This is a genomic window from Streptomyces sp. NPDC026092 (genome assembly GCF_040638605.1).
GTDB lineage: Bacteria > Actinomycetota > Actinomycetes > Streptomycetales > Streptomycetaceae > Streptomyces.
Genome location: NZ_JBEZYN010000019.1, coordinates 113,949 through 162,508, shown reverse-complemented (window position 1 = coordinate 162,508; position 48,560 = coordinate 113,949). Strand labels below are relative to the sequence as shown.

At 73.8% G+C, this 48,560-nt stretch carries 45 protein-coding genes (1 of these 45 only partly in view); 27 read left to right on the top strand and 18 right to left on the bottom strand.

Translation table 11 applies throughout. The features are described 5' to 3' along the window. Positions 1-159: 159 nt before the first annotated feature. Positions 160-528, top strand: coding sequence for a hypothetical protein (locus AB0F56_RS28035; RefSeq protein ID WP_362014382.1), 369 nt, complete (start codon positions 160-162; stop codon positions 526-528). A 66-nt stretch (positions 529-594) separates the two neighbouring features. Here AB0F56_RS28035 and AB0F56_RS28030 read toward each other — a convergent pair whose 3' ends face one another. Together AB0F56_RS28030 and kdpF are read right to left on the bottom strand one after the other, a co-directional pair. After that, the gene (locus AB0F56_RS28030) at positions 595-3,438 is read right to left on the bottom strand and encodes an ATP-binding protein (protein WP_362014403.1); all 2,844 of its coding nucleotides are present in this window, start codon (positions 3,436-3,438) and stop codon (positions 595-597) included. Next, on the bottom strand, positions 3,435-3,524 hold the full coding sequence (kdpF, locus tag AB0F56_RS28025) for a K(+)-transporting ATPase subunit F (RefSeq protein ID WP_362014401.1): 90 nt from the start codon (positions 3,522-3,524) through the stop codon (positions 3,435-3,437). Before kdpF ends, AB0F56_RS28030 begins: the two co-directional genes overlap by 4 nt. Positions 3,525-3,723: 199 nt before the next feature. Here kdpF and AB0F56_RS28020 point away from each other — a divergent pair, with 199 nt between their 5' ends. Then, entirely contained in the window at positions 3,724-4,209 is a 486-nt protein-coding gene (locus AB0F56_RS28020) for an SRPBCC family protein (RefSeq protein ID WP_362014381.1), read from the top strand. Between the two features lie 62 nt (positions 4,210-4,271). On the opposite strand, the gene AB0F56_RS28015 is transcribed toward AB0F56_RS28020, so the two are convergent. After that, the gene (locus tag AB0F56_RS28015; RefSeq protein WP_362014399.1) at positions 4,272-4,778 is read right to left on the bottom strand and encodes a DM13 domain-containing protein; all 507 of its coding nucleotides are present in this window, start codon (positions 4,776-4,778) and stop codon (positions 4,272-4,274) included. Between the two features lie 51 nt (positions 4,779-4,829). After that, complete coding sequence (locus tag AB0F56_RS28010; RefSeq protein ID WP_362014379.1) at positions 4,830-6,263, bottom strand: glycosyltransferase 87 family protein; 1,434 nt, start codon at positions 6,261-6,263, stop codon at positions 4,830-4,832. A 104-nt stretch (positions 6,264-6,367) separates the two neighbouring features. Here AB0F56_RS28010 and AB0F56_RS28005 point away from each other — a divergent pair, with 104 nt between their 5' ends. Together AB0F56_RS28005 and AB0F56_RS28000 are read left to right on the top strand one after the other, a co-directional pair. After that, positions 6,368-7,519 carry a molybdopterin-dependent oxidoreductase gene (locus AB0F56_RS28005; protein ID WP_362014377.1) on the top strand — a complete coding sequence of 384 codons (1,152 nt, stop codon included), beginning with the start codon at positions 6,368-6,370 and terminating at the stop codon, positions 7,517-7,519. Further along, positions 7,516-7,926, top strand: a complete 411-nt coding sequence (locus AB0F56_RS28000) for a hypothetical protein (RefSeq protein ID WP_362014375.1) — start codon at positions 7,516-7,518, stop codon at positions 7,924-7,926. The genes AB0F56_RS28005 and AB0F56_RS28000 overlap by 4 nt, the downstream gene beginning before the upstream one ends. On the opposite strand, the gene AB0F56_RS27995 is transcribed toward AB0F56_RS28000, so the two are convergent. Genes AB0F56_RS27995 through AB0F56_RS27985 form a run of 3 tightly spaced genes read right to left on the bottom strand, consistent with a single transcriptional unit; the run spans position 7,908 to position 9,981 of the window. Beyond that, complete coding sequence (locus AB0F56_RS27995; protein WP_362014374.1) at positions 7,908-8,591, bottom strand: methyltransferase domain-containing protein; 684 nt, start codon at positions 8,589-8,591, stop codon at positions 7,908-7,910. The two genes, AB0F56_RS28000 and AB0F56_RS27995, sit on opposite strands and share 19 nt — an antisense overlap. Beyond that, complete coding sequence (locus AB0F56_RS27990) at positions 8,588-9,244, bottom strand: DUF2064 domain-containing protein (RefSeq protein WP_362014372.1); 657 nt, start codon at positions 9,242-9,244, stop codon at positions 8,588-8,590. The genes AB0F56_RS27995 and AB0F56_RS27990 overlap by 4 nt, the downstream gene beginning before the upstream one ends. Next, positions 9,241-9,981: a glycosyltransferase family 2 protein gene (locus tag AB0F56_RS27985; RefSeq protein WP_362014371.1), complete on the bottom strand. Its 741-nt coding sequence runs from the start codon at positions 9,979-9,981 to the stop codon at positions 9,241-9,243. The genes AB0F56_RS27990 and AB0F56_RS27985 overlap by 4 nt, the downstream gene beginning before the upstream one ends. Before the next feature lie 116 nt (positions 9,982-10,097). On the opposite strand from AB0F56_RS27985, the gene AB0F56_RS27980 reads away from it, so the two are divergent. Together AB0F56_RS27980 and AB0F56_RS27975 are read left to right on the top strand one after the other, a co-directional pair. After that, on the top strand, positions 10,098-10,874 hold the full coding sequence (locus AB0F56_RS27980) for a response regulator transcription factor (protein WP_362014370.1): 777 nt from the start codon (positions 10,098-10,100) through the stop codon (positions 10,872-10,874). Between the two features lie 3 nt (positions 10,875-10,877). Then, a complete protein-coding gene (locus AB0F56_RS27975; protein ID WP_362014368.1) occupies positions 10,878-11,990 on the top strand; it encodes a HAMP domain-containing sensor histidine kinase in 1,113 nt (370 codons plus the stop codon). On the opposite strand, the gene AB0F56_RS27970 is transcribed toward AB0F56_RS27975, so the two are convergent. The 4 genes from AB0F56_RS27970 to AB0F56_RS27955 all read right to left on the bottom strand — a co-directional run bounded on the left by AB0F56_RS27970 (position 11,965) and on the right by AB0F56_RS27955 (position 15,885). Then, the gene (locus AB0F56_RS27970) at positions 11,965-13,020 is read right to left on the bottom strand and encodes an NAD-dependent epimerase/dehydratase family protein (RefSeq protein WP_362014366.1); all 1,056 of its coding nucleotides are present in this window, start codon (positions 13,018-13,020) and stop codon (positions 11,965-11,967) included. The two genes, AB0F56_RS27975 and AB0F56_RS27970, sit on opposite strands and share 26 nt — an antisense overlap. Before the next feature lie 92 nt (positions 13,021-13,112). Beyond that, complete coding sequence (locus tag AB0F56_RS27965; RefSeq protein WP_362014364.1) at positions 13,113-13,835, bottom strand: VOC family protein; 723 nt, start codon at positions 13,833-13,835, stop codon at positions 13,113-13,115. Positions 13,836-13,990: 155 nt separating this feature from the next. Then, positions 13,991-14,608 (bottom strand): TOPRIM nucleotidyl transferase/hydrolase domain-containing protein, encoded by a 618-nt coding sequence (locus AB0F56_RS27960; protein WP_362014363.1) that lies wholly within the window; start codon positions 14,606-14,608, stop codon positions 13,991-13,993. Positions 14,609-14,661: 53 nt separating this feature from the next. After that, positions 14,662-15,885 carry a cytochrome P450 gene (locus tag AB0F56_RS27955; RefSeq protein ID WP_362014397.1) on the bottom strand — a complete coding sequence of 408 codons (1,224 nt, stop codon included), beginning with the start codon at positions 15,883-15,885 and terminating at the stop codon, positions 14,662-14,664. 256 nt (positions 15,886-16,141) lie between these two features. Between AB0F56_RS27955 and AB0F56_RS27950 the strand changes: the two genes are divergently transcribed. The 3 genes from AB0F56_RS27950 to AB0F56_RS27940 all read left to right on the top strand — a co-directional run bounded on the left by AB0F56_RS27950 (position 16,142) and on the right by AB0F56_RS27940 (position 19,199). Then, positions 16,142-18,214 (top strand): discoidin domain-containing protein, encoded by a 2,073-nt coding sequence (locus AB0F56_RS27950; RefSeq protein WP_362014361.1) that lies wholly within the window; start codon positions 16,142-16,144, stop codon positions 18,212-18,214. A 118-nt stretch (positions 18,215-18,332) separates the two neighbouring features. Next, positions 18,333-18,944 (top strand): TetR/AcrR family transcriptional regulator, encoded by a 612-nt coding sequence (locus tag AB0F56_RS27945; protein WP_362014359.1) that lies wholly within the window; start codon positions 18,333-18,335, stop codon positions 18,942-18,944. 36 nt (positions 18,945-18,980) lie between these two features. Then, complete coding sequence (locus AB0F56_RS27940; protein ID WP_362014358.1) at positions 18,981-19,199, top strand: DUF6296 family protein; 219 nt, start codon at positions 18,981-18,983, stop codon at positions 19,197-19,199. A 56-nt stretch (positions 19,200-19,255) separates the two neighbouring features. Here the strand turns inward: AB0F56_RS27940 and AB0F56_RS27935 are convergent, their stop codons facing one another. Next, positions 19,256-20,023 (bottom strand): NPP1 family protein, encoded by a 768-nt coding sequence (locus AB0F56_RS27935; protein WP_362014356.1) that lies wholly within the window; start codon positions 20,021-20,023, stop codon positions 19,256-19,258. A gap of 164 nt (positions 20,024-20,187) precedes the next feature. Next, the gene (locus AB0F56_RS27930; protein WP_362014354.1) at positions 20,188-21,645 is read right to left on the bottom strand and encodes an MFS transporter; all 1,458 of its coding nucleotides are present in this window, start codon (positions 21,643-21,645) and stop codon (positions 20,188-20,190) included. A gap of 163 nt (positions 21,646-21,808) precedes the next feature. Here AB0F56_RS27930 and AB0F56_RS27925 point away from each other — a divergent pair, with 163 nt between their 5' ends. From AB0F56_RS27925 to AB0F56_RS27915, 3 genes are all read left to right on the top strand, one after another. Next, positions 21,809-22,288 carry a MarR family transcriptional regulator gene (locus AB0F56_RS27925; protein WP_362014353.1) on the top strand — a complete coding sequence of 160 codons (480 nt, stop codon included), beginning with the start codon at positions 21,809-21,811 and terminating at the stop codon, positions 22,286-22,288. 10 nt (positions 22,289-22,298) lie between these two features. After that, positions 22,299-23,021: a transporter substrate-binding domain-containing protein gene (locus tag AB0F56_RS27920; protein WP_362014351.1), complete on the top strand. Its 723-nt coding sequence runs from the start codon at positions 22,299-22,301 to the stop codon at positions 23,019-23,021. Between the two features lie 103 nt (positions 23,022-23,124). Then, positions 23,125-23,310, top strand: a complete 186-nt coding sequence (locus AB0F56_RS27915) for a DUF1272 domain-containing protein (protein ID WP_362014350.1) — start codon at positions 23,125-23,127, stop codon at positions 23,308-23,310. Between the two features lie 4 nt (positions 23,311-23,314). On the opposite strand, the gene yidD is transcribed toward AB0F56_RS27915, so the two are convergent. From yidD to AB0F56_RS27900, 3 genes are all read right to left on the bottom strand, one after another. Beyond that, positions 23,315-23,743 (bottom strand): membrane protein insertion efficiency factor YidD, encoded by a 429-nt coding sequence (gene yidD, locus AB0F56_RS27910; protein ID WP_362014348.1) that lies wholly within the window; start codon positions 23,741-23,743, stop codon positions 23,315-23,317. An 81-nt stretch (positions 23,744-23,824) separates the two neighbouring features. Beyond that, on the bottom strand, positions 23,825-25,909 hold the full coding sequence (fusA, locus tag AB0F56_RS27905; protein ID WP_362014347.1) for an elongation factor G: 2,085 nt from the start codon (positions 25,907-25,909) through the stop codon (positions 23,825-23,827). A gap of 360 nt (positions 25,910-26,269) precedes the next feature. Beyond that, a complete protein-coding gene (locus AB0F56_RS27900; RefSeq protein ID WP_362014345.1) occupies positions 26,270-27,322 on the bottom strand; it encodes an enoyl-CoA hydratase/isomerase family protein in 1,053 nt (350 codons plus the stop codon). A gap of 222 nt (positions 27,323-27,544) precedes the next feature. Between AB0F56_RS27900 and AB0F56_RS27895 the strand changes: the two genes are divergently transcribed. The 7 genes from AB0F56_RS27895 to AB0F56_RS27865 all read left to right on the top strand — a co-directional run bounded on the left by AB0F56_RS27895 (position 27,545) and on the right by AB0F56_RS27865 (position 35,624). After that, on the top strand, positions 27,545-28,573 hold the full coding sequence (locus AB0F56_RS27895) for a ketoacyl-ACP synthase III (protein ID WP_362014343.1): 1,029 nt from the start codon (positions 27,545-27,547) through the stop codon (positions 28,571-28,573). Further along, the gene (locus AB0F56_RS27890; RefSeq protein ID WP_362014342.1) at positions 28,570-29,313 is read left to right on the top strand and encodes a glycosyltransferase; all 744 of its coding nucleotides are present in this window, start codon (positions 28,570-28,572) and stop codon (positions 29,311-29,313) included. The genes AB0F56_RS27895 and AB0F56_RS27890 overlap by 4 nt, the downstream gene beginning before the upstream one ends. Further along, a complete protein-coding gene (locus AB0F56_RS27885; protein WP_362014340.1) occupies positions 29,313-30,803 on the top strand; it encodes a class I adenylate-forming enzyme family protein in 1,491 nt (496 codons plus the stop codon). Before AB0F56_RS27890 ends, AB0F56_RS27885 begins: the two co-directional genes overlap by 1 nt. Positions 30,804-30,847: 44 nt before the next feature. Continuing rightward, positions 30,848-31,978, top strand: coding sequence for a cytochrome P450 (locus tag AB0F56_RS27880; RefSeq protein ID WP_362014338.1), 1,131 nt, complete (start codon positions 30,848-30,850; stop codon positions 31,976-31,978). Then, on the top strand, positions 31,975-32,955 hold the full coding sequence (locus tag AB0F56_RS27875) for an NAD(P)-dependent oxidoreductase (protein ID WP_362014336.1): 981 nt from the start codon (positions 31,975-31,977) through the stop codon (positions 32,953-32,955). The genes AB0F56_RS27880 and AB0F56_RS27875 overlap by 4 nt, the downstream gene beginning before the upstream one ends. Before the next feature lie 14 nt (positions 32,956-32,969). Then, entirely contained in the window at positions 32,970-34,112 is a 1,143-nt protein-coding gene (locus AB0F56_RS27870) for a PP2C family protein-serine/threonine phosphatase (RefSeq protein ID WP_362014334.1), read from the top strand. A gap of 99 nt (positions 34,113-34,211) precedes the next feature. After that, positions 34,212-35,624, top strand: coding sequence for an FAD-dependent oxidoreductase (locus tag AB0F56_RS27865; protein ID WP_362014333.1), 1,413 nt, complete (start codon positions 34,212-34,214; stop codon positions 35,622-35,624). A 6-nt stretch (positions 35,625-35,630) separates the two neighbouring features. On the opposite strand, the gene AB0F56_RS27860 is transcribed toward AB0F56_RS27865, so the two are convergent. Then, positions 35,631-38,000 (bottom strand): collagenase, encoded by a 2,370-nt coding sequence (locus AB0F56_RS27860; RefSeq protein WP_362014331.1) that lies wholly within the window; start codon positions 37,998-38,000, stop codon positions 35,631-35,633. A gap of 251 nt (positions 38,001-38,251) precedes the next feature. Here AB0F56_RS27860 and AB0F56_RS27855 point away from each other — a divergent pair, with 251 nt between their 5' ends. The 6 genes from AB0F56_RS27855 (at position 38,252) to AB0F56_RS27830 (ending at position 44,319) form a co-directional block, all read left to right on the top strand. Next, positions 38,252-39,427, top strand: a complete 1,176-nt coding sequence (locus tag AB0F56_RS27855) for an FAD-binding oxidoreductase (RefSeq protein WP_362014329.1) — start codon at positions 38,252-38,254, stop codon at positions 39,425-39,427. A gap of 161 nt (positions 39,428-39,588) precedes the next feature. Then, positions 39,589-39,939 carry a (2Fe-2S)-binding protein gene (locus tag AB0F56_RS27850; protein ID WP_362014327.1) on the top strand — a complete coding sequence of 117 codons (351 nt, stop codon included), beginning with the start codon at positions 39,589-39,591 and terminating at the stop codon, positions 39,937-39,939. Beyond that, complete coding sequence (locus AB0F56_RS27845; RefSeq protein ID WP_362014325.1) at positions 39,917-41,476, top strand: NAD(P)/FAD-dependent oxidoreductase; 1,560 nt, start codon at positions 39,917-39,919, stop codon at positions 41,474-41,476. Before AB0F56_RS27850 ends, AB0F56_RS27845 begins: the two co-directional genes overlap by 23 nt. Positions 41,477-41,642: 166 nt before the next feature. After that, entirely contained in the window at positions 41,643-42,509 is an 867-nt protein-coding gene (locus AB0F56_RS27840; protein WP_362014395.1) for a dihydrodipicolinate synthase family protein, read from the top strand. Between the two features lie 11 nt (positions 42,510-42,520). Then, positions 42,521-43,522, top strand: coding sequence for a proline racemase family protein (locus tag AB0F56_RS27835; protein ID WP_362014324.1), 1,002 nt, complete (start codon positions 42,521-42,523; stop codon positions 43,520-43,522). A gap of 71 nt (positions 43,523-43,593) precedes the next feature. Beyond that, entirely contained in the window at positions 43,594-44,319 is a 726-nt protein-coding gene (locus tag AB0F56_RS27830) for a GntR family transcriptional regulator (RefSeq protein WP_362014323.1), read from the top strand. Positions 44,320-44,368: 49 nt separating this feature from the next. Here AB0F56_RS27830 and AB0F56_RS27825 read toward each other — a convergent pair whose 3' ends face one another. Then, positions 44,369-46,591, bottom strand: a complete 2,223-nt coding sequence (locus tag AB0F56_RS27825; protein ID WP_362014321.1) for a PAS domain-containing protein — start codon at positions 46,589-46,591, stop codon at positions 44,369-44,371. 136 nt (positions 46,592-46,727) lie between these two features. On the opposite strand from AB0F56_RS27825, the gene AB0F56_RS27820 reads away from it, so the two are divergent. Then, a complete protein-coding gene (locus tag AB0F56_RS27820) occupies positions 46,728-46,982 on the top strand; it encodes a LapA family protein (protein ID WP_362014319.1) in 255 nt (84 codons plus the stop codon). A gap of 11 nt (positions 46,983-46,993) precedes the next feature. Then, positions 46,994-48,560, top strand: partial view of a SpoIIE family protein phosphatase gene (locus AB0F56_RS27815; RefSeq protein WP_362014317.1) — the 5' portion only. It continues 104 nt past the right edge of the window; 1,567 of the gene's 1,671 nt are visible here — the first part of the coding sequence; it begins with the start codon at positions 46,994-46,996; its stop codon lies beyond the right edge, outside the window.

Sequence of the window (48,560 nt, the reverse complement as noted above, 5' to 3'; positions counted from 1 at the left end):
ATTGGTGGGGCGGCGGCTGCCGGAGCCGCGGGCGTTGGACGTGCTGGACCGCCGGCTGGTGGCGCTGCTGCACCGTGACGCCCGGATGTCGACGCCCCGCAGCTCGCGCGCGAGCTGCGGGTCGGCGAGACGACGGCGCGGCGCCGGCTCGCGCGCCTGATGACCTCGCACATCCTGCATCTGCGGCTGCACGCGGATCCGGCGGTCCTCGGCTATCCCGTCGAGGCGCGCTTCCGGCTGGCCGTGGGGCACGACCGGCTCGACGGTGCGATCCGCGCGCTGGCCCGCGAGGCGGCCGTCCGGCACCTGGTGGTGACGACGGGTACGACGACGCTGCTCGGCTACCCCAGCCACCGCTCCGCCCGCGATCTGCACGCGTTCACGTCGCGGGTGTTCGGGCGGCTCGACGGGGTGACGTCGACGGAGGTGGCGCTGCTGATGCGGACGTACAAGCGGGCGGGGTTCGCGGAACGGGCCCCGGCGCCGACTCAACCCTCATCCCCGGCCTCAGCGCCGGTCGGCCGCTGACCGGATCAGCTTCTGTGGTTCGACGGGTGGGGCTGGACGCCGGTCATCGGGACGTCGAGGCCCCGATCAGGGCGTGTCCGCGCAGGGCAGGGACACCACCATGGTCAGGCCTCCCCCGGGGGTGTCCTCCGAGGTGAGGGTGGAGTCCATGGCCTCGGTGAGGCCGCGGGAGAGGGCGAGGCCGAGGCCGACGCCGGTGGTGTTGTCGGTGTCGCCGAGCCGCTGGAACGGTTCGAAGATCCGTTCCCGGTCGGCCGGTGGCAGGCCCGGGCCCCGGTCGACGACGCGTACCTCGATCCGCCCGCCGAGGGCGCTCGCGGTGACGAGCACCGGCTTGCCGGGCGGGGCGTGGCGTACGGCGTTGGCGAGCAGGTTGGCAAGGACGCGTTCGAGCAGGGGCGGGTCGGCCAGGACGGGCGGGAGGTCCTCCGGGGTGTGGATGACGGGTGCCGGGCCGTCCGGGGGCAGGGAGTCCAGGGCGGCGGGCAGCACCTCCTCCAGGGTGGTGGCGCGCAGATGGAGCGTGAGCGCGCCGGCCTGGAGCCGGCTCATGTCGAGCAGGTTGTCGACCAGGCGGCTGAGGCGGGCCATGGACTCGTCGGCGGTGGCGAGGAGTTCGTCCTGTTCCTCGGGGGTGAACTCCACGTCCGGGCTGCGCAGGGAGCCCACGGCGGCCCAGCCGGCGGCGAGCGGGGTCCGCAGGTCGTGGCTGACGGCGGCGAGCAGGGCCGTACGCATCCGGTCGGCGGCCTTCACCGGCTCTATCTCGGCGGCCGCCTCGGCGAGTCGGGAGCGTTCGACGGCGACGGCCACATGGGCCGCGAAGGCGGAGAGGACCCGGCGTTCGGAGGACGGCAGGGTACGGCCCCGCAGGAGCAGGAAGAGGTCGGGCCCCACGGGCACGTGGACGGCGTCGGGGTCGTCCACCGGCTGCTCGACGAGTTCGGCCGAGTCCATCGCGAAGGTCTCGCGGGTGCGGGCGAGGAGCGCCGGTATCGCCTGGTCGCCGCGGACGATGTCGCCGGCGAGCGAGGACAGGGTCTCGGCCTCGGCCGTGGCCCGGGCCGCACGTCTGGACAGCCTCAGCGACCGGTCCGCGGCGGCGGCCACCGTACCGGCGACGACGGCGAAGACGCCGAGGGCGAGCACGTTGTCGCCGCCGAGACTGAACGCGCCGATGGGTGGCACGAACCAGTAGTTGAGCAGCAGGGACGCGGTCAGCGCGGCGATCAGCGCGGAGGCGACCCCGCCGATGCAGGCAACGCCGACGACGGTCAGCAGGAAGAGGAGGGCCTCGCTGGTCAGGTCGAGGTGGCCGCGCACACTGTCCAGAAGGAAGGTCAGCAGGACGGGCAGGAGCAGTCCGGCAACCGGTCCGGCGACGCGGCGCGAGGTCGGCAGCGTACGGCGCCGGTAGGGCAGCAGGCGGCCGTGTCCGGCGCGCTCGTGCGTGACCATGTGGACGTCGATGTCGGAGGAGAGCGCGACGGTCGTCTCGCCGATGCCCCGGCCGGTCAGGAAGCGTTCGAGGCGGCGGCGACGGCTGGTGCCGAGGACGAGCTGGGTGGCGTTCTCGGCCCTGGCGAACTCGACCAGGGCGGTGGGTACGTCGTCGCCGACGACCGAGTGGTAGCTGCCGCCGACGCTCTCGACGAGGCGCCGCTGCCGGGCGAGCGCGGCGTGCGAGGCGCCCGCCGCGAGGCCGTCGCTGCGGACGACGTGGACGGCGAGCAGGGCGCCGCCGCGGGCGGAGCGGGCGGCGATCCGGGCGGCGCGCCGGATCAGGGTCTCCCCCTCCGGGCCGCCGGTGAGCGCGACGACGACCCGCTCGCGGGTCTCCCACACGCCGCCTATGCCCTTTTCGTGGCGGTACCTGCGGAGGGCTTCGTCGACCCGGTCGGCGGTCCAGAAGAGGGCGAGTTCGCGGAGCGCGGTGAGGTTGCCGGGGCGGAAGTAGTTGGCGAGGGCCGCGTCGATCTTCTCGGGCGGGTGGATGTTGCCGTGGGCCATGCGCCGGCGCAGCGACTCGGGTGGTACGTCCACGAGTTCGATCTGCCCGGCGCGGCGGACGACGTCGTCGGGCACCGTGTCGTGCTGCGGCACGCCGGTGATCTTCACGACGACGTCGGTGAGGGACTCCAGGTGCTGGATGTTCAGGGTGGCGACGACGTCGATGCCCGCGGCCAGCAGCTCCTGGACGTCCTGCCAGCGCTGGGCATTGCGGGAGCCGGGCGGGTTGGCGTGGGCGAGCTCGTCGACGAGGACGACCTCGGGGCGGCGCCGGAGGACGGCGTCGAGGTCGAGCCCGGCGTCCAGGGCGTGGCCGGGACGGGGTCCGACGGCGGGAGCGGGACCGAAACCGGCGGCGGAGGCGGGACCGTGTCCGGCCTCGGAGCCAGGACGGAGACCGGCATCAGCCACGGAGGCGGGGCCGAAACCGGCATCCGCGACGGAGCCGGGGCCGAAGCCGGTGTCGGGCCGCGTGCGGTCCGGGGTCCTCAGGGTCTCCAGGCCGTCGAGCATCGCCTCGGTGTGCGGGCGGCCGTGGCACTCCACGGCGCCGACGACGACATCGGTGCCGCGGGCGGCCCTGCGCCGGCCCTCGTCGAGCATCCGGTACGTCTTGCCGACGCCGGGAGCGGCGCCCAGGAAGACCTTGAGGGTTCCGGGGCGGGGGTCCGTCGGGGCCGGGGCCGGACTCCGGCTCGGGGCCCGACCCGGAGCGGAGGCGGGGTTGGGCCCCTGGCGCGGTTCCGGGTCGGGACGCTGGGCCGGATCCGGGCCAGGGGGCGTGGCGACGGCGGCGGGGCCGTGGCGAGGGGCGACGGCGGCCGGACCGGAGGCCGCGGCCGCGTGCGGGGCGTATGCCGCGCGCGGAGCGGAAGCCGCGTGCGGGGTGTCGTGCTTCAGAACTTCTCCGGCTTGATCAGGGCGGCCACCAGGTAGCCGACCAGGCTGACGGCCACCAGCAGGCCGACGATGTTCTCCACACCCATGCGTGACCGACTCCCTTGGTCCGGAAGATCTTTGACGTTTCGCACATCCAGACATACGGAACCGCGCCGGCGTCGGAGCGCACAGGCGGCTTGACGCCTCTCTGCCGCGTGCACCTTGGATCCTGACGTGATCCTGACGCGACGGGGTCGGCTACCCTACCGGCCGGTAGGGAGCTCGTGACGACGACAGGGAGGGCCCATGGGGCGCCAGTGGAGTCTTGAGGAGTCCGTCGTGGTGGACGCCGCGCCGGAGGTGGTCTACCGGCTGGTGGCGAACCTGCCCGACATGGGCCGTTGGAGCCCCGAGTGCCGACGGGTCTGGGTGCCGCGGTCTCCCGTGCGGACCGGGAGCCGCTTCGTCGGCTTCAACCGGCGCGGGCCGTTCGTCTGGTTCACCACGGGCCGCGTGTCGGCGGCGCGCGAGGGCGAGGAGTTCACCTTCGACGTCGGTGTGTTCGGGCTGCCGATCGCCCGCTGGGGGTACCGCTTCGCTCCCGAGGGCACGGGCACGCGCGTGACGGAGAGCTGGCAGGACCTGCGCACCGGCCGGGGCGCGGGTCTCGCCGAACTCCTCGGCACCGTCTTCGCGGGGACGAGCCCGGAGCGCCGTATCGCCGTGAACCGCCAGGGCATGCGCACGACCCTCGCCCGGATCGCGACGGCGGTGACGGTCTCGTCGACGTGACCGTCACGGGGGGGGCAACGCAAGAGGGGCCCGCACAGGGCCCCTCAGCGACAACGAGGACGTCAGGCCTTCAGGCCGGCCGCTCCGAAGGAGACGTCGAAGCGGTCGCACCAGATGGTGACGCTCGTGAAGTCGGACGGGTCGGTCCCGGTCGGCAGGGGGTAGTTCTGGTCGCCCTTGTTGCCCTTCAGCTTCCCCAGGCTGAGGTACTTTCCGTCGTCGAAGACGCGCCACCCGTCGATGCCCTCCTTGACGGGGGCGTCGGTCAGCCAGACGCGCAGGTCGGGGCCGTTGCTGGTGTCGAGGTCCTCCAGGCGCAGCGTCAGGCTGCCGTCGGCGAGCTTGATGAGCTTCACCGTGCCGGTGGTGGCGTGCTCGTGGCTGATGAGCGTGCCCTGCGCGACGGTCTGCGGCCCGGCGGTCGGGTCCGCGCCCTGGCCCCCCGCGCCGGCGGAGGCCGAGGCTGCGGGCGCCGTCGGGAGCGCCTCGTCGATCGTCTCGTTCTGCCACAGCTTCCAGGGCTGGAACCAGTAGAGCCCCACGGCCCCCAGCGCCACCGCGACCACCATCGCGCTCCACAGCAGCGACTTCCTGCCCCCACGTGCCACGATCTTGCCTTCCTACGTGCCTTTGATCTTCCTTCCCTCGCATTCCACCCCGGGCGGGGCCGTGGGCGCCACATCCGGGCCGATGACGAAAGTCTTACGCCGCGTGACGGCGCCCACCAGGACGGCTACGGCGGCGACCGCGTACGCGATCGTGCCCACCGCGTTCGCGTCGGAGAACGCCAGGCCGGTCACGTACTTCGCCGCCCCCGCCACGGCGACGAGCAGCCACTCCCAGCGCCCGTCGAGGGCGACGAGGGCGACCAGGAGCAGGGCGTACCAGGAGTACCCCGGTGTCAGCAGCAGGAAGGCCGTCCCGGTCACCAACAACGCGCCGCTCCAAGGACGTTCGGGATCTCCGCGCCTGACGACCCAGGCGCAGACGGCGAGCAGGACCACCGCCAGGGCGGGCAGGGCCAAGGAGGGCGGCAGGACGAGCCGCAGCAGGGCGTAGCGGTTGCGGGAGTCGGCGTCGTCGTAGCCCTCCTCCTCGACGTACCCGCCCAGGTAGCCGAGGACCGAGCCGTCGGAGAGGAGCACGTACGGGACGTAGGACAGGACGGTCACGGCCGCCGCCGGTAGCAGCACCGCCGCCGCGTCCCTCGCGTGCCGTACACCGGCCAGCGCTCCGGGCAGCACGATCGCCGGCATCAGCTTCACGGCGACGGCGGCTCCCAGGAACGTTCCTCCCGCCCCGCGTCGGCCGCGTGCCACGAGACCGAGACCGGCCACGGCCAACAGGACGCCGAGAACGTCGACATGGGCGTTGTTCACGGCTTCGACGGGGACGGCCGGGCACCAGGCCCAGTAGGCGGCGGTACGGGGATCGCCGCGGCGGCGAAGGGTCAGCAGCAGGGCGCCGGTGACCGCGACGGAGAGGAGCGCGCCGCCGGTCTGGAGCGGCTTCAGTCGGCTGTCGTCGGGGGCGAGGAGGTGGACGGCGAGGAAGTACGACTCGGCGAGCGGCGGGTAGATGGTGTGCACGGTGGGGCGGTTGAGGCGTGTGCAGTCCGCGTCGGCCGTGGCCGCCGGCGGCGGGAGCGGGGACACGGCCGGGTCCTGGCAGGCGGCTCCCTCCGGGAACAGCCAGTCGTCCCGTAGGGGCACTAGCGCGGGGGCGTCGGGGGCGTGGTCGTACGGCGAGAGGCCCGCCGCCTGGACCCGGCCGTCCCACACGTAGCGGTACGCGTCCGTGCTCGTGCGCGCCGGGGCGACCAGGCCGGTGGCGGCGACCAGCGCCGAGCCGGCCAGGACGAGGACGACGGCCCGGCGGGGCGGCACCTTCCGCAGGGCGAGGAGGCAGGCGGCGAAGAGCGCCCAGGAGGCGGCGTACCACCAGGAGAGCCCGCCGGGGTCGGTGTAGTGGCCGTCGTACCGGACGGTGGCCACCAGGACCGTGGTGAGCGCGGAGACGAGCCCGCCGGCCGGGGCGGTACGGAAGTCGATCACACCCGGCAGCGTGGCAGCCGGTGGTGCGGCGAGGGGGCCGCCGCCCCGGCCGTCCGCGTTTCGTAAGGAGTCGATCCCCCTCTCGCCGCCCGGGAGACGGTGAGATGGAACGCATGACACCGCGCATCGCGCCTCCCCCTCTGCCCACGTTCCGCGCCCGCCTCCATGACGCGAGGACGGCCACCGCAATCGGCCGCTGGCTCGGGCTCGCCCTCATGGTCTGCTTCCTCACGGGCGTCACCAGCCACTATCTGCAGCGGCCGCCGGACTGGCTCGCCGACGTCCTGCCGAGCCGGCCGACGTGGGGCTACCGCTTCAGCCAGGGGCTGCACGTGGCGAGCGGGATCGCCGCGATCCCGCTCCTGATGGCGAAGTTGTGGGCCGTGTATCCGAGGCTCTTCGTCTGGCCGCCCGTGCGGTCCGTGCGGCACGCGCTGGAGCGTCTCTCGGTGGCCGTCCTCGTCGCGGCGGCGGTGTTCCAGCTGTTCACCGGCTTGCTGAACATCGTCGAGTGGTACCCGTGGCCGTTCTCCTTCGTTCCCGTGCACTTCGCCGTGGCCTGGCTCCTCGCCGGCGCCCTGCTGCTGCACGTCGCCGTCAAGTGGCCCGACATCCGAGCCCATTGGGGGCGCCGTTCGGAGGGGACGCTCGAGCTCCCCGCCGAGGACAAGGTCGACCGGCGGTCGCTCCTGACGGGCGTCGCGGCCGGTGTCGCGGCGGTGACGCTGACGACGGTGGGCCAGTCGTTCACCCCGCTGAAGCGCCTCGACCTGCTGGCGCCTCGTCACCCGGACCACGGGACGCAGGGGCTGCCCGTCAACCGCACGGCCCTCGCGGCCGGGGTGAGTACGGCGACGGCGCGCGACTGGCGGCTCACGGTGACCGGGCCCCGGTCCTACACACTGCCCCTGGCCGAGCTGCGCGCCCTGCCGCAGACCGAGGTGCGGCTGCCGATCGCCTGCGTGGAGGGGTGGAGCGTGGAGGCGGGGTGGACCGGCGTACGGATCCGGGACCTGCTGGAGCGGGCGGGGGCGCCGCCGAGCTCCCGGGTACGGGTGGTGTCCCTGGAACGCCGGGGCGCGTATCGGGTGATGGAGATGGGCGCGGCGTACGCGGAGGATCCGCTGACCCTGCTGGCTCTGCGGCTCAACGGGCAGGTGCTCTCCCTCGACCACGGCTTCCCTGCGCGCATCATCGCGCCGAACCGGCCGGGTGTGCTGCAGACCAAGTGGGTCGCCGGGTTGGAGGTGCTGTGAGGGGAGTCCGGTACGCGCTGGGTGCGCTGGGGGTCGCGATGATGGGGCTCGGCGCCGTCCTGGTGGTGCGCACGGGGACTGTCGGCGAGGTGCTGCTCTGGCTGGCGGGGGCGATCGTGCTCCACGACGGGCTGATCGCGCCGCTCGTGCTCGGTGTCGGGCTGCTGCTCGCCGCCCTGCCCGCGCGCGGCACGGTGCGCGGCGGTCTGATCGTCGCGGGAGCGCTGACGCTGGTCGCGCTGCCCCTGCTGCTACGGCCGGGCAGCGCGCCCAACCCGACGGCCCTTCCCCTGGACTACGTGCGCAACTGGCTGGTCCTGATGGGGGTGGTGGCCGTGGGCACGGGCGCGCTGCTCGGCGTACGGTGGCTGGCTCGCCGGCGGCCGGCTCAGCGGCGCCGGAGCTGAAGGAAGCCGCGTCCCTCGGCCCGCCAGCGGCGCTCGACCCGCCACCCGGCGGCGTCGGCGTACGCGGGCAGGGCCCGGGCGCCGACGCGCGCCCAGGGGAAGTCGGCGCCGCGCGCGCCGCGTCCGTCGACGACCCGGACCTCGACCCGCTCGTCGACCTCGGGTTCCGCGGCCTCCACGAGGGCCTGTCCCCCGGGCGCCGCCAGGGCGGCGGCGCGGGCGAGGAGGGCGCCCGGGTCGCCGCCGATGCCGATGTTGCCGTCCATCAGCAGGACGGTGCCCCAGCGGCCCTCGCCCGGCAGCGGGTCGAAGACGGACCGGCACAGGGCGGTGCCGCCGCCGGAGACCGTACGGTCCACGGCCGCCTGGCACACGTCGATGCCGAGCACGGGCCGGCCGGCGGCGGCCAGCGCGTGCACCAGGCGCCCCGGTCCGCAGCCGACGTCGAGGACGGCGCCCTCGCAGCGGGCGAGCACGGTGGCGTCGGCCGTGTCGGCCTCCGCGCACCAGCGTTCGACGTCCAGCGGCAGGAGCCAGCCGTCCGCCCGCCGCAGGTAGAGCGGACCCCGGCCGGAGCGGAGGGCGTCGCCCCAGGGATCGGCGCGCCAGGCGCGGCGGGGGGCCGGGGGGTGTACGGGTGTCGTCTCCGACTCCAGCGCGCTCATACGATCCCGGCCCACGCGTCGTCCCGAGCGGTGCTGGCGATCGTCCCGGTCAACCCCGCGTGGCAGGCCGCGAACCGGCTGCGCGGGGCCTGTGCGGCGACCGTTCGGGCGTCGGCGGCCGTGTCGACGTCCCTTAGGCGCGGAAGGTCTCGTACTCGCAGGCCCGCGGCGGTGAGACGGGCGCGCTGGACCGCTCCGGTCTCCGGTACGGACATGGGCACCCCACGCAGCAGGGCGGGGTCGGGGACGGCGAGGCCCAGCGCCCAGAAGCCACCGTCCTCGGCGGGCCCGAACCACGCGTCGCTGGCGCCGAAGTCGAGCCCGGCGCCAAGGAGTTCGGGGCTGACCTGGGGGGTGTCCATGCCGATCAGCAGGGTGGGACCCGTACAGCGGGCGAAGGCGGCGGCGAGGCGTTCGTCCAGGCCGCCCGGGCTCTGGGCGACGACCTCGAAGCCGTACGGGAGCCAGTCGCCGGGTGCTCCGTCGAGGGCGAGGACGCGGCGGTCGGCGGGCGTGTCGCGCACGGTCGCCAGGGTGTCGGCGAGGGCGGCCTCGGCGAGCAGGGCCGCCTGGTGGGGCGTGAAGGGCGGGGTGAGCCGGGTCTTGACCCGGCCGGGTACGGGTTCCTTGGCGATGACGAGGAGGGTGCTCACCGGTGCGCCTCCGAGGGGGCTTCAAGAACGGCCGCCTTCACGGACCGTGGCGCCTCACGAAGCACCCCACGCATGTCGCGGACGGCCTGCCAGGTGCCCCGCCAGGTGCCGGTGACCTTGGACTTTCCTGTACGGGACAGGTACGGGACGTCCCGCTCGCACACCCGCCACCCGGCGTCGGCGGCGCGCACGACCATCTGGAGGGGGTAGCCGCTGCGCCGGTCGGTGAGGTCGAGGGCGAGCAGCGCCTCGCGTCGTGCGGCCCGCATCGGGCCGAGGTCGTGGAGGCGGAGTCCGGTGCGGCGGCGCAGCATGCGGGCGAGGGCGAGGTTGCCGGCCCGGGCGTGGAGCGGCCAGGCGTCGCGCGTCCGGGGCCGTCGGCGGCCCAGGACCAGGTCTGCCTCCCCTGCGGCCACCTGGGCGGCGAACGGCACGAGGAGCGCGGGGTCGAGGGAGCCGTCGCAGTCGCAGAAGCAGACGATGTCCGCGTCGGCGGCCAGCAGGCCCGCGTGGCAGGCCGCTCCGAAGCCGCGGCGGGGTTCCGTGACGACGGTCGCGCCGAGGGCGCGGGCGAGGGCGGGGGAACCGTCGGTCGAGCCGTTGTCGACGACGATCGCCCGCCAGCCTGGTGGCACTCTCTCCAGGACCCAGGGCAGCGCCCCGGCCTCGTCGAGGCAGGGCAGGACAATGTTCACCGCGTACGTGGTCGCGGAAGGCGAGTCGGTCACGAGCCTCACCGTACGAATCCCGCACGGACAAAAGGGATGTGCGAACCTTACGAAACACGGACATCGACCCCGTTGCCGCGACCCGGGCGTGCCCCACCTCCCTCTCCGGTGCGAGGCTGACCCCCATGCAGCAGCGTGAACAGCCCTCGCGGACAGCACCGCGTGTCCTGGTCGTGGACGACGATCCGACCGTCGCCGAAGTGGTCGCCGGCTATCTGGAGCGGGGCGGCTTCGCCGTCGACCGCGCCGCCGACGGGCCGTCCGCGCTGACGGCCGCCGGGGCACGGCGGCCGGACCTGGTGGTCCTCGATCTGATGCTGCCGGGCATGGACGGCCTGGAAGTCTGCCGGGAGTTGCGCCGGCGCGGCCCGGTGCCCGTGATCATGCTGACGGCCCGTACCGAGGAGGAGGACCGGATCCTCGGCCTGGAGATCGGGGCGGACGACTACGTCACCAAGCCCTTCAGTCCGCGTGAGCTGGTGCTGCGGGTGGAGGCGGTACTGCGCCGCCACACCGAGGTCCGGCGGCCGGGCGCGCTGCTGCGCGCGGGTGACCTGGAGGTCGACCCGGCGGCGCGCCGAGCGGTGAAGGGCGGGCGCCAACTGGCCCTGACTCTGCGGGAGTTCGACCTGCTGACCTACTTCATGCGGCATCCGGGTGAGGTGTGCGACCGCGAGCGACTGATGCGGGAGGTGTGGGGCTGGGACTTCGGTGATCTGTCGACGGTCACGGTCCACATCCGGCGGCTGCGCGGGAAGGTCGAGGAGGACGCGGCCAACCCGCTGCTGATCCGGACGGTGTGGGGCGTCGGGTACCGCTTCGACGCGACGGGACGACCCGACTCCCCGCCGGACCGGGCCCCTGGTCTCGGCCCCGACTTCACCACCACACCCGAGGGCTGAACCGTGCGCGACATACTCCTCATCGCCGTCTACGCCTTCGTGGGCGCGGCGGCCGCCGGGCTGATCGGGGCCGGCCTGCTGCGCCTGTGCCGGCGCCGTTCGGTGGCGGTGTCGCTCGCCGTCGTGGCGTCCGTCGCCGTGACGGCGATGCTCTCCGGGACGCTCGCGGTCGCCTGGGCGATGTTCCTGTCGCCGCACGACCTGTGGGTGGTGACCACGGTCGTCGCGATGGCGGCCGTCGTCTCGCTCGGCACGTCGCTCCTCCTCGCCCGTCGTGTGGTCGTCAGCGCCAGGGAACTCGCCGTGGCCGCACGGGACTTCGGGGAGGGTGGGGTGTTCACCGCTCCGGGTGTGCCCGCTCCGGCCGAGTTCGCCACGCTCAGCCGGGAGTTGTCGGCGACCAGCGAGCGGCTCACCGCGTCCCGGGAGCGCGAGCGCAACCTGGAGGCGTCCCGCCGGGAGCTGGTCGCCTGGATCTCGCACGATCTGCGCACCCCGCTGGCCGGACTGCGGGCCATGTCCGAGGCGCTGGAGGACGGTGTGGTCGCCGATCCGGTGCGCTACCACCGGCAGATCAGGACCGAGGTGGACCGGCTCAACAGCATGGTGGGCGATCTGTTCGAGCTCTCCCGCATCCACGCGGGCGCGTTGACGCTGAGCCCGGCGCGGATGTCGGTGCACGACCTGGTGGGCGACGCGCTGGCGGGCGCGGTGCCGCTCGCGAAGGAGCAGGGGGTACGGCTCGTGGGCGACGGGGTCGCCGAGGTGCCGGTGGAGGTCGACGGCCGGGAGATGACCCGGGTGCTCGCGAACCTGCTGGTGAACGCCATCCGTCACACGCCGGCCGACGGCACGGTCGCCGTCGCGGCCGAGCGCCGCGCCGAGTCCGTGGTCCTGTCGGTCACGGACGGCTGCGGCGGCATCCCCGAGGACGCACTGCCCCGGGTCTTCGACACGGGGTGGCGGGGTACGGAGGCCCGTACGCCTCCCGGCGGCGCGGGGCTCGGTCTCGCGATCGTCCAGGGCATCGTGGAGGCGCACATGGGCCGTGCCGATGTGCGGAACGTGGACGGCGGTTGCCGGTTCGAAGTCACGCTCCCCGCAGCCCGCTCGTAGCGAACTCGGCCATGCCGTCGGCGAAGCCGACCTCGGGGCGCCACCCGAGATCGGCGCGCAGGCGCGCGGAGTCGGCGGTGATGTGGCGCACGTCGCCCAGCCGGTACTCCCCCGTGACCACCGGCGGCGGCCCGCCGTGCGCGGCGGCGAGCGCCGCCGCCATCTCGCCGACGGTACGGGGATCGCCGCTGCCGGTGTTGTACGAGCCGAGGCCCGCGGGCGCCCGGTCGTCGAGGGCCTCCAGGGCGAGGACGTTCGCGGTGGCCACGTCCCGTACGTGGACGAAGTCCCGGCGCTGGCCGCCGTCCTCGAAGACGCGGGGCGCCTCGCCGCGGGCCAGGGCGGAGCGGAACAGGGAGGCGACGCCGGCGTACGGGGTGTCGCGGGGCATGCGGGGACCGTAGACGTTGTGGTAGCGCAGGGAGGCCGCGCGGCCGCCGGTGACGCGGGCCCAGGCGGCGGCGAGGTGTTCCTGGGCGAGCTTGGTGGTGGCGTACACGTTGCGCGGGTCGGCGGGGGCTTCCTCGGCGACCAGGCCGGGCGCGAGGTCGGCGCCGCAGCTGGGGCAGCGGGGTTCGAAGCGGCCCGCCGCGAGGTCGTGTTCGGCGCGGGGACCTGGGCGGACGGGGCCGTGGGCGGGGCAGTCGTAGCGGCCCTCGCCGTAGACGACCATGGAGCCCGCGAGGACGAGCCGGTCGACGCCGGCCTCGGCCATGGCGGCGAGCAGGACGGCGGTGCCGAGGTCGTTGCAGGAGACGTAGTCGGGGGCGTCGGCGAAGTCCTTGCCGAGGCCGACCATGGCGGCCTGATGGCACACCGCCCGCACGCCCCTGAGGGCGCGCGCGACGGTCTCCCGGTCCCGCACGTCGCCGTGCACCCACTCGCCGACGGCGGGCGGGGACGGGGCGAGTCCTTGGTGGGCGGTCGGGAGGAGGGCGTCGAGGACGACGGGCTGATGGCCACGGGCCGCGAGGGCCTCGACGACATGGGAGCCGATGAAGCCCGCGCCGCCGGTCACGAGTACACGCATGCGGATCACGGTACGGAGGCTGCGGGCGTCTTCCGGGGGCATACGCGCCGACGTCCCGGTTCCGTAAGGAGATGCGGTCGCCCGTCGGCTCGTCAGCGGGGTGACAGGACGCGGAACTCCTGGCCGTCGGGGTCAGCGAGGACGACCCACCCGTGGTCGCCGGGGGCGGTCTCCACGCGGGTGGCGCCGAGGGCGAGCAGGCGGTCGACCTCCGCCCCCTGGTCTCCGCCGGCGGGGAGGGCGAGGTCGAAGCGCAGCCGGTCCCTGGCCGCCCGCTCCATCAGGGGCGGGCCTCCCCAGGTGACCTTCGGGCCGCCGTGGGGCGAGCGGACGGCGGTCTCCTGGTCCTGGTCCCAGACCAGCGGCCAGCCGAGGGCTCGGCTCCAGAAGTACCCGACCTCCTGCGAGCCGTCGCACGCGAGCGCCCCGATGAAGCCGCATTCGGCGAGGAACGCGTTGCCCGGCTCGATCACGCAGAACTCGTTGCCCTCGGGGTCGGCGAGCACGAAGTGGCCGTCGTCGGGCGTCTGGCCGATGTCGATGTGGCGGCCGCCGAGATCGAGCGCCTTGGCGACGACGGCCTGCTGGTCGTCGAGGGAGGTGCTCGTGAGGTCGAAGTGCATCGGGTTCTGGACCGACTTGGGCACGTCGGTCGGGAGGAACCGGAGCCGGAAGCCGGTGTCGTCGCCCGGCAGCAGGACGATGCCGTCATCGGGGTCGTCGACCGTCTCCCAGCCGAGGAAGCCCGCCCAGAAGCGGGAGAGGCCGAGCGGGTCGTGCGCGTCGATGCAGAGGGCGTGGAGGTGGGACGTCATCCCTCGGTGTCCGTTCCGCCGGTGCGTCGCCCCGGCAAGCAGATGGTCGTACGGTTCCTGGTGCGGGCCGAGCCTCGCCGGTCGGCGCCCGGACGGTCAACCGATATACGGGCGCCGGGATAGGCCCCCCCTATGCGGTCGCTGTGAAAAGCCCCTCACAGGCTCGCGAACAGGTCGTCCAGCGGGGCCGGTACCTGCTGGGGGGCGAGGGCTTCGACGAGGAGGCGGCCGTAGCGGATCTTGCGGCCCTTCTTCGTGCCGAGGAAGCGCCGCAACTGCCGGTGCCGGGGGCTGCCGGCGTGGGCGGGCTGGTGCAGGAAGGTCTGCCAGGGGCGGAGGTCGCCCTCGGCGGCGACGATCTCCTCGACCGTCGCCGTGCCGAGCGCGCGGATGAGCTCGTCCTCCAGGTCGGCCGCGCACACGAAGACGTCCCGGCGTGGTGTCCCGGCGCGCTCCAGGGCGCGGTCGAAGAAGGGCCGTTCGCGCTCGTCGCACAGTCCGGTCAGGCGCAGGCCGAGGCCGGCGGGCCCGAGGAGGTCGGCGTAGCGGCCCACGCTCATCGCCCCGCCCATCGCCACCACGCAGACGCCCTCGGCGGCCAGGTCCCGGCCCCGGCGCTCGGCCAGGGCCTCGACGGCCGCGAGGTCGCTCAGCCCTTCGAGCAGCACCGCCGTACGCACGCCAAGCCGGCCCGCCAGTTCCTCCGCCGCCCCGCCGGGACCGCCGCTCGCCCACGCGCCGACCGCGTCCTGGAACGCCCGCATCTCCACCATGGGGCCGAGTCTGCCCGTCGGCGGCCGGCACGGCACCGCATTATTCGTACCGGCTATGCCGTGGGGTGCAGGTGGACCGGGAGGGTCTGGTGGCCGTTGCTGATCAGGGACGGCAGGGGCCGGAGGTCCACCGGGTCGACCGCCAGGGCGAGGTGGGGGAAGCGGGTGAAGAGGTGTTCGAGGGCGGTGGCCACCTCCAGACGGGCCAGCGGTGCGCCCAGACAGAAGTGGATGCCGTGGCCGAAGGCCAGGTGGTCCTTGGTGGCGCGGGTGACGTCGAACGTGTCGGCCGTCGGGCCGTGCCAGTCGGGGTGGCGGTTGGCCGCCGCGTACGAGGCGAGGATCGCGTCGCCGCGGGCGATGGTCCGGCCGTCGGGCAGCGGGATGTCGGTGATCGCGTAGCGGAGCGGCAGGTGCTTGACGGCCGGTTCGAGGCGGAGGGTCTCCTCCACGACGTCGCCCCAGCCGGAGCGGCCGGCGCGCAGGTGGGCGAGCTGGTCGGGGTGGGTGAGGAGGGAGGTGACCGCCTGGTCGATGACGTTCACGGTCGTCTCGTACCCGGCGCTGATGACCAGCAGGAGGGTGTCGCGCAGTTCGGGCTCGGTCAGGGTGGAGCCGTCCTCGTCGCGGGTGGCGATGAGGAGCGAGGTCATGTCGTCGCCCGGCTCTGCGCGTTTGGCGGCGATGAGCTCGTCGAGGAGGCCGTAGAGCCGCCCGGTGTTGGCCATGGCCTCCTCGGTGGTGAGGGTGGTGTCGAAGACACCGTCCACGAGCGCGCGGAAGCCCTCGCGGCGGGCCGTCGGGACGCCCATCATGTGCCCGATGAGGGCGATCGGCAGCGGGTACGCGAGCCGCTCGCGCAGGTCGACGACCGCTCCGCGCGGCTCGGCCGCGAGGTCGTCGAGGAGCCCGGTGACCAGGGCCTCGACGACGGGGCGCAGGGTGGCGACGCGGCGGGCGGTGAACGCGTTGGCGACCAGGCGGCGGAGCCGGGCGTGGTCGGAGCCGTAGGCGGTGAACATGTTGGAGACCGCGACCCACAGCGCGAGCGGCCACTCGGGGACGGCCTTGTCGAAGTCGGGCCAGTGGAGACGCCCGTCCTTGGACACGTCCGGGCCGGTCAGGAGCTTCCTGAGCAGCAGCGGGTCGCTGACCGACCACGCCCGCACGCCGAGGACGTCCACGAGGGCGGCGGGGCCCTGGGCGCGCAGCAGCCGGTGTTCGGCGTGGTGGTCGGCGCCGGTGGGGTCGAGCACGATCGGGGGGTTCGGCCTGATCACAGCGGGTCCTTTCGCGGGCGTACGGGGCGGGAGCCCTCGTCAAGACTGGCGGGCCACACGTGCTGACGGAAGATCAGAATGAGGCCGGGGTGGCCTGATCGCGTAGCCGCCCCGGCCATCAGGTCATCTGTCCCGGACTCTTGACTCCGCTCGCGGCAGTCGGGATCCTCGACCCACCTTTCGCTCGGAACATGACAATCCTGCGCTCCGCCGCCCGCACACCGTCCCTCGACCGAAGACGTGAGTGATGCCCATGAGACCCCCCACGCGCAGCCGTACGTCCGGCAGGCGCGGGCCGCTGGCCGTGCTGGCGCTGATGCTCGCCACCCTGACCATGCTGCTCGCCCCCGCCTCCGGTTCCGCCGCCGACCCCTCCTGGTGGAACCCCTCCGCACGCCCCGCACCCGACTCCCAGATCAACGTCACCGGCGAGCCGTTCAAGGGCACGAACGACAAGGGCGAGGTGCGCGGGTTCGTCGACGCGCACAACCACCTGATGTCCAACGAGGCCTTCGGCGGGCGCCTCATCTGCGGTCAGACCTTCTCCGTGAAGGGCGTGGCCGACGCGCTCAAGGACTGCCCCGAGCACTACCCCGACGGCTCGCTCGCGATCTTCGACTTCATCACCAAGGGCGGCGACGGCAAGCACGACCCGGACGGCTGGCCGACGTTCAAGGACTGGCCGGCCCACGACTCGCTCACCCACCAGCAGAACTACTACGCCTGGGTGGAGCGGGCCTGGCGCGGCGGCCAGCGGGTCCTCGTCAACGACCTCGTCACCAACGGGGTCATCTGCTCGGTCTACTTCTTCAAGGACCGCAGCTGCGACGAGATGACATCGATCCGGCTGCAGGCCCGCAAGACGTACGAGATGCAGGACTACATCGACAACATGTTCGGCGGCCCGGGCAAGGGCTGGTTCCGGATCGTCACCGACTCGGAGCAGGCCCGTCAGGTCATCGAGCAGGGCAAGCTGGCGGTCGTCCTCGGCGTCGAGACCTCCGAGCCCTTCGGCTGCAAGCAGATCCTGGACGTCTCGCAGTGCAGCAAGGCGGACATCGACCGCGGCCTGGACGAGCTGCACGGGCTCGGCGTGCGCAGCATGTTCCTGTGCCACAAGTTCGACAACGCGCTCTGCGGGGTCCGCTTCGACTCCGGGGCGCTCGGCACGGCGATCAACGTGGGGCAGTTCCTCTCCACCGGGACCTTCTGGAAGACCGAGCAGTGCGCGGGCCCGCAGCAGGACAACCCGATCGGCCTCGCCGCGGCGCCGAACGCGCAGAAGGAGCTGCCGGCCGGCGTGAGCGTGCCCACGTACAACCAGGACGCCCGGTGCAACACCCGCGGGCTCACCGATCTCGGCGAGTACGCGCTGCGCGGGATGATGAAACGCAAGATGATGCTGGAGCTGGACCACATGAGCGTGAAGGCCGCCGGCCGGGCCTTCGACATCATGGAGTCGGCGTCCTACCCCGGCGCGATCTCCTCGCACAGCTGGATGGACAGCAGCTGGACCGAACGGCTGTACAAGCTCGGCGGGTTCGCCGCCCAGTACATGAACGGGTCCGAGGCGTTCAGCGCGGAGGCCAAGGCCAAGGACGCCCTGCGCGACAAGTACGACGTGGGCTACGGCTACGGCACCGACATGAACGGCGTGGGCGGCTGGCCGGGCCCGCGCGGCGCCGACGCGCCGAACAAGGTCACGTACCCGTTCCGCTCCACGGACGGCGGCTCGGTCATCGACCGGCAGACCACCGGGCAGCGGACCTGGGACCTCAACACCGACGGCGCCTCGCACAACGGCCTGGTACCGGACTGGATCGAGGACATCCGGCAGGTCGGCGGCCAGGACGTGGTGAACGACCTGTTCCGGGGCGCCGAGTCCTACCTCGACACCTGGGGCGCCTCCGAGCGGCACCGGGCGGGTGTGAACCTGGCCGCGCGCGCACCCGCCTCCGCGTCCACCACCGAGTGGTGGAACCCGTTCACCACCTTCGTGGCCGACCGGGCCGTCGACGGTGACCCGGGGACACGCTGGGCGAGCGAGTGGAAGGACGACCAGTGGCTCCGCATCGACCTCGGGGAGCCTCAGCTGGTCAAGCGCGTCACGCTCGACTGGGAGCGGGCGTACGGGAAGGCGTACCGCGTCGAGCTCTCCGACGACGGCACGAACTGGCGTACCGCCTGGTCCACCGCAACCGGTGACGGCGGCCTGGACACCGTCCAGTTCGCGGGCACGACCGCCCGGTACCTGCGGGTGTACGGGGTGGCGCGCGGCACCCAGTGGGGGTACTCCCTCAAGGAGGTCGGGGTCTTCAGCGGCTGACGGAGAGCCGGGGATCCATGGCGGGACGGGGTGGGGTGACCGGACGGTCGCCCCACCCCGTCCCGTACAACGAGTACAAGCACAAGCACGGGCACGGGCACGGGAAAGGAACCAGCGCATGTCGCGTATGCCGCTCGCCGAACGGCGCCGCCAGTTGACGGAGGCCGCGATCCGGGCGATGACGCGGGACGGCGTACCGAGGACGACGACCCGCTCCATCGCCGCCGAGGCGGGCGTGTCGCTGAGCGTCTTCCACTACTGCTTCGACTCCAAGCAGGCCCTGCTCGAGTCCGTGATCACGGCGATCACCGACCACTACGTGGGGACGGTGAAGAAGGCGCTGCGGCCGCGCGAGACGTTCCGGGAGACGATCCGGGCCGGGTTCGAGGCGTACTGGGAGCACGTACGGGTCCGTCCGGGCGAGCACATGCTGACGTACGAACTCACCCAGTACGCGCTGCGCACCCCCGGGTTCGAGCCGCTGGCCCGCCGTCAGCACGAGCGGTACGCCGAGATCTACCGCGAGCTCATCGAGGAGCTCGCCGCGAGCATGATGCTCGAGCTGCGGGTGCCCGTGCCGGTCCTCGCCCGCTATCTGGCGGCGGTCACGGACGGCCTGACCCTGAACCTCCTCGTCGTGGGCCACGACGAGGAGTCCACGGCCGCGCTCCTCGACCTGGTCACCGATCAGGTCGCCGTGCTCGTCGTGGACGCGCGCGCGGCCGAATGACCGGGTTCGGCGTCAGCTGTCGGTTATAAACAGGGGATGCACCGTGCCGAACGTTATGAACTGACCTTTCCGGTGTCGGGTGACTCCATCGTGGTCACCCGGACGGACCGCAAGGGGGCCGGTGGGCATCCCGTGTACTCCGACGAGACGGGCATCGTGCAGGCCGAGATCGACGAGCACGGGAACGTACGCATGCTCGCGAGCGGCGGGCACCAGAGCCACGACGCACCCGCACGCGCCGAGCCGGTGGACTGACCCGGCGGTCCGGGCGACCCGGCTCACGGCGCGGCGGGCGGCGTGACCCGGTGGGGTCAGGCGTACGGGTCGAACGGGATGCCGGCCGGCTTCGCCTTGGCGAGGTGCGGGGCGAAGCTGCCGTCCTTCAGGCCGAAGTGGGCGCTGCCGAAGTCCGCCTGGACGAGCTTGTCGCGCACCCCGGCGGGGTAGCCGTTCCAGCCGACCAGGGCGGGGAACTGCCACTGGCCCTTGTGGTTCTCCGGCGGCTCGTCGTTCGTATTGGCGGGGCGGAAGCAGTGCGTGCTCACGCCGTCCTTGTGGTAGACGACCTTGGGGTGCGTCCCGTCCCAGCGGATCTGGTCACGGCCGTACGTGTTGAAGTTGCCGTGCGCGGAGGTGGAGACGTACTTGGCCTGGTTGTCCTGGATCCAGACCACGACGTGCTCCCAGTCGTGGCGGTGGCCGCCGAGGCTGATCCCGGGTATCGCCTGGTCCTTCTCGAAGTACAGGCCGTAGAGCACGGCGCACCAGCCGTTGTTGCACTTGGCGCGGGAGTACCCGTTGGTGTTGTCGAGGTCCCAGGCGTCCCGGCACGAGCCGTTGAGGGCGCCGGTGGGGTTGAGGCCGGGGTTGATGGTGCCGTCGGGGCCGATGGCCGCGGTGGAGTAACAGCCGTCCGTGTCGTAGTCGTAGGCGGGCTGGAACGTCTGCTCGAGCCCGTCGGCGTTGGCGGGGAGCGGCGGGGGCGGCGCCGCGAACGCGCTGCCCGAGACGGCGACGACCAGCGCGATGCTGCTGCCTAGGGTGACGGAGACCCGGCGGAACCACGAACTCGTCTTCAACTGCGTCCTCCTGAGGGACCGCGACGCGGGGTGCGAGGCGGGTGTGATGCGGGATGCCGTGCGCGTGCGCGATTGACATGCCCGGATCAGTTGTCCCGAACCCCGCTGTCGCGTGGAGAACCGGTTGATGACGGCGCGATGAAGAGAGGCGGTCGCCGGTCCCGTCAGACCTTCGCACCGGAGGGCACGTTCGGTGCCGCGGCACCCTCACCGGTCCGGCCGCTCTCGGCCTCCGGTCCGACCGGGATGAGGAAGGCGACGACGGCCGCCGCGAGGCCCACGCCACTGCCGATGAGCAGGGCGACCCTGAAGGCGCCTTCGGAGGGCAGGAGATGACCGGCGAAGTCCGTGGTCATCTGGGCGAGGACCACGCCCATCACGGCGGCGGAGACGGAGCTGCCGATCGAACGCATCAGGGTGTTGAAGCTGTTGGCCGACGCGGTCTCGGAGCGGGGCACGGCGCCCATGATGAGGGCGGGCATCGCGCCGTACGCGAGACCCACGCCGGTGTTGCAGATGAGGGTGACGACGAGCAGGCCGACGGTCGTCCCCATGAGCGGCAGGGCGCACGCGTAGCCGACGGCGATGACCAGACTGCCGACGCCGAGGGTGATCTTGGGGCCGCGCGCGGCGGTGAGCTTGGCGCCGAGCGGGGCGAGGATCATCATCATGAGCCCGGCCGGGGCCATCCAGAGCCCCATCGCGAGCATCGACTGCCCGAGGCCGTACCCGGTGGCCTCGGGCAGTTGGAGCAGCTGGGGGACGACCAGCGACTGGGCGTACATCGCGAATCCGACGAGGACCGAGGCCAGGTTGGTCATCAGGACCAGCGGGCGGGCGGTGACGCGGAGGTCCACCAGCGGCTCGGCGGTCCGCAGTTCCCACCAGCCCCAGGCGAGCAGCGCCACGACGGATGCGGCGAGGAGACCGAGCGTCGTCCCGCTGGTCCAGCCCCAGTCGGAGCCCTTGGAGACGCCGAGCAGCAGACAGATCAGCGCGGCGCCGAGACCGATCGCGCCGGGCACGTCGAAACGGCCGGCGTCGGACGCGGTACGGCCCGCGGGCACGAGCAGCCGGACGAGCAGGCCCACCACCGTCGCCAGGGCGGCGACGACCCAGAACAGCACGCGCCAGCTGGCGTTCTCGGCGACGGCGGCGGAGAAGGGGAGGCCGAGCGCGCCGCCCACGCCCATGGAGGCGCTGATCAGGGCGATGGACGCGCCCAGGCGCTCCGGCGGCAGGACGTCGCGCAGCAGGCTGATGCCGAGCGGCACCACGCCCATGCCCAGACCCTGGAGGCCCCGGCCGACGATCATCGGGACGACGGACGAGGAGAGCGCGCAGACGACAGAGCCCACGACGAGGGGCGAGACGGAGACGAGCAGCATGCGCCGCTTGCCGTACATGTCGCCAAGGCGTCCGGCGACCGGCGTGGCCACCGCCGCCGACAGCAGGGTGGCGGTGACCACCCAGGAGGCGTTGGACGCGGTGGTGTCGAAGAGCCTGGGCAGGTCGCCCAGGAGGGGCACCACCAAGGTCTGGGTGAGCGCGGCCACGATGCCCGCGAAGGCGAGGACGCCGACGACGCCACGGGGGCGGTCGTCGGTCTTGGAGCTGGTCACGGGGTTCTCCCTAGGGGCAACGCGCGTACGACACGGCAGGACGCGGGGCGGGGCTGGTGGGGCGGAGCGAGGCGACATGCATGATGCACATCATGCGCAGGATACACATAGTCTGTACTATGCACAGGACCGGTGAAGCCGCACGGGCGGGGAGGATGGGGCCATGGAAGAGAAGCCCACGCACCTGATCGAGTTCGAGACCATGCTCGTCGGGCGGCACTCGCATCTGTTTGACCCCCGTGCGCGCGGCGCGGGAGGGCGGCTCGACCGGAGCGCCTATGTGCTGCTCAGCCGCATCGAGATCGACGGGCCGCTCTCCATCGGACAGCTGAGCGACGCGTTCGGCCTGGACGCGTCCACGCTCAACCGGCAGACCGCGGCGATGCTGAAGGCCGGGGTGGTCGAACGGATCCCTGACCCCGACGGCGGGATCGCCCGGAAGTTCAGCATCACGGCGGAGGGGCGGCGCAGGCTGGACGCCGACCGGGGCGCCAACGTCCAAGGCCTGGAGCGGGTCCTGGAGAAGTGGACGCCCGACGAGGTGGCCGACTTCGCCGCGTACCTGCGGCGCTTCAACAGCGACATCGAGCGCCTGGAGGGCCGCCCCTGGCCCCGCCCCGAGGCCGCTGAGGATACGCCCTAGACTCCGGCGCATGACGACCGCCATCGCCGACCTCGCCCGGGATCTCGCGCCGACCGGCATCCTGCGGGCATCGATCAACCTGGGCAACCCGGTTCTCGCGCAGGGCACCCCCGACTCCCCCGGCGGGGTCACGGTCGACCTCGCCCGGGAGATCGGCGCGCGGCTCGGCGTGCCGGTCGCGTTCGTCTGCTTCGACGCGGCGCGCAAGTCCTACGAGGCGATGGCCACGGGCCGCGCGGACCTCTGCTTCCTCGCCGTGGAGCCGGCGCGCGAGGACGAGGTCGCGTTCACCGCGCCGTACGTCGTGATCGAGGGCGTCTACGCGGTGCCCACCGCCTCGGAGTTCGCCACTCCCGCCGAGGTGGACCGGGTCGGCGTACGCATCGGCGTCAAGCGCGGGTCCGCGTACGACCTCTACCTCACGCGCACGCTGCGGCACGCCACCCTCGTACGCGGCGACGAGGGCGCCGACGTGTTCCTCGCCGAGGGCCTGGAGGTCGCGGCGGGCATCAGGCAGCCGATGACCGCGTTCGTCGGGGCGCACCCGGAGCTCCGGCTGATCGAGGACCGGTTCATGGAGATCCGGCAGGCCGTCGGCACGACGAAGGACAAGCGGCCGGAGACCGTGCGGTTCCTGACCGAACTCGTCGAGGAGCTGAAGGCCGGCGGCTTCGTGGCCGAGTCGCTGTGGCGCTCGCACCAGTCCCCGGGCCTGGTGGCGCCGCCCCGGTAGGACACGACCCGATCGTGTTGATCTTTGGCCCTCCCCGCGCTTTCGGGCACCCGGCTCCGGCCGGGACAGTGGAGTGAACCCCGAATCACGGTGAGGAAGAACGATGGCTCTGGAGATGCGTGAGACCTGCGAGCGCTGCGAGACGGCGACGCTGCCGCAGGACGCGCCCGCTTTCATCTGTTCGTACGAGTGCACCTTCTGCGTGCCGTGCGGCGACGCCATGGCCGGCGTCTGCCCCAACTGCGGCGGCGAGCTGGTCCCCCGCCCGCGCCGGGCGGTCGCGGTCTGACCTGTCAGTGCGGGACCGGGTCGGTGCAGCCCCGGCGGCGGGCGGCTCCCGGGCGGCAGCGCAGGAGCCGGGCCACCGTCAGGAGGCCGCCGCGCAGGGCGCCGTGGCGGCTCAGCGCCTTGACGGCGTACGTCGAACAGGTGGGGGTGTACGGGCAGCACGGCGGCCGGGTCGGGCTGATCGTGTCGCGGTAGAAACCCACGGCCCCGTACAGCGCCCCGGCCACCCGCCCCGACGGGCGGCCGGCGGACGGGCGGGCGCCGGACGAGGGGCGCGCCTTGCCGAGGAGCAGGGACGCGAGGGCCACCAAGGCCATCTGAGGGCAGTACATACCGCAGGCCGAGCACTGGTCGGCCGCTCCCGCGCAGCAGCCTTCCTCGCCGTCCTCGCGCCGCTTCCGCCGCCGCGCACGCGCGGACTCCCTCGATGACATCACTTCGCCCCCTCGACGACTCGCTCGATCATACGTTTGGGACGGGCCCGCCCTCGTGGCGGGCGGGCCCGTCCCGTGCCGTCAGCGGGCCGTCGTGCCGACCGCGGCGGCGGTCGGCGCCGGGGCGTAGCCCGTCGGCCGGGCGGTGAACGTGCCCCGGCCCTGGGTGCGGCCGCGCAGCCGGGACGCGTAGCCGAACAGCTCCGCCAGCGGAACGGTCGCGGTCAGGACCGCCGTTCCGGCGCGCGCGGTCGAGCCGGTGACCCGGCCGCGGCGGGCCGCCAGGTCACCGAGCACGCCGCCCACGGCGCTGTCCGGCACCGTGACCGTGACCTCGACGACCGGCTCCAGGAGGGTCATCGCGCAGGCCCGCAGCGCCTCGCGGAGCGCGAAGCGGCCCGCCGTGCGGAACGCCATCTCCGAGGAGTCCTTGGAGTGGGTCGCCCCGTCGGTGAGCGTCACCCGCAGGCCCGTGACCGGGTGGCCGCCGAGCGGGCCCTCCACGAGCGCGTCGCGGCAGCCGGCCTCGACCGCGCGGACGTACTCCTGCGGTACGCGGCCGCCCGTGACGGTGGAGGAGAAGACGAACTCCCCTTCCTGCGCCTCCCCGACCGGCTCGACGTCGAGGACGACGTGCGCGAACTGGCCCGCGCCACCGTCCTGTTTGACGTGCCGGTACACCAGGCCCGACACCCCGCGCGCCACCGTCTCCCGGTAGGCCACCTGCGGCCTGCCGACGGCGATCTCCAGGCCCTGGGCCCGGCGGATCTTCTCCACGGCCACCTCCAGATGCAGTTCGCCCAGGCCCGAGAGCACGGTCTGACCGGTCTCGGGGTCGGTCCTGACCGTCAACGAGGGGTCCTCCTCGACAAGTCGGGCAAGCGCGGACGCCAGCCGGTCGGTGTCCAGGCTCCGGCGCGCCTCGACCGCCACGGAGACGACCGGGTCGGCCGGCGTGGGTGGTTCGAGGAGCAGCGGGGCGGAGGGCGCGCAGAGCGTGGCACCGGCGCGGGCCTCCTTCACGCCGACGACCGCGACGATGTCGCCGGCCCGGGCGGAGTCCACCTCGGTGTTCCGGTCGGCCTGCACGCGCAGGATCCGGCCGACGCGCTCGGTGCGCCGGGCGGCGACGTCGAGCACGGTGTCCCCCTTTCCGATGGTCCCCGCGTACACGCGGAGGTAGGTGAGCCGCCCGGTGGCGGTCGAGTTGACCTTGAAGACGAGCGCGGCGAAGGGTTCCGCCGGGTCGGCGGCCCGTTCCCGTTCCGCGCCGTCCAGGGTGCCGCGCACGGGCGGCACGTCCAGGGGCGAGGGCAGATAGGAGACGACGGCGTCGAGCAGCGGTTCCGTACCCCGGTTGCGGTAGGCGGAGCCGCAGAGCACGACGACGCCCTCGCCGGTCCGGGTCAGGTCGCGCAGCGCCGCGGTGAGGGTGTCCGCGCCGAGGGTCTCTTCGGCGCAGAACTCCTCCAGGGCGTCCGGGTGGAGTTCGGCGACCGCCTCTTCCAGGGCGCGGCGCCTGAGCCGTGCCTCCGTCACGAGCTCCTCGGGGACGGGCCCCTCGGTGTACGTGTCGGCGCCCGTCTCCCAGACCAGGGCGCGCAGGCGCACCAGGTCCACGACGCCCGTGAAGGCGTCCTCGCGGCCGATGGGCAGCTGGACGACGAGCGGCACGGTGTGCAGGCGGTCCCGGATCGAGGCGACTGCCGTGTCCAGATCGGCGCCCGCGCGGTCCAGCTTGTTGACGAACGCGATCCGGGGGACGCCGTGCCGGTCGGCCTGGCGCCACACGGTCTCGCTCTGCGGCTCGACCCCGGCGACGGCGTCGAACACGGCGATCGCGCCGTCGAGGACGCGCAGCGAGCGCTCCACCTCGTCGGAGAAGTCGACGTGTCCGGGCGTGTCGATGAGGTTGATCCGGTGGTCGTCCCAGACGCAGGAGACGGCCGCCGCGAAGATCGTGATGCCCCGGTCGCGTTCCTGGGTGTCGAAGTCGGTGACGGTGGTGCCCTCGTGGACCTCGCCGCGTTTGTGGACGGCGCCGGTGAGGTAGAGCATCCGCTCGGTCACGGTGGTCTTGCCGGCATCGACGTGGGCGAGGATGCCCAGGTTGCGGACGCGGTTCAGGGGGCTGGTGGGGAGCTGACGGGAAAGCGGGGTACGCACGGCCCGGACCTTTCGGTGGGTACGAGAAAGGGTCGGCGCGATTCCCGGACGAAGCGGCCCGGAGGCGGGCGGAGAGGGACACCCTCGGGCCTCGCGGCGACGGCGCGCACGGCTCTCGCGGCACGCGCCGGGCTGGGCAGGGGGTGTCAGGTGTTCGTCACGGGGTCCGGTGGCGGCCGCGCAGCCGGCACCGGAGAGACCGGGACGTCAGGATCACGTCGTACCGGGACCGGGGAACGACGACGGTGGTCTGGCAACACACGGTCGGGCTCCCCTCGTTCGGTCGTCGGCGCGCACGCCGTGATCTCGGCGGTGCGTGCTGCGAGTGTAGGGAGTGGAGCCCGGCCGGGTCACCGGGTTTTAGGGAAGGGCCCGTTCGGCGAAGTACGCCGCCACGTCCGCCTCCGTGACCTCGGCGAGCGTGGCCGGGGTCCAGCGCGGGGCGCGGTCCTTGTCGATGACCTGGGCGCGGATGCCCTCGACGAGGTCGGCGGAGGTGAGGGCGGCGTGGGAGAGCCGGAACTCCACGGCCAGGACGGCCTCCAGGGAATCCATGACTCGGGCCCGGCGGAGGGCCGCGAGCGTGACCTTGAGGGCGGTGGGCGACCTGCTCAGGAGGGTGGTGGCGGACTCCTTGGCCTCGGTGATCCCTGAGTCGAGGAGCCGGTCGATGACCTCCTCCACCGTGGGCGCGGTGTAGGCCGTGTCGATCCAGTCGCGTGCGGCCGCCAGGCGGCCGGGCGGGGCGGTCCTGGCGAACCGCGGCAGCACCTCGTGCGCGGGGGCGCGCGTGAGCTCCTCGGCCAGGCCGGGAAGGTCCTCTGACGGTACGAAGTGATCGGCGAGGCCGGTCAGGAGGGCATCGGCGGCGTCCGCCTGAGCGCCGGTCAGGGCGAGATGGGTGCCCAGTTCGCCGGGCGTCCGGCTCAGCAGATACGTACCGCCGACGTCGGGCACGAACCCGATGCCCGTCTCGGGCATGGCCACGCGGGAGCGTTCGGTGACGACGCGGACGGAGCCGTGGGCCGAGACGCCGACGCCGCCGCCCATCACGATCCCGTCCATGAGGGCTACGTACGGCTTGGGGTAGCGGGCGATGCGGGCGTTGAGCCGGTACTCGTCCCGCCAGAAGCCGAGGGTCTCCGTGCCGCCCGCGCGGGCGTCCTCGTAGATGGCCCGGATGTCGCCCCCGGCGCACAGTCCGCGTGCGCCCGCGCCCTGGATGACGACGGTCTCGACCGCCGGGTCGTCCTCCCAGGCGGTCAGCGCCTCGTCGATGCCGAGCACCATGGCGTGGGTGAGCGCGTTGAGGGCGCGAGGCCGGTTCAGGGTGAGGAAGCCGGCTCGCCCTTCGGTGCGGACGAGGACGTGCGGACCGTCCGCGTCCTGCGGGGTGTCCTGGTTGAGTCGCATGGTCGCGTCACCTTCCTCCGAACGATCTTCCGGCCACCGTATCGCCACGGTCCGCGGCCGTCCGGCACCGGGGATTCGCTCAGGACCGGGGGCTTCCCCCGGGACCGGCGGCTTCCCGTCAGGACCGGGGGCGTCCCCCAGGACCCCGGGGGCTTTCCCCCAGGCCGGGATGAGTACGGGCACTCAGGCGGCAGCCCCCGTGGCGTTCGTAGCCTCCGTCGTATGAACAGTCATCAGGCCGTCGCTGACGGCCCCCTCCGTGTCGGGATCACCGGGGTCGGCGCCTGCCTGCCCGAGCAGGTCGTGGATTCGGAGGAGCTGCGCCGGCGGGTCGTCGCCGGCAGCGGGATGGCGCTGCCCGCCGGGGTGTTCGAGCGGGCGACCGGGATTCTGACGCGCAGGGCCGTGCGGCCGGGCGAGTACGCCTCCACCCTCGCGGTGGGAGCCGCCCGGCAGGCGCTCGGGCGGGCCGGGGTCGAACCGGCGGACGTCGACCTGCTGGTGTTCGCCTCCGCCACCCGCGACATGGTGGAGCCGGCCACCGCCCACATCGTGCAGGCCGAACTGGGCTCCCGGGCCCACGCGTTGGACGTCACCAACGCCTGCAACAGCTTCGTCAACGGCATCGACCTCGCCCGTACGATGATCCTGGCCGGGCGCGCCCGGCGGGCCCTCGTCGTCACCGGGGAGACCCCGAGCAGGGCCGTCCGGCACGACCCCGCCGACCTGGCCCAGTTCCGGGACGGGTTCGCCGGCTACACCTTCGGTGACGCGGGCGCCGCGGTGGTCCTGGAGACGGTGGACCGGGGCGGGATCCTCGACGTCGACAGCGAGACGCACTCCGAACACTGGCCGGTCGGCGGGATATTCGGCGGCGGTTCACGCCATCCGCGCGGCGACGAGCACACGTACTTCCAAGGTGACGGCAGCGAGTTGCGCGAGGTGTTCGAGAAGGTGGGCACCTCCGTGATCGACCGGATGCGCCACCGAACGGGCCTCGACTGGCGCCACTTCCGGCACGTCCTGGTCCATCAGGTCACCGTGCCGTATCTGCGGCGGTTCGTGGAGATCACCGGCGTCCCCGAGGACCGTCTGGTCGTCACCGTCCCCGAGCTCGGCAACATCGCGAGCGCGACGCTCGGTGTCCAACTGGAGCGGGTCCAGGGGGACTTGCGGCCCGGTGACCGGGTCCTGTTGGTGGGGCTCGGCGGTGGCGTGAGCATCATGACGATGGTGTGGGAGAAGGCATGAGCGACACACTGTGGGTGGTGGTGCCCGCGCATCAGGAGGCCGCGCGCATCGGCGACACGCTGGAGGCGCTGGCCGCCCAGGCGGACCGGGACTTCGAGCTGGTCGTCGTCGACAACGCCTCCGAGGACGACACCGCCGCCATCGCCCGGGACTTCGCCCGGCGGGCGCCGTTCCCCGTCCATGTGCTCGACGAGCGCGACAAGGGCGTGGGGTGCGCCGTGGACACCGGCTTCCGGTACGCGATCGGGCGCGGGGCCGGGCTCCTGGCCCGGACGGACGCCGACTGTCTGCCGCACCCGGGCTGGACGGCCGCCGCGCGGACCGCGCTGGACGAAGGGGCGGGCCTGGTGTGCGGCCGGATCGACGCCCGCCGCGACGAGCACGGGCCGGTCGGGCGGGCCCTGTTCCGTTCGCTCGTCCGCGTCGCCGCGTTCTTCGGGCGAGTGCGCCCGGCGCACCGGCGGCGGCACGGCTATCTCGCGCCGTACCGGATGCACGCCGGCAACAACATGGCCATCACCGCGCACCTGTACGAGGCCGTCGGCGGGATGCCCCGCCGCCCCTCCCCCACCGACCGGCTCTTCCTCAACCGGGTGCGCCGCTCCACCACCGCGATCGTGCACGCCCGCGACATGGTCGTGGAGAACTCCACCCGGCGGCTGCGCGCGTACGGGATCGTCGGCACCGCCCGCTGGTACCTGGACCGGGGACCGGGCCGGCACGGAGAGGACCCGCGCTGATGCTGGACGCTCTCGCCCACACCCTGCGGTCGCGCCCCGACCGCCCGGCCGTGCTCGGCACGACCCGCTCCGGCGCCGTACGGACGAAGGCCACGTGCGGGGAGCTGGCCGACCTCGCCGACGGGTACGCCCGCGCGCTGCACGCGCGCGGGCTGCGGCGCGGCGACACGGTCGGGGTCGCGGGGCGGCCCGGGCCGCGCGCGCTCGCCGTGCTGCTCGCCGTCCACCGGCTCGGCCTGCGGGCGGCCGTGCTGGACCCCGGTGCCGGCCCGGACGTGCTGCGGGCGCGCCTGGCGCTTGCCCGCCCCGACCTCGTGCTCGCCGACGCGACCGCCCAGGCGGTGGCCGGGTGGGCGCGGCCGCTCGCCCGGCGGGCCCGGCTCGCGCTGCCGGACCTCGCGGAGCTCGGCGGTCCCGTGGCCACGGTCGGCCGGCGGCTGCCGGGGTGCGCCCCCGCGTTGTCGTCCCGGCAGGCGGGTACGGGTGCGTCGGTGCTCCCGCGCGCGGTGGACGAGGACGGGGACGCGGTGATCGTCTTCACCTCGGGCACGACCTCGCGGCCCCGCGCAGTCGTCCACACCCGTTCCTCGCTGGCCGCGGGCATGGCCACGGTGACCGGACTCGTCCGCCCGGAGCCGGGGTCGCCCGTGCTCGGCGGCACGTTCTTCGTCCTCGTACCGTCACTCGCGAACGGCGCGCCGGTCGCCCTGCCGGCCCGCTCACCGCGGGTCCTCGCGCGGCAGATGCGCCGACTGGCGCCCCAGGCAACCTATTTGACGCCACCTCAGCTGCGGGCGGCGCTCGCGGTGGACGCGCGGTTCAGCGGGCGGGTGTGGACCGGTTCGGCCCCGGCGAGCGCGGAACTGCTCACGCGGGTGAAGCGGGCAGGGGCGCGGGAGGCGTGGGGGGTGTACGCGCTGACCGAGCTGTTCCCGGCCGCGGCGGTCGAGCAGGCGGAGAAGGCGGCGTTCACCGGCGACGGCGACCTCGTGGGCGCGCCGCTGCCGGGCGTCGCGGCACGGCCAGGACCGGGCGGCGAGCTACTGCTCTCCGGCCCGGCGGCCCGGCACCGCTACCTCGGGGAGGAGCCCGAGCCGTGGGTACGCACGGGTGACCAGGGGCGGCTCGACGCGGCCGGCCGGATCGTGCTCGCGGGCCGCAGCAAGGACATGGTCCTCAGGCGGGCGGAGAACATCTACCCCGGTCTGTACGAGCCCGCGCTGCACGTGCCGGGTGTCGAACTGGCCCTCCTGGTGGGCGTCCCGGCCGGGGACGGCGACGAACGCCTGGTCGCCGTCGTCCAGCCCCACCACGAGGCCGACCCCGCCCGGGTCCGGGCCGCCCTGGCCGGCCCCCTGAGCCGCATGGGCACGGCCCGCCCGGACGCCCTCCTCCTCGCCGACATCCCGCTGTCCGGCCGCTCCCTGAAGCCGGACCGGGCGGCCACGGCGAGACTCGCGGCGGCGCGGACGACGGGGGCGGGACGATGAGGGCGGCTACCGCGCTTCGGGGCGCCCGGCGGCGGGACCGGCGGGTGTACACGCGGTCGCATCCGCTGCTGTTCGCGCTGCTCGCGGCCGTCCGGCGGCGGCCGGTAGCCCGACTCGGGCGGGCGGTCCTGGTGAACGGGGCCGAGCCGTACCGGGAGGCGCTCACCCGTATCCCGCTGGACCGCGCGGCGGCCGGGACCACGGGTGGTGCGGCGCGTGAACTCTCCGGCGGGGGAACGCTGTTCGACCAGGAGGGTGCCGACCACCGCGGCACCCGGCGCGCCGTCGCCGAGGAGCTGGGCGCGGCAGGGGTCGAGCGGCTGCGGCCGGTCTGGCGGGCCGTGCTCGACCGCGAGCTCGCGCCGCTCGCGGCCGGCCACACCGTCGACCTCGTCCCGCTGGCCCGCGAACTCGCCGGTGCGACCGTCCGCGCCCTGCTGGACAGCACGGCCGAGGCCTCGGCCCTCGCGGAGGCCGCCGCGGACGCCGCGTCGGCAGCCGTACGCGACCACCTCCCGGGCCCCCGCCCGCCGGGCACCGCCCGCGCGGCGGCCAGGGCGACCGCGCGCCTGGAGGCGCTGCTCGGGGGTGCGGGGCCCTCGTGCCCGCACGACGCCGGTGCCCCTCACCCGGACGTCGCGCTGCGCGCCATGATCGTCGTCGCCGCCGTCAACACCACCGTCGCCGCCCTCCCGCGTGCCGTCGCCTGGTGTGCCGACGGCGGGTTGTGGGACGAGGCGGCCGACGACCGGCTGCGGGGTGCGCTCGTCGGGGAGCTGTTGCGGGTCACCGCGCCGTCCCCGTTGCTGCCGCGCGTGGCGGCGGCCGATGCCGTGCTCGGCGGGTGTCCGGTGAAGGCCGGGGACCGCCTTGTGCTCGTGGCGCGGCACGCCGTGGGCGCGGACGTCGACCCGCCGGACGCGCACCGGCCCGCACCGCCCGCCGTCGCCCGGCTCGTCTTCGGGGCCGGCCCGCACGCCTGCCCGGGCGCGCGGCTCGCCCTGGCGCAGTTGGACGACGTCCTGGCCTCACTCGCCCCGTACCGTCCGGCCGTCGTCACCGCGCGCGTGGACCGGCGGGCCGCGCTGCCCGGCTGGCGCCGCCTCACCGTCCGCGCGACCACCGCCGTCCGCGCCTCCACCGCCCCGCTCCCCCGTCCGGAGAACCCCTCATGATCACGATCGCCGTCACCGGAGCGAGCGGCTTCTGCGGCTCGCACGTCGCCGCCCTCGCCGCCGCGCGCGGCGCCGACGTGCTGTGTGTGGGGCGGCGGCCCGGACCGGTCGGCCGGCACGTCCCCTGGGACGCCGAGAGCGGGCCACCCGACCTCTCCGGAGCCGACCTCGTCGTGCACTGCGCGGCGGCCGTCGGCGACCCCGTGCCCGGGTCGCCGGCCGAGGCGACCATGCGCGCCGTGAACGTCGACGGCACCGCCCGCCTCCTGGAGGCCGCCGGGGGCCGCCCGGTCGTCTGGGTCAGCAGCTCCAGCGTGTACGCGCCCGGCCCCGGGCGGGACCGGATCATCGAGGACCATCCCGTCGACGGGCAGCTCAACGCGTACGGACGTACGAAGGCGGCCGGCGAGGTCCTCGCGCTCGCGTCCGGAGCCGTGGTCCTGCGCCCGCGCGCGGTGTACGGCCCGGGCGACCCGCACCTGGTGCCCCGGCTCCTCGCGCGGGTCAGGGCGGGGCGGCTGCTGCTGCCGGGCCCCGACGTGGCCCTGAGTCTGACGGCCGTCGAGAACCTCGCCGGCGCGTGCCTCACGGCAGCCAGCTGGGACCCGGGCGCCTACAACATCGCCGACCCCGTCCCGTACCGCCGTGACGAAGCGGTACAGACCGTCCTGCGGGCCCACGGCGTGCGCGCCCGGATCCATCACCTCCCCGTACGTCTGGCGTGGGGAGCGGCCGCGGCGGCGGAGGCCCTCGGGCGCCTGCGGCCCGGCGCCGAGCCGCCGCTGACGCGGTACGCCGTCGATCAGCTGGCCCACCGGGTCGTCCTGGACGTGTCCAAGGCGCGGGCCCGGGGCTGGCGCCCCGACCGCACGCTCGCCGACTACGTCGCCACTCCGGGCGCGCCGCACACGAAGCGTCGCCCGGCGGGGACGCGCCGCGCCGGGGAGCGCGGCAACAGGACACGCCCCATGAGCTGATGTATGCCTTTCACATGGATGCCCGTCGGCGCGACCCCGCATCCCGCCTCTCTCGGCGCGGCGGGCGACGGCTGCTGCTCGGCGCGTCGTTCGCGCTGATCGCGGCGGTCACCGTGGTGGACATCCTGGCTCCGCCCGAGGTCCACCTGGGGCCGTTCCTGATCGCCGCGCCCGCTGTGACGGCCTCCTTCGCGGGGCCGCGCATGACGGCTTTCGTGGGCGCGGTCGCGGTCCTCGCGCAGTCGGTGGTGGCGATCGCGCGGACGAGCCTGACCGATCTCAACCACACGTACCAGATCATCGCGCTGGTCCTCATCTCGGTCATCGTCACCTTCTTCGCCTACCTGCGCGAGCAGCACGAGAGCAAGGTGACCCAGCTCCGTTCGATCGCCCAGGCCGCCCAGAGCGTCGTCCTGCGCCCGCTCCCCCACCGGGCGGGCCCGCTGCACATCGCGTCGGTCTACCTGGCGGCCGAGGAGGAGGCGCAGATGGGCGGCGACCTGTACGCCGCGGCCCGTACGGCGTCGGGGACCCGGCTGCTGATCGGGGACGCCCGGGGCAAAGGGCTCGACGCGATCAGCGAGGCGTCGCTCGTCCTCGGCGCCTTCCGGGTCACGGCCCGCCGGGAGTCCGAGCTGCCCGCACTCGTCGGGCACCTGGAGGCTGGGGTCGGCTCGGAGGAGCCGGAGGACGTCTCGGCGCCCGGGCCCGGCACGGGCGAGGCGGCCGACGACGCCGCCGAGGCCTTCGTGACCGCGCTGGTCCTCGACATCCCGGACCGTGAGCCGGTGGTACGGCTCGTGAACTGCGGGCATCCGCCGCCGCTGCTGTTGCGCGAGGGGCGGATCGTGCCCCTGGACACCGCCGAGGCGAGCCCTCCGCTGGGCCTCGCGGACGTGCTCTCCCCCGACGTGACCGTGGAGACCTTCCCCTTCGACGTCGGGGACGTCCTGCTGCTGTACACGGACGGGGTCGTCGAGGCCCGCGACCGCGCCCGGGCCTTCTACCCACTGACGGAGCGGCTCGCCGCGTGGATCGGCGAGGACCCGCCGACCCTGCTCGGCCACCTCAGGGACGACCTGCGGGCGTACGCGGGCGGTCACCTCGGCGACGACGCGGCACTCGTCGCCGTCGAGCGCCTCGCGCCCAACCCGTAGACCGCTGGACGGCGCCCGGCGACATCGCGCATGTCCACGGCCTGATCTACGTTCGGAAGGAGGGACTCACCCGGCAGCCCCGGACCGAAGGAGCGCGCCATGGCGGCGGACGCGGGTTTCGGCACGTCGTACTGGTTGCGTGACACCCCCTCCCCCGAGCGGCCCGCGCTCGCCGAGGACCTCAGGGCGGACGTCGTCGTCGTCGGCGGCGGCATCGCGGGGCTGTGCACCGCGTACGAGCTGGTGCGCGCGGGGCGCGAGGTGGTGCTCCTGGAGGCCGACCGGATCGGGCTCGGGGTCACCGGGCACACCACCGGGAAGCTGACCGCGCTGCACGGCCTCACCTACGCGCGGCTCCGCGACACCCACGGCGCCCTCGCCGCCTCCCGGTACGCCCTCGCCCAGCGGGACGCGATGGACCACGTGGTCCGGCTGTGCGCGGACACGGGCATCGACGCCGAACTGGAGCGGGCCCCCGCCTACACGTACGTCACGGACCCGGGTCGGGCCGACGAGGTCCGCTCCGAGGCCGCGGCCGCCCTGGAGGCGGGGCTTGACGTCGCGTACCTGACGGAGACCGACCTGCCCTTCCCGGTCGCGGCGGCCGTACGCCTCGACGACCAGCTGCTCTTCCACCCCCGCAGGTTCCTCCTCGGCCTGGCGGAGGCCTTCGTCGCGCGCGGCGGCACGATCCACGAGCACACCCGGGTCACGGAGCTGCGGGAGCACGCGGACTGCCGGCTGACCACCGAGGCGGGTCACACGGTCCACGCGCGGGACGTGGTCGTCGCCACGCACTTCCCGCTGACCGTGCACAGCTCGCTGCTCGCCCGGCTCTCGGTCCGGCGCGAGCTGGTGGTGGCGGCCCCCGTGCCGGCCGACCGGGCACCGCGGGGCATGTACGTCAGCCCGGAGGACCGTACGCGCTCGGTGCGCACGGCCCCGTACGACGAGGGGCACAGGCTGCTCCTCGTCACCGGCGAAGCCTGCGAGCCGGGCACCGATCACGCCGGGGAGCGGCTCGAGCGGCTCACCGGGTGGGCCCGGCGGATCTTCCCGGAGTTCGGGGAGGCCACGCCGGCGTACCGGTGGGCGGCGCAGGACGTGATGTCGGCGGATCACCTCCCGTACGTGGGCCATGAGCATCCGGACACGCAGCACGTCTTCGTGGCCACCGGCTTCGGCGGCTGGGGCATGAGCAACGGGGCGATGGCGGGGCGGCTCCTCGCCGCGCACGTCACGGGGGCGCCGCGCCCGGACTGGACCGAGCTGTTCGACCCGCGCCGCACCCTGCCCCTGCGGGAGTACCCCGATGTGGCCAGGGCGCAGGCGTCGGTGGCCCGCCACTACCTGGCGGCCCGTCCGCCGCGCTGCACGCACATGGGGTGCGAGCTGGGATTCAACGAGCTGGAGGACACCTGGGAGTGTCCCTGCCACGGTTCGCGGTTCGCGGCGGCGGACGGGCGGGTGCTGCAGGGGCCGGCGACCCGGCCCCTGCAACGTCCCGACTGAGCGGGATCAGCGGCGCAGCGGGCCCTCGCAGGTGAAGTCGGAGGTGCCGGCCCTGCGGTCGGACCAGATGTCGACCGGTCCGAAGGAGCAGTTCATGTCGTTGAAGTTGTTGCCTCCGGTGAGGCTGCGGTCGAGGACGAAGTAGTCGACCGTCTCCGACATGTCCTTGAAGACCTGGTCCGGGTCGGAGGCCGCGCCGAGGTTGGCGGTGATCCGGCCGGTGCACACGAAGCGCGGCAGCGTCGGGTCGCCGCTCGCCGTGCAGGTCGGGGTGTTGCTCGTGGCGGCCGCGAACGCGGTCCGTATCTCGGCCGGGGTGGCGTGCCGCAGTCCGGCGGTGGGCTCGTGGCGGGTGTCGGGCACGAACAGGTCGTCGACGTCGGCGATCTGGCGGTCGAGGAAGGCGTCGTAGTCCCGCTGGGTGCCCGCGTCCTTGCCGATGCTGCTCCGCCAGGCGTCGTAGCCCTGGACGTCGCCCGCGCGGAGGTAGCCGTACATGGCGCGGAGTTGCGCGGGCCGTTCGGTCCACAGGTACTCGAAGAAGGTGCCGGCGTAGTTGTAGAACCGGAAGCCGTCGCCGTCGTAGGTGGCGTGCAGGATCTGGTCGACGGTCATGCGCGGGCCGCCGCCCGCGGTGTCCCGGATGATGCCCTGCACGAGGGACTTGCGGACCGCGACGCCGTCGTCGCGGGTGGCGCCGTCGAAGAACTCGGCCGTTCCCTCGTCCATGGCGGTGGTGCGGTCGTTCTCGTACCAGGGGCCCTCGCCGAAGAAGCCGGGGACGGCGTAGCGGCCGTTGAGGTAGTGGACGTACTCGTGGCGGAAGAGCTCTTCGAGGGTGAGGCTGGAGTCCTGCGGCACGCGGCGCTGGTACGTGTAGAAGGTCGCGCCGCGCTCGATGTAGATGCCGCCGTTCTCGGTGCCCATGCCGGTGAGGATCGGGTGGTACGTCTCGTAGTCCTGCCGGGAGGCGTAGAGCACCACGGTGAGGACGGTGTTGGGGTCGCCCGCGAGCGGCTGCTCGGTGCCGAGCACGCGGTGGAACTGGGACTTGACCTGCTTGCTCGCGTAGTAGAGCTGGTCGACGGTGGCCCGGTCGAGCCCGGTGCGGACCTTGATGGCGCCGTTGTCGTAGCTGTACGTGTACGGGAAGATCTTCGCCTCGATGTCGGCCTTGCAGACCTTGTACGGGGCGCAGGCCTCGTAGAAGTTGAGCCAGCCGACGAGGGAGGCCCACGGGGCGCTGCCGTGGCCGAAGTTGGTCTCGACAGGGCCGAGGAGTCCGCCGATGTCGGCGACGATCCGGGTCTTGAGGCTGTCGATCTGGCCGAAGCGTCCGTACTCGCCCAGGGCGTCGCGGACGACCCACGCGTTGGCGGTGTTCTTGAGGTGCGTGTAGGTGGAGAAGTCCTTGAACGCGGCGCGGTAGCCGGCGTTCTGCGCGGCGGCGGTACGGAAGGCGGTGTCCTGGTTGCCGGGGTAGACGCCGAGGTAGTTGACGGAGAGCGCGGCGAGGGCGGCGCCGCCCCAGGTCGGGTCGGTCGCGGTCTGCGGGTGTGCGGCGCCCATGCGGGCGAGGACCTGGGCGATCAGGCCGAGTTGGTGCTGCCGCAGGCCGGGGGCGCTGCCGGTGTAGAGGGCCTCGCGGAGCGTCTGGGCGTTCTCCGGGGTGACGTCGAAGGTGCGTGCGGCGTAGGCGTAGGCGGCGGTGGCCGCGCGCATGGTCTCGACGGTGGGGGCGTCGGTGATGTCGATCTCGGACCGGCTGAAGTCGTGGTACGCGACGGCGTGGAGGTAGGTGAACATCTCCAGGAGGTGGCTGGAGTTGGTGCCGTCGTGGCCTGCGGCGAGGCTCTTGATGCGCTGGGCGACGGCCTGGACGTGGGCGTCCGACATCACGGGGACGAGGCGTGCGTCCCAGGTCCAGATGAGGTCGCGCAGACAGCCGTCGGCCTGGACGGCGGGGTCGGCGAGGAAGTCGGCGAACTGGGTGGGGGTCAGCCCCTTGATGCCGTCGAGGGTGCAGGGGACGCCTGCGGCGGTGGTGGCGGCCCGGGAGGCGGCCGCCGTCCGTGCGGTGGTGCGCGGCGCGGTCTGGGGGCCGGGGACGCGGCCCTCGGTGACGCCACGGGGTGCGGCGGCGGGCCCGGTCTTCATCTCGGGGGCCGTCGCGAGGCGCTCCACCTCGTCGTGCGGGTTCGGGGCGTACGTCACCGGTGCGGTCGGACCGGTGACGCCGGGCCCGAAGGTGCCGGGCTGCGCGGCGGGAGGCGTGGTGGGGGCCACGGCCTGGGCGGAGGTGGCGAGCGGTGCGGTGAGGCCGGCGGTGAGCACCACGGCGAGCAGGGTCGTGCGCACGGTTCTGTGCTGGGACACGAGGTCTCCTGTGAGGGGTGAACTTCCTTGGGGAGCAGGGCTGTTGGGATGGTTTGACATGGCCCTGCCCTTGGCATGCCGGGTAACATAGCAATGTGAAATTGCACTGAACAGCCTTGCGTCACGCCAGTTTTCCGCACTCACACCGTCCGACACCTCGGCACCGAAGCCGTTTCAGGCACCGAATCCCCGTTCAACCAGGGTCTGTTGGGTGTCTTGGCAAGCCGAGTGGCATGTGAAATATTACTGACGTGCCCACGAGACACCCTTCCACGGCGGCCGACGTCATCGTCGTCGGCGCCGGAATGATCGGCGCGGCCTGCGCGTACTACGCCGCACGCGCGGGCCTCTCCGTCACCGTCGTCGACCGCGGCCCCGTCGCGGGCGGCACGACGGGAGCGGGCGAGGGCAACCTGCTGGTCTCCGACAAGGAGCCCGGTCCCGAGCTCGACCTCGCCCTGCTCTCCCTCCGGCTGTGGCGCGAACTCGCCCCCGCCCTGCGGACGGAGACCGAGTTCGAGGCCAAGGGCGGCCTGGTGGTCGCCTCCGACCCGGCCGGTCTCGACGCGCTGCGCCGGTTCGCCAAGGACCAGGGCACGGCCGGTGTCGAGACGTACGAGATCCCCGGCGACCGGCTCCACGACCTGGAGCCGCACCTCGCCGACGGCCTCGTCGGGGCGTTCCACTACCCGCAGGACGCCCAGGTGCAACCGGCGCTCGCGGCGGCGCGGCTGCTGCGCGCGTCGGGCGCCACGCTGCGCCTCGGTGAGGAGGTCACCACCCTGCTCACCGGGGCCGACGGCACCGTGCGCGGGGTCTGCACGGCGACCGGGGCGGAGGTGCGCGCGCCGTACGTCGTGAACGCCGCCGGGAGTTGGGGCGGCGAGCTGGCCCGGCTCGCGGGCGCCGACCTGCCGGTGCTGCCCAGGCGCGGCTTCGTCCTGGTGACCGAGCCGCTGCCGCGCCTCGTGCGCCACAAGGTGTACGCGGCGGACTACGTCGCCGACGTCGCGAGCGACTCGGCCGCGCTCCAGACCTCCCCCGTCGTCGAGGGAACGCCCGCCGGACCGGTCCTGATCGGCGCCAGCCGGGAGCGGGTCGGCTTCGACCGCACGCTGTCGCCACGGGCCGTGGGCCGGCTCGCGGCGGGCGCCGCACGGCTGTTCCCGGTCCTGGCCGGCGTACGGGTGATGCGGGCGTACGCGGGCTTCCGCCCGTACCTGCCCGACCACCTGCCGGCGATCGGCCCCGACCCGTGCGCCCCGGGGCTGCTGCACGCCTGCGGCCACGAGGGCGCGGGCATCGGACTCGCCCCGGCGACGGGCCTGTTGATCTCCCGGTTCCTGACGGGGGCGGCGCCCGACCTGGACGCGCGGCCCTTCCGCCCGGAGCGGTTCGCCGAGGAGACTCCGGGGGTACGCACGTGACCCGGATCGACCCGACGGACACGATCGACCAGTCCGACCCCCTCGACACAGCAGACGGGACTGACCCGATCACGGCGATCCACGCGATCGGCCCGGTTGACCCGCCCGACGCGATCGGCCCTACCGACCCGACCTCCGTCCCCCTTCGGCTGGGAGTGAGCATGCTCCGTCGTTTCCGGCGCCGCGCCGACCGTGCGCGCGGTCCGCGCGAGCTCGTCGACGCGCGGCCGTCCGGTCCGCCCGTACCGTTCACGTTCGACGGGCGGCCGATGACCGCGCTGCCGGGGCAGACCCTCGCCGCCGCGTTGTGGGCGGCGGGGATCCTCAGCTGGCGCACCACCCGGGTCGGGGGCAGGCCGCGTGGGGTGTTCTGCGGGATCGGCCAGTGCTTCGACTGCCTGGTCACCGTCAACGGCCGCCCGGGCCGCCGCGCCTGTCTCGTCCCGGCCGCGCCCGGGGACGTCGTCACCACGCAGGAGGGACACGGCCGTGCCGACCTCGACACCCCGTAGCGACGCTCAGGCCCCGTACGACCTGGTGGTCGTCGGCGCCGGGCCCGCCGGGCTCGCGGGCGCCGTCACCGCCGCCGAGCGGGGGCTCTCCGTGGCGCTGCTCGACGGCGACGCCCGGCTCGGCGGCCAGTTCTACCGGCATCCCGCACCCGGTCTCGGGGCCGCGCGGCCGGAGGCGCTGCACCACGACTGGGCCGCGTTCGACGGGCTGCGCCGGCGCTGGGAGGCCAGCGGGGGCGTCCATCTCCCCGAGCACCACGTGTGGACCGTGACGCCCGAGCGGGCTGTGGGCGTCCGGGGCGCGGGGGCGGACGGCGCCTGCTGGGCGGTGCACGCCGTGACCGGGCCCGACGGGGACGGGGAGCGTCCCGCGCTCGTCCGGGGCCGGGCCGTCCTCCTGGCCACGGGGGCGGCCGAGCGTCAGCTCCCCTTCCCCGGCTGGACCCTGCCCGGAGTCGTCGGGGCGGGCGGCGCGCAGGCGATGCTCAAGTCGGGGCTCGTACTGCCCGGAGGAGGACACGAGCCGCGAGTCGTCGTCGCGGGCAGCGGGCCGCTGCTGTTGGCCGTCGCCTCCTCGCTGGTCGCGGCCGGGGCGCGGGTTCCGGCGTTGGTGGAGGCCGCCGGGTTCCTCGGCTACGCGCGCCGGCCCGGCGTCCTCGCGAAGGTCCCCGGCAAGTGGGTGGAGGCCCTGACGCACGGGGTGCCGCTGGCGGTGCACGGGGTGCGGCCGTACGCGCGGCACGCCGTGGTCCGGGCGCACGGCACGGAGCGGGTCGAGGCGGTGACCGTGGCCCGGCTCGACCGCGCGTGGCGGCCCGTCCTGGGCACGGAGCGGCGGATCGCCTGCGACGCCCTGGCCGTGGGGCACGGCCTCGTCCCCCGGATCGACCTGGGCACGTCGCTGGGCTGCTCGACGCGCACGACGGAGGACGGCGCGCCGGCCCTCGTCGTGGACGCGAGTCAGCGCACGTCGGTGCCCGGACTGTGGTCGGCGGGCGAGACGGCCGGCGTGGGCGGCGCCCGACTAGCCATGGTGGAAGGCGAGTTGGCGGGCTCGGCGGTCGCGGTACGGCTGCGGGGGTGCGCGGCGGAGGGCTCGCCCGCGCGGACCAGGTCCCTGCTGCGCACCCGGTCGCGACTGCGCGCCTTCGCCTCCCTGATGGCCGCCGCGCACGCGCCGGAGGACGGCTGGGTCGACTGGCTGGACGACGGTACGGAGGTGTGCCGGTGCGAGGAGGTCGACGCGGGGTGCGTCCGGGAGGCCGTCGACGACCTGGGCGCCCGCGACGCCCGGACGGTGAAGCTGCTGACGCGGGCGGGCATGGGCTGGTGCCAGGGCCGGGTCTGCGGCCCCGCGGTCGCCTGCCTGGCACGCGGCGGCGCGGCACGGACGAGCGGCGAACCGGGCCCGCTGCCCGGCTCCCCCGAACGGCGGCCGCTGGCCGTGCCGGTCACCCTGGGCGCGCTGGCAGCACTGGAGGAGACCCTCGCCCCCGCGCCGGACGGAGACCGATCCCGTACGACCGATCCGGCATGAGGGTCCGGCCCGAGCCCCCACGACCACCCGCCGGCGGCCACCCGGCACTCACCCCCTGACCATCCATCAGTGCAATGTCACATCTCACCACGCAACCGAAGGGGTCCCCGTGACCGTCACTCCTGCCCCCGCCGACTGGACCACCGCCCGCCCCTGGCGCGGCATCATGGTCGCCACCGCGCTCCCCTTCCATCACGACGGCCGCTCCGTCGACCACGACGCCTACGCCGCCCATGTCCGGTGGCTGCTGGACAACGGCTGCGACGGCGTGGTGCCGAACGGTTCGCTGGGCGAGTACCAGACGCTGAGCGACGAGGAACGCGCCCAGGTCGTGCGTACCGCCGTCGAGGCGGCGGGCGACGGCGCCCGTGTCATGCCCGGGGTCGCGGCCTACGGGAGCGCGGAGTCGCGCCGCTGGACCGAGCAGGCGGCCGAGGCGGGCTGCGGATCGATCCTGCTGCTCCCACCGAACACGTACCGCGCCGACGTCTCCGCCGTCCGCGCGCACTACGCGGAGGTGGCCTCGGTCGGTGTGCCGGTCGTCGCGTACAACAACCCGCACGACACGAGAGTGGACCTCACCCCCGCCACGCTCGCGGGGCTGCACGCGGACGGGCACATCGTGGCGGTCAAGGAGTTCAGCGGCGATGTCCGCCGGGCGTACGAGATCGCCGAACTCGCCCCCGACCTTGACCTGTTGATCGGTGCCGACGACGTCCTGCTCGAACTGGCCCTCGCGGGCGCGGTGGGCTGGGTGGCCGGCTACCCGAACGCCTTCCCGACGTCCTGCGCCGAGCTGTACCGGGCGGCCGTCGCCGGTGATCTGGACCGTGCGCTGCCGCTGTACAAGGCGCTGCATCCGCTCCTGCGCTGGGACTCCAAGACGGAGTTCGTCCAGGCGATCAAGCTGTCCATGGACATCGTCGGCCGCCCCGGCGGCTCCTGCCGCGCGCCGCGCTCGCCCCTGACGGGTGCGGTGGAGGCCGAGGTCAGGGCCGCCACCGAGAAGGCCGTCGCCGACGGCCGGAACTGAGAGGACCCGTCGTGCGCACCCGTCACGTCTTCCACGCCGTCGATTCGCACACCGAGGGCATGCCCACCCGCGTCGTCACGGGCGGCGTCGGGGTGATCCCGGGCTCCACCATGGCCGAACGCCGGCTGCACTTCATCGAGCACATGGACCACGTCCGGACCCTGCTGATGTACGAGCCCCGGGGGCACGCCGCGATGTCCGGGGCGATCCTGCAGCCGCCGACGCGCCCGGACGCCGACTTCGGGGTCCTGTTCATCGAGGTCTCCGGGCTGCTGCCGATGTGCGGCCACGGGACGATCGGGGTGGCGACCGTGCTCGTGGAGACCGGCATGGTGCCGGTCTCCGAGCCGGTGACCACCGTCCGGCTCGACACCCCCGCCGGCCTCGTGCGGGCGGAGGTCCGCGTCGAGGACGGGGTCGCGAAGGCCGTGAGCCTCACCAACGTCCCGGCCTACTGCGCCGCCCTCGACCGGGAGGTGAAGGTGCCGGGGTTCGGTGTCGTCCCGTACGACCTGGCCTTCGGCGGCAACTTCTACGCCTTCGTCGAACTGGACGCGCTGGGGCTTCCGTTCGACCGGGAGCGCAAGGACGACCTGCTCAAGGCTGGCCTGGCGATCATGGAGGCCATCAACTCCACCGACCGCCCCGCGCACCCCCTGCACCCGGAGATAGCCGGTGTGAAGCACGTCCATCTCACCGCCCCCGGCTCGGACGCCCGGCACTCCCGGCACGCGATGGCGATCCATCCCGGCTGGTTCGACCGCTCCCCCTGCGGCACGGGAACCTCGGCGCGCATGGCGCAATTGCACGCGCGGGCGCAGCTGCCGCTGCACCAGGACTTCGTCAACGAGTCGTTCATCGGCACCCGGTTCACCGGCCGGCTGATCGAGGAGACCGAGGTCGGCGACGTACCGGCCGTGGTTCCGGTGATCACCGGGCGGGCCTGGATCACCGGCACCGCGCAGTACTTCCTGGACCCCGACGACCCGTTCCCGGGAGGGTTCCTGATGTGAAATTGTACGCTGGTGCGGCGCCACGCCCCGGCAGCCGGGCGGCGCGACAAGCGGAAGTCGGAGAGCGGCACATGGGCCATCTGAAGCAGAGCCAACTGATCACCACCCGGGAACGCCTGCGGGACCAGGTGGCCCACGCTCTGCGCGCCGCGCTGATCTCCGGCGAGCTCCAGCCCGGCGAGGTGTACTCGGCGCCGGGCCTGGCCGAGGACTTCGGCATCTCCGCGACGCCGGTACGCGAGGCCATGCTCGACCTCGCCCGCGAGGGCCTGGTCGAGCCGGTCCGCAACAAGGGCTTCCGGGTGACGGAGGTCAACGAGCGGGATCTCGACCAGTACACGGACATCCGGCTGCTGATCGAGGTGCCGACGGTCGGCCGGGTGACGCTGACGGCGGACCGCGAGGACCTGCGGGCGCTCCGCCCGATCGCCGAGGAGATCGTGGCGGCGGCCCGCGCCCACGACCTGATCGGCTACCTGGAGTCGGACCGCCGCTTCCACCTCACCCTGCTCGGCCTGTCCGGCAACGAACGCCTCGTCGAGACGGTCGGCGACCTGCGCAAGCGCTCACGGCTCTACGGCCTGACCGCCCTGGACGAGCGCGGTGAACTCCTCCCGTCCGCCGAGGAGCACCTGGAACTCCTCGACTTCATGCTGGCCGGCGACGCGATGGGTGCCGAGGCCTGCATGGTGCGCCATCTGAGCCACGTACGGTCCCTGTGGGCCCGCGACGGGGCAGGCGCACGACCGTCGGCCACGTCGGCACCGGCCGTCGGCAGGCCGCGCGCCGGAAGCTGACGTCCGTGCGGCCCCGCGATCGACGGCCGGCGGCCCGTGGCCCGTCGGCTCACGTGGTGTACGAGATCTCCGACCACACCGTCTTGCCTTCGTCCAGCCACCGCACGCCCCAACGGTCCGACAGCTCGCCCGAGATGAAGAGGCCGCGTCCGCCCTCGTCGGCGGCTCGGGCGCGACGGAGTTGCGGGGCGGCGGCTCCGGTGTCGGAGATCTCGCAGGTCACGGTGGAGTCCGCGGGGTTGCGGATGAGGCGGAGGCGGATCGGTGGGGTGCCGTGGCGGATCGCGTTGGTCACCAGCTCGCTGACGACGAGTTCCACGGAGAAGGCCGTCTCCTCCGTCAGTCCCCAGTCGTCCAGTTGGCGCAGCGCCCGGCGACGGGCCTCGGCCACGGAGGAGAGTTCGGGGCCGATGTCCCAGTCGGCGACGTCGGCCGGGTCGAGGGGCAGGGTGCGGGCGACGAGGACGGCGGCCTGGTCGGCCGGGAGGGCGTCCAGTGCGGCGACGGTCAGGAGGCTGCGCACTCCGGTGAGGTGCGTGCGCAGGTCGGCCAGGGGCGGGGCGTCGGGCGTCGCGTGGCCCGAGAGGAGCACGAGGGTGCTGCCGGCCGGCAGAGGGATCTCCTCGGCGGCGAACGGCGGTCCCTCCTCTCCGAGCGCCGTGGTCTCCTCCAGAGGGTGGGTCCGCCAGGTTCCGTCCGGGTGACCGACGAGGACGGTCTGGCGGCCGGCGCGGGCGATCGCGCACGTCTCGGTGACCGGGTCGTGGACGGCGTACACGCACTGGGCGGTGAGGGGTTCCTCCGTACCGGCGGCGGAGCGTTCCTCGTCGAGGCGGCGGGTGACGTCGTCCAGTCGGGCGAGCAGATCGTGCGGGTCGAGGTCGAGCGCGGCCAACGCCTGGACGGCCGAACGGAGTTGGACCATCGCGGCGGTGGCGTCCGGGCCGAAGCCGGTGATGTGACCGACCGTCAGGGCGACGCGACTGCCGGAGAGCGGGATGACGTCGAACCAGGCGCCGGTGCCGAGTCCGGTGGGGAGGTAGCGGTGCGCGGTCTCCAGCGTGCTGCTTCCGGTACGGCCGGCTCGCAGCAGGTTGCCCTGGAGCGCGAGGGCCACGGCGTGGGAGTGCTCGTAGCGGCGGGCGTTGTCCACGCAGACTGCGGTGTGGGAGACGAGGTCCGCCGCGAGCCGCAGGTCGTCGTCCTCGAAGGGGTCGGGCCGGTTCGGCCGCGAGAACCGGGCGACGCCGTGAAGGACGCCGCGCAGGACGATCGGGGCCACGAGGGTGGGCCCGCCGGCGGCCTGTTCGTCGGTGTACGGCACGGCCCGGCCCGGGTCCTCCGGGCAGACCTCGGCGCCCACCTCCGGTGCCTCGCCGGCGTCCGGGGGCCACACGGCCACGCAGCGCAGGGGTTCGTCGGGCGGCGGGGGCAGGTCGGCGTCCGGGCCGTGGAGCGGTGGGGCGGTGAGGGCGACCGTGGCGGTGTCGGCGAGGAGCGGCACCACGGCCCGGGCCAGCTCCCGGGCGCACCGCACGGGGTCCAGGAGGAGGCCCATCCGCTCGTGCGCGAGGTGCAGGACCGCGAGCCGGTCGCGGGCGCGTTCGCGGGCGGTGACGTCGACGGCGGAGGCGACGAGGCCGAGGGGGCGGCCCGCGTCGTCCTCCAGCCGGAAGATGGAGACGGAGAAGATGTGTTCGCGGGAGGGATCCGCGCGCGGATAGCCGGCGGCCCGCCGGTCGAAGACCGGGATGCCGGTGGCCAGGACCTGGCGCAGGGTTCGTTCGATCGGCTGCGGAGTGAAGCGTTCGTAGACCTCGAGGAAGGGCCGGCCGAGGATCTCCCGCTCGGGGACCCCGCGCATGCCGACGCCCGCCGAGTTGACCCGGAGCACCCGCAGGTCGGCGTCGACCACGTGCAGGCCGACCGGGGACTGGGTGAAGACGGCTTCCAGGACGCCGGAGCGGATGCCTCCGGGGAGCGGTCCCGCGGGCCACAGGCCCCAGCGCCCGGCCGTGACCTTGCCCCCGTCGTACACCGGCCCGACCGTCACGCCCTCGGACAGCGCCTCCGCGTCGATCAGGGTGAGCAGGTCGGTCACGGGGCGGCCCACGATCTGGGAGCGGTCCACGCCGAGCAGCCGCTCGGCCGCCCGGCTCCACTCCACGACGAGACCGCGCCCGTCGAGGACGGCGACGGCTCCCCGCCCCTCGCGGGCGTCCGGGCCTGCCGGGCCGTTCGAGGCGTCCGGGGGATCCTCACGCTCTGCCATCGTGCCTCGCACTCGGCTTCGGCGGACATCTGCCGTCGTCCAGGGAGCCTAGTTCCTGGCGGGCGGCGGGGCATCCGGGAGGATCGCCCCGACCGGCGATCAGCACACTCGCCGTAAACGTCTGATAATGGACACTATGGCCCGTAAGGAATCTGCCCCGCACGCTCCCCCGACCGTCACCGTCAAGGGTCGGGACATGCGGCTGCGCACGATCGGTTTCCTGGTCCTCGCCGCGCTGGCGATCTGGTTCATCGCCGCGAACACGGGGTCCGTGACGATCAGGCTGTGGATCCCCACGGTCACCCTGCCGCTCTGGAGCGTCCTCACGGTCACCCTGCTCGTCGGGATGGCCCTCGGCATGTACCTCGCCCGTCGGCGCGCCCGGCGCTGACCGGCACCCGGATGGGCGACAGGGAGCCCCGGCTGGAGCCGGGCGAAGCGCTCGCGGCGACCCGCGTGGGCTGTTTCGCCTGGGATCCGGCCACCGGGCGGCTGACCCTGGACCCCGTGGCGCGGACGGTCTTCGGGCTGCTCCCGGCCGAATTCACCGGTCTTTCGAGCGATCTCCGCCCCAAGATCCGGGCGGAGGACTGGGAGCTGCTGTCGGGGCTTTCGGCGGATCTCCTGTCCGGCCGCCGGAACGCGTACAGCGCCTATTTCCGGGTGCACCTCCACGACGGGCGCAGCCGCTGGACGCACGCCCGGGGCACCCTGGTGCGCGAGCGCCCCGGCGGGGCGGCGCGGGTGGTGGGGGTGATCAGGGACGCCACGCTCGACCTGGCGCACACCGCGCTGCGGCTGCCGGCCGAGGAGGAGCAGGATCCGCTGCGCGCCCTGGGCGAGGGGGCGCTCGCGCTGGCCCGTGCGATGAGTGTCGACGAGGTCGCGGAGGTACTCGGGAGCGAGACGAGCCTGCGCCCGCTCGGGGCGAAGGCGATCTCCCTGGGCGTGCTGGAACAGGGGCGGCTGCAGATGGTCCGTACCGTGGTCTCCCCGGGCTCCAGCGACTTCCCCGCGAAGTCCCGGCTCGCGGACTCGCTGCCCCTGAACGACGTCGTCCGCACGAACAGCCCGCTCTTCTTCACCTCCGTCCACTCCTTCCTGGACCGCTACCCGGGTCTCGCGCGCTACCGGGTCGGTTTCAGTGCCACGGCCGCCGCGTTCCTGCCCCTGATGGACGAGGGGCAGCCGATCGGCGCGCTGGGCGTCTTCTACGACGACCGGTCCGTCTTCTCCTTCGCGGACCACACCCTGATGACCGGCTGGGCGAAGGCGGTCGCCCGGGCGGTGCACCGGGTGGTGCCGCTCGACCGGTCGCGGGAGATCGCCGCAGCCCTGCAGAACGCGATGCTGCCGCGCCGGATCCCCCGGACGCCCGGGGGCCTGGTCGCGGTGCGCTACCGGACGGCCCGGAAGGGGGTACGGGTCGGGGGTGACTGGTACGACGCGGTGACGCTGCCCGACGGCGGGCTCGGGCTCGCGATCGGTGACGTACAGGGGCACGACACCGAGGCGGCGGCGCTCATGGGGCAGTTGCGGGTGGCGATGGCGGCGTACGCGGCGGAGGGCCACGGCTGCGACACCGTCCTGGGCAAGGCGTCGGCGTTCCTGGCCCAGCTCGACTCCGACCGGTTCGCGACCTGCCAGTACCTGCGGGTGGCCCTCGACACGGGAGAGGTCCAGGCGGCGAACGCGGGCCATCCGCCGCCGCTGCTGCGCCACGCCGACGGTACGGTCGACGTCGTCCGGCTCGCGGGCGGGCCGCCGCTCGGCCTGCCCGCCGAGTGGGGCAGGACCGCGTACCCGTACACGACGGCCCGCCTCGCGCCGGGCGAGACGCTGCTGCTCTACTCCGACGGGCTCGTCGAGAAGCCCGGCGAGGACTTCGATGTCGGTCTGTCGCGGCTTGCCGCCGCCTTCTCGGGCGGGCCGCCCGATCTGGAGGAGCTGGCCGACCATCTCCTCGACA

Coding starts and splice junctions, on each gene's coding strand:
- AB0F56_RS27995 (WP_362014374.1), bottom strand. CDS start 8,591: ATGAGCGCGCTGGAGTCGGAGACGACACCCGTACACCCCCCGGCCCCC.
- AB0F56_RS27950 (WP_362014361.1), top strand. CDS start 16,142: ATGAGACCCCCCACGCGCAGCCGTACGTCCGGCAGGCGCGGGCCGCTG.
- AB0F56_RS27890 (WP_362014342.1), top strand. CDS start 28,570: ATGAGCGACACACTGTGGGTGGTGGTGCCCGCGCATCAGGAGGCCGCG.
- AB0F56_RS27965 (WP_362014364.1), bottom strand. CDS start 13,835: ATGACGTCCCACCTCCACGCCCTCTGCATCGACGCGCACGACCCGCTC.
- AB0F56_RS27895 (WP_362014343.1), top strand. CDS start 27,545: ATGAACAGTCATCAGGCCGTCGCTGACGGCCCCCTCCGTGTCGGGATC.
- AB0F56_RS27840 (WP_362014395.1), top strand. CDS start 41,643: ATGGTCGCCACCGCGCTCCCCTTCCATCACGACGGCCGCTCCGTCGAC.
- AB0F56_RS28035 (WP_362014382.1), top strand. CDS start 160: ATGACCTCGCACATCCTGCATCTGCGGCTGCACGCGGATCCGGCGGTC.
- kdpF (WP_362014401.1), bottom strand. CDS start 3,524: ATGGGTGTGGAGAACATCGTCGGCCTGCTGGTGGCCGTCAGCCTGGTC.
- AB0F56_RS28020 (WP_362014381.1), top strand. CDS start 3,724: ATGGGGCGCCAGTGGAGTCTTGAGGAGTCCGTCGTGGTGGACGCCGCG.
- AB0F56_RS27885 (WP_362014340.1), top strand. CDS start 29,313: ATGCTGGACGCTCTCGCCCACACCCTGCGGTCGCGCCCCGACCGCCCG.
- AB0F56_RS28015 (WP_362014399.1), bottom strand. CDS start 4,778: ATGGTGGTCGCGGTGGCGCTGGGGGCCGTGGGGCTCTACTGGTTCCAG.
- AB0F56_RS27960 (WP_362014363.1), bottom strand. CDS start 14,608: ATGGTGGAGATGCGGGCGTTCCAGGACGCGGTCGGCGCGTGGGCGAGC.
- AB0F56_RS27825 (WP_362014321.1), bottom strand. CDS start 46,591: ATGGCAGAGCGTGAGGATCCCCCGGACGCCTCGAACGGCCCGGCAGGC.
- AB0F56_RS27830 (WP_362014323.1), top strand. CDS start 43,594: ATGGGCCATCTGAAGCAGAGCCAACTGATCACCACCCGGGAACGCCTG.
- AB0F56_RS27850 (WP_362014327.1), top strand. CDS start 39,589: ATGCTCCGTCGTTTCCGGCGCCGCGCCGACCGTGCGCGCGGTCCGCGC.
- AB0F56_RS27915 (WP_362014350.1), top strand. CDS start 23,125: ATGGCTCTGGAGATGCGTGAGACCTGCGAGCGCTGCGAGACGGCGACG.
- AB0F56_RS27870 (WP_362014334.1), top strand. CDS start 32,970: ATGGATGCCCGTCGGCGCGACCCCGCATCCCGCCTCTCTCGGCGCGGC.
- AB0F56_RS28005 (WP_362014377.1), top strand. CDS start 6,368: ATGGAACGCATGACACCGCGCATCGCGCCTCCCCCTCTGCCCACGTTC.
- AB0F56_RS27900 (WP_362014345.1), bottom strand. CDS start 27,322: ATGCGACTCAACCAGGACACCCCGCAGGACGCGGACGGTCCGCACGTC.
- AB0F56_RS27820 (WP_362014319.1), top strand. CDS start 46,728: ATGGCCCGTAAGGAATCTGCCCCGCACGCTCCCCCGACCGTCACCGTC.
- AB0F56_RS27970 (WP_362014366.1), bottom strand. CDS start 13,020: ATGCGTGTACTCGTGACCGGCGGCGCGGGCTTCATCGGCTCCCATGTC.
- AB0F56_RS27940 (WP_362014358.1), top strand. CDS start 18,981: ATGCACCGTGCCGAACGTTATGAACTGACCTTTCCGGTGTCGGGTGAC.
- AB0F56_RS27865 (WP_362014333.1), top strand. CDS start 34,212: ATGGCGGCGGACGCGGGTTTCGGCACGTCGTACTGGTTGCGTGACACC.
- AB0F56_RS27980 (WP_362014370.1), top strand. CDS start 10,098: ATGCAGCAGCGTGAACAGCCCTCGCGGACAGCACCGCGTGTCCTGGTC.
- AB0F56_RS27875 (WP_362014336.1), top strand. CDS start 31,975: ATGATCACGATCGCCGTCACCGGAGCGAGCGGCTTCTGCGGCTCGCAC.
- yidD (WP_362014348.1), bottom strand. CDS start 23,743: ATGTCATCGAGGGAGTCCGCGCGTGCGCGGCGGCGGAAGCGGCGCGAG.
- AB0F56_RS27925 (WP_362014353.1), top strand. CDS start 21,809: ATGGAAGAGAAGCCCACGCACCTGATCGAGTTCGAGACCATGCTCGTC.
- AB0F56_RS27945 (WP_362014359.1), top strand. CDS start 18,333: ATGTCGCGTATGCCGCTCGCCGAACGGCGCCGCCAGTTGACGGAGGCC.
- AB0F56_RS27920 (WP_362014351.1), top strand. CDS start 22,299: ATGACGACCGCCATCGCCGACCTCGCCCGGGATCTCGCGCCGACCGGC.